Here is a 56,727-nt window from a genome sequence, read left to right as displayed (position 1 = left end):
TGCCCGGCATAATCTGCATCAGGCCGCTGGCCCCTACCGGGGAACGGACTTTCGGGTTCCAGGCGCTCTCCTGACGGGCAATCGCCATGGCGTAGCTTTGCGGAATATCTTTACCGCTGGTGTAGCGATCGAACAGATCTTTGTAGGCCAGCGGGAAACGTTCTTCGAGATGATCCCACAGCTTGCCAGCGATCGTCGCCTGAACGCTCAGATCCCACCAGTGGTTATCAAAGGCGTAACGGGCAAGCTGGGCTTTCTCATCCGTAGTGCGGCTGGTGACCAGATTCGCCCACTCGCTACGGGCGGTGTTGTCCATATTCCAGTACATCAGCTCGCGCACGCGCGCCATTTCCGGCCCCTGGGTCAACGCCGGGCTGGCGTTACCCGGCGCTTTATCAATGCGGAAGGTGTACTCCTCACCCAGACGCTGCGCGGCCACCATTGGGTAGAAGCCTCTCTGCTGCATCAGCGCGTGGAGGATCTCTTTGGCTTCGTCATCGCGTCCCCGCTCCATCAGCAGATCCGCCTGCCAGTAGCGCCATTCGTCTTTCTCTTTGGCTTCCATCGGCAGACGCGCAAGCCAGGTATTAAGGCCTTTACGATCGCCCGTCCCCAGCGCCATGCGCACGCGACGTTCCACCAGCGACGTGGAGTTGGAGCGCATAATGGCATCGTCCCGCCAGCGGGCCTGTTCGTCGGTTACGTCCGAGCCCATCAGTCTCCACGCCACGATGTCGCGCAGTTCCTGGGTTTGCTCTTCATTGAGCTGCTGTGCCTGCACCAGCTGCGGGATCATGAGCCGCGCGTTTTCGACATCGTCACGCGCCACGCTGGCAAAGGCCACCGCCGCCATCTGTCGGGTAAAATCGGTCGCTCCCGTGCTGCGGGCAAAGGTCAGAACGCTGTTGGGGTCGTTTGCCAGCGACATCACGGCCGTGGAAATGGTCTGGTAATCCGACGGCATTTGACCCGCCAGAGCCATCACCAGACGCGTGTTTCCGGCTTTCATCGACAGACGGATACGTTCAAGGTAAGCCAGCGGATCCTGTTTACCGGAAGCACGCCAGGCACCAAAGAGCGAATCACAGGCGTTCGGCTGGCTTTTCCCGGTCAGCCACAGCTCTTTTGCCCCGGCCCAGGCTTCCTCCTGCTGACCGGTGGCCCATTTTGCATAGTAATAGTTACACTGGGCTTCCGTGGTGTTCGGTTTTTCCGGGCTGAACGCCAGCAGTCCGCGCCAGTCTTCACGACGCGCCAGCTCGTTTACAAAACGAGACTGCAGGTTCCGGGCGGGCGGCAGGGTCGGGTTCGCCTGAATGAAGTTATTCACGGTGACCGTGGGTTGATTCATGAGATCGTCAGTAATCTGGCGATACTCCAGATAGGGATAGAGAGGATAGTCTTTCAGCGTCGGCATCAACGCCTGCACAGTATCCATCTGTTTGTTGTCCCACGCCTGTTTAATCTGGGCGTAGCGGTTACGTTGTTCATCCAGTGAATCGGCATGCACCGCCTGGCTTACCGCCATTACGCATACGCTGGCCGCCAGCAGACGCCAGACCACCCGTTTGGCTTTTTCCACAAGCTCTTCCTCATTGTTTTTTCGTCAATTGCAGCGTCTTGCCACGTCAAAGTCTAATTAACTTATGCTAACCAGGCATCCCGGAACGCGCCACGTTACGGACACTTTTTTACCTTTCCTGCGCGTTTTAACACTCCCGACGTTCCTGGCTGGGATTAGGGCGGGAAAAAGGCTACACTTCGAGGCTGAAATTCCTTTTCATCACGATAAAAGAGGCGAAGTCCAACGTGGCTCAATTCGTTTATACCATGCATCGTGTCGGCAAAGTGGTACCGCCGAAACGTCATATTCTTAAAAATATCTCGCTGAGCTTCTTCCCGGGCGCAAAAATCGGTGTTCTGGGCCTCAACGGTGCCGGTAAGTCCACCCTGCTGCGCATCATGGCCGGCATCGATACAGACATCGAAGGTGAAGCCCGTCCGCAGCCTGGCATCAAAATTGGCTACCTGCCGCAGGAACCTCAGCTGAACCCTGAACACACCGTTCGTGAATCGGTTGAAGAAGCAGTATCCGAAGTGGTTAACGCGCTGAAAGGTCTGGATGAAGTGTATGCCAAATACGCCGAGCCAGATGCGGACTTCGATAAACTGGCCGCTCAGCAAGGCAAATTTGAAGAGATTATCCAGGCGCACGACGGTCACAACCTGAACGTGCAGCTGGAGCGCGCCGCTGACGCCCTGCGTCTGCCAGACTGGGATGCGAAAATCGCCAACCTCTCCGGTGGTGAGCGTCGCCGCGTGGCGCTGTGCCGTCTGCTGCTGGAAAAACCAGACATGCTGCTGCTCGACGAACCCACTAACCACCTGGATGCGGAATCCGTGGCGTGGCTGGAACGCTTCCTGCACGACTTCGAAGGCACCGTGGTGGCGATCACCCACGACCGTTACTTCCTCGACAACGTGGCGGGCTGGATCCTGGAGCTGGACCGCGGCGAGGGTATCCCATGGGAAGGCAACTACTCTTCCTGGCTGGAGCAGAAAGATCAGCGTCTGGCACAGGAAGCGTCTGCTGAAGCAGCACGCCGTAAGTCTATTGAGAAAGAGCTGGAGTGGGTACGTCAGGGCACGAAGGGCCGTCAGTCTAAGGGCAAAGCCCGTCTGGCACGCTTCGAAGAGCTGAACAACACCGAATACCAGAAACGTAACGAAACCAACGAACTGTTTATTCCACCTGGCGCGCGTCTGGGGGATAAAGTGGTCGAAGTCAGCAACCTGCGTAAATCTTACGGTGACCGCGTGCTGATCGACGATCTCTCCTTCTCCGTACCGAAGGGTGCCATCGTCGGTATCATCGGTCCGAACGGCGCGGGTAAATCCACCCTGTTCCGTATGATGTCCGGTCAGGAGCAGCCTGACAGCGGCTCTATCACCCTGGGTGAAACGGTGAAACTGGCGTCCGTTGACCAGTTCCGTGACGCAATGGATAACAGCAAAACCGTGTGGGAAGAAGTCTCCGGCGGGCTGGATATCATGCGTATCGGCAACACCGAGATGCCAAGCCGTGCCTACGTGGGCCGCTTTAACTTCAAAGGTACCGATCAGGGTAAACGCGTCGGCGAGTTGTCCGGTGGTGAGCGTGGTCGTCTGCATCTGGCGAAGCTGCTGCAGGTTGGCGGTAACGTACTGCTGCTCGATGAACCAACCAACGACCTCGACATCGAAACCCTGCGCGCGCTGGAAAACGCCCTGCTGGAGTTCCCGGGCTGTGCCATGGTTATCTCGCACGACCGTTGGTTCCTTGACCGTATCGCCACCCACATCCTGGACTACCAGGACGAAGGTAAGGTAGAGTTCTTCGAAGGTAACTTCACCGAATACGAAGAGTACAAGAAACGCACGCTGGGCGCAGACGCGCTGGAGCCGAAGCGTATTAAGTACAAGCGTATCGCGAAATAAAAGCACAACGGCAACTTCGGTTGCCGTTTTTTATGTTTGTTCCCTCTCCCCGAGGAAGAGGGTCAGGGTGAGGGCATCAGGCCACACATAATCACCCACCCACGTAAAACCGCTTAACCTCATCAAACTGCATCGCAAAGTCGATATAGCTCATCAGCGCAGGCGAATTGAGCTTACGGCTCGGATAGGCCAGCCAGAGATCGTTTCCTTCAACGTTCCATTCCGGTAGCACCTGCACAAGCGCCCCTTTTTCAATTTTATCTTCCAGCAAAAAAGCGGGTAAGAGTGTGATCCCCGCACCAGCTACCGCGCACTCACGGGCATACACAAGATTATCCGTCATATGCGCATTGTCCGGCAGATAGCGGTAATCCTCACTCTCGCTTTGCAGGAGCCATTCAGACCAGGCCTTGTGGGTAATACAGCGGTGATCCACCAGCTGGCGGGGATGGTGCAGCGGCTCCCGGCGTGCCAGGTATTCCGGTGAGGCCAGCATATAGCGCGGGCAGTGGCCAATCATGCGGCCAATCAGCGAGGAGTCCTGCGGTTTACCGGTACGCAGCGCCACGTCAAAACCAGACTCCACCAGATCGAGCACATCGTCAGAAATAGAGACATCCAGTGAAACGTCAGGATAGCGGAGCTGAAACTCGGCATTCAGGTGTGCCAGTAACGTCGCGCCAATGCCCGCCGGGCAGGTGATACGAAGCCGTCCGCTGGGGTTCTCACGCAGCCGCTGAATGGCATACTCCGCCCTTTCGCTGGCCGCCAGCATCTCGCGACAATGCACCAGATAGTGCTCCCCCGCAAAGGTCAGATTCAGCCTGCGCGTGGTGCGGTTCAGCAGGCGGATCCCCACCTGCTGCTCAAGCTGGCTAATCCGCTGGCTAACGCTGGATTTCGGCAGGTCTGCTTTCTGCGCTGCGGCGGTAAAACTGCCCATCTCCGCCACCAGCGCAAACAGCGCCATATCCTGAAGCTGTTTAAACATGATTGTTCACCCTACACGAACACTCCGTTCTTGATTGTCCATCTTATCATGCGCATGACCACTTAATAGACTAGCCTCAACAAAACGCATTCCATTGAGGAGTTGATCATGTCTGTTAAAGCCATTGCCGTTAATCCTGAAAATCCCGCAGCTTTTATTGAGATCACCCAACCGATGCCACAGCCCGGTGAACACGATCTGCTGGTGGAAGTAAAAGCCGTTTCCATCAACCCGGTCGATACCAAAGTGCATGCGAGTCTTGTTAAAAACGGCCTGCAGGCGCCACGCATTCTCGGCTGGGATGCCAGCGGTGTCGTCAAAGCGGTGGGGACAAGCGTCACCGGCTTCAAACCGGGCGACGAAGTGTGGTACGCGGGTGATATTACCCGTCCGGGCAGTAATGCCACGCATCAGCTGATTGATGCGCGTATTGTCGGACAAAAACCGACAAGCCTTGGCTGGGATGCCGCTGCCGCACTGCCGCTGACCGCGCTCACCGCCTGGGAAGGGCTGTTTGAGCGCCTGAACATTCAGGATGCCGGGTCGGACAAAACGCTGCTGATCATCGGCGGTGCCGGCGGCGTAGGCTCCCTTGCGATCCCGTTTGCGAAGCACAACAGCAAGGTCAGGGTCATCGCCACCGCGTCGCGGGAAGACTCAGCCCAGTGGTGTCGCGATCGCGGCGCGGATCTGGTGGTGAATTATCGCGATCTGAAAGGTGAACTGGCCAAACAGGGCATCACCTTTGTGGATTATATTTTCATCCTCAATGATACCGATGGCCACTGGGACGCGGTCAGCGAACTGATTGCGCCGCAGGGACACATCTGCTCCATCGTCGAAAATGCGCACCCGCTGAACCAGGACAAGCTGAAATCCAAATCCGCCGCCCTGCACTGGGAATTCATGTATACCCGCAGCATGTACCAGACTGCCGATATGGGGCGTCAGGGCGAGATCTTAAACGAGGTGGCAAAGCTGGTGGATAACGGCGTAGTGGAGAGCTCGCTCAGCGAAACGCTGCACGGGCTGAGCGTGGAAAGCATTACCGAGGCCCACCGCAAAGTGCTGGACGGGCATATGCGCGGGAAGGTGGTGGTTGCGTTCTGAGTGGATAATTCCCCCTCACCCTGCCCTCTCCCCATGGGGGAGAGGGTTAGGGTGAGGGGCAAACCTGTGACTTTACCCCTGCTCCCCCATCATCTCCTTCACCAGCTCGACGCAGCGCAGGAAACGGGTGTCGTAATCCGACGCTTCAACGTGGACAAACTCCACGTTGTTCTCATGAAGCATCTCCACCAGCATCGTCTGGAACTCTTTCCTGTCCACTGAGCTACCGAGGCTGCGCATCCCGTCGGCGACCCACGGCGTGTTGTTTTCCAGCAGGATCACCAGGTCGAAGCGATATTCATCGATCAGCGCCTGTACGAAGGGGTGCTCGCGTCCTTCATACTTCTTACAGAAGGCTTGTGTAGTGACAAAATCGGTGTCGATGAAGGCCACTTTGTTGGCGTATTTCACCGCGAAATCAATGTACTGAGCATGGCCTAGCGCGATTTTGTCGTAATCAGAATACTGCAGCGCCATCTCGTCTCCCCCCAGATGGGAAAAGACATAATCACGTCCGTATTCCCACGCGCTGGTAGTATTGAAGATATTTGCCAGCTTGTTAACCAGCGTCGATTTCCCGCTGGATTCACCGCCCAGAATCGCAACTGTGCGCACAAAGAACGGCTTCACTTCGGTCGGGATGTAATCCCAGTAGCGGAACGGGTTTTCGCGGATCTGCGCCCCGCTGATGTTCATGAATGTACGCTTCGGATCGATCAGCACCGTTTCAATGCCCAGATGCTCGCGGAACTGCGGTGCGTCGGACTCTTCAGAGGTGTAGATCCAGTTGGGCGCAATCCCTTTCTCTTCCATAAACGCTTTAATGCCGTTGCTCCACACGTCCCAGCCGTGTGGATACGGCTCCATGCCCTCTTCGTTAAAGGCATGAATGCGAATGTTTTTCTGATATTTGAAGGTCTGAAGCAGCCAGCGCAGGCGATCCGGCACCGTCGGCTGCTGCGACATGGCGCTATCTTCGAACAGCTGACGGTCACGGGTTTCATCGTAACCCATGATGATGTGCAGTTCGTCGACCTGGCTACAGGCGCGCTGGATCAGGTAGATATGGCCGGTATGCAGCGGGTAAAACTTGCCAAACACCACGCCGATGTTCTTTTGCATACGCGGGAATTCAAGCCCCAGAAAGCGATGTAACGCTTCCAGCTTTTGCGCGCTGGGGCTTTTGATTTTGGCGTTCAGCAACTGGCTAAGATAGCCTTTCGTCATGCCGCTGGCGTCAGCCACCTGCTGTAGCGTGCAGCCTTTCTGACGGATTGCGGTCTTGATGTAGTCAAATGATGACATAAATTACGGTGCCTCCTGCAAAATCGAATACGTAATTATAAGTCGTCAAAGACATTTAACGCATCTGCGAGTTTTTTAACGCCAAATACCTGCATCCCTTCGGGGATCTTCTTCGGCACGTTGGCCGCCGGCACAATCGCCCGGCGGAAGCCATGTTTCGCCGCCTCGGAGATGCGCTCCTGGCCGCTGGGCACCGGGCGGATCTCCCCGGCCAGCCCCACTTCGCCGAAGACCACCAAATCCTGCGGCAGCGGTCTGTCACGCAGACTGGAGACCATCGCCAGCAGCAGCGCCAGATCGGCACTGGTCTCTGAAACTTTCACGCCCCCGACCACGTTGACGAAGACGTCCTGATCGGCCATTTGCAGGCCACCATGACGGTGTAGCACCGCCAGCAGGATCGCCAGACGGTTCTGTTCCAGACCGACCGCCACGCGCCGCGGGTTACCCATCATCGAGTGATCCACCAGCGCCTGAATTTCAACGAGCAGCGGGCGCGTCCCCTCCCATAGCACCATCACCGAACTGCCGGAGGTGACTTCATCTCCCCGGCTCAGGAAGATGGCCGACGGGTTGCTGACTTCGCGCAGCCCCTGCTCGGTCATGGCAAATACGCCTAGCTCGTTCACCGCACCAAAGCGGTTTTTGTGGCTGCGCAGGGTACGGAAGCGGGAGTCTGCGTCGCCGTCCAGCATCACGGAGCAGTCGATACAGTGCTCAAGCACTTTTGGCCCCGCCAGGGAGCCGTCTTTGGTAACGTGGCCGACCATCACAATCGCCACGCCGCGGGTTTTGGCAAAACGCGTCAGATACGCGGCGGTCTCACGCACCTGCGCCACGCTGCCCGGCGAGGACTGAATATCCGCCATGTGCATCACCTGGATGGAGTCAATCACCATCAGCTTCGGCTGCTCTTCTTCAGCAATCATGCAGATCTGCTCAATGCTGGTTTCCGACAGCATATTCAGATTGCCGGTAGGCAGACCCAGACGGTGTGCTCGCATCGCCACCTGCTGCAGAGACTCTTCGCCAGTGACGTACAGGGTTTTCATCTGCTCGGCGAGCTTGCAGAGCGTTTGCAGCAGCAGGGTCGATTTACCCGCTCCCGGGTTACCGCCGATCAGGATCGCACTGCCCGGCACCACGCCGCCGCCAAGCACGCGGTCAAATTCTTTGAAGCCGGTGGAGAAGCGCGGCAACGCTTCCAGACTGATTTCTGACAGTTTTTGGACTTTTGCCACACCGGCATTACCCGCATAGCCGCTCAGGCGTTCATTGCGGGCCACACTCGGCGAAGCCGCCACACCACGCACTTCGGTGATGGTGTTCCAGGCATGACAGGCGCTGCATTGCCCCTGCCAGCGCGGATAATCCGCACCACATTCATTACAGACAAATGCGCGTTTTGGGGCTTTAGCCACGGTTTACCTCGTTATTTCAGTGCGGCCTGCGCGCCGGGTGGCGCTAACGCTTACCCGGCCTACAATCGCATACCGTTATTTCTGATTCAGGCTGCCGGAGAGGATGCAGAATACACCCATCAGGTCAGCGTGACGGATTGTCACTTCCGTCTTTTCATTCACTTTTGGCTTGGCATGGTAGGCAATGCCAAGACCGGCAACTTTGATCATCGGCAGATCGTTTGCGCCATCGCCAATGGCAACGGTCTGGGCAACCGGAATTTCATATTTCTCGGCCAGTCGGCTCAGCGTATTGGCTTTATACTGCGCATCCACGATATCGCCGAGCACCTGCCCGGTCAGCTTACCGTCCATGATCTCCAGCTCGTTGGCGACCACGGTGGTCAGATGCAGTTTTTCCCGCAGGTAATCCGCGAAGAAGGTAAAGCCACCGGAAGCGATAGCCACTTTCCAGCCCAGCGACTGGAGCTTCAGCACCAGTTGCGTCAGCCCGGGCATCAGCGGCAGTTCATCGCGCACCTGACGCAGGATATTGGCATCGGCCCCTTTGAGGGTCGCCACGCGCTGTCTCAGGCTGGCAGTAAAATCCAGCTCGCCGCGCATCGCGCGCTCGGTCACTTCCGCCACCAGCTCGCCGCTGCCCGCCAGTTTGGCAATCTCATCGATACACTCAATCTGGATGGCGGTAGAGTCCATATCCATCACCAGCAGACCCGGCGTTTTCAGATGCGGGATTTTACCCAGCGGGGCAACGTCCAGCCCGGCATCGTGCGCCAGACGCGTCGCGCGCTGCGTCAGGGAACCGGCCAGGCGAATGACCTGATAATCTTCCACACACCAGGCGGCGACAATCACCATCGCCGCACCCAGTTTAGTTTGATATTGGGTAAGGCGTTGCTTATCCAGGCCGCGTCCGTACAGCAGCCAGCCGCTACGGCCAGCGTGGTAATCCAGAGGCATCACCTCATCGCCACTTAAAGAGAGCGGCAATCCTGGCCATAAAGAGACATCCGTTGGCAGGTCGCACCAGGTAATGTTCGGCATTGAAGCTCCTGTAATTTCGTTCGCGCCGGAAGGTTCCAGAGGGAAAATAACGCATGAGGCTACCCTGTAACCATCACTTCTGGCAACATTAAGCCGTAAATTTTCAGCAGGTGGAATATGGCTCGCGCAAAACTGAAATTCCGGCTTCATCGCGCCGTGATCGTCCTTTTCTGTCTCGCCCTGTTAGTGGTGCTGATGCAAGGGGCGTCGTGGTTTAGCCAGAATCATCAACGGCAACGGAATCCGCAGTTTGAGGAGCTGGCCCGCACGCTGGCGCGTCAGGTTACGCTTAACGTCGCGCCCGCTATGCGTACCGAAACGCCGGATGACAAACGCATCAGCCAGGTTTTGCGTCAGTTAACCGAGAACAGCCGTATCCTGGATGCCGGTGTCTACGATGAAAAAGGCGATCTGATTGCCCGCGCGGGCGAGCATGTCGACGTACGCGACAGGCTGGCGCTGGACGGTAAAAAAGCCGGGGGCTACTTTAACCAGCAGATCGTCGAACCTATTCAGGGCAAAAATGGTCCGCTGGGGTATCTGCGCCTGACGCTCGACACCCATACCCTGCCCACGGAAGCAAAACAGGTGGATAACACCACCAATATACTCCGTCTGATGCTCCTGCTCTCCCTCGCCATTGGCGTGGTACTGGCCCGCACCTTGCTGCAGGGCAAGCGCACCCGCTGGCAGCAGTCGCCCTTCCTGCTGACCGCCAGCAAATCTGTTCCTGAAGACGAAGAGAGCGAAAAGAAAGATTAGTGATAAAGTAGGCTGATGATTCGGAAAAGGAACTCTGCCATGACGACGTTACGCCTGCTGCTCTCTGACTCTTACGATCCGTGGTTTAATCTTGCGGTGGAAGAGTGCATCTTCCGCCAGATGCCCGCCACCCAACGCGTGCTGTTTCTCTGGCGCAATGCCGACACGGTGGTCATTGGCCGCGCGCAGAATCCGTGGAAAGAGTGTAACACCCGGCGTATGGAAGAGGACAACGTCCGTCTGGCGCGCCGCAGCAGCGGCGGTGGTGCGGTATTCCACGATCTGGGCAATACCTGCTTTACCTTTATGGCAGGTAAGCCGGAATACGACAAGACCATCTCAACGTCCATTGTCCTCAACGCGCTCAATTCGCTCGGCGTGACGGCAGAAGCCTCCGGGCGTAACGATCTGGTGGTCAAAACGCCCGACGGAGATCGCAAAGTGTCAGGCTCAGCCTATCGCGAAACACTGGATCGCGGCTTCCACCACGGCACCCTTCTTCTTAACGCCGATCTCAGCCGTCTGGCGAACTACCTGAATCCCGACAAGAAAAAACTGCAGGCCAAAGGGATCACTTCCGTGCGGGGGCGCGTGGCCAACCTGGTTGAGCTTCTGCCGGACATCACTCACGCGCAAATCTGCGAGGCGATCCAGGAAGCCTTCTTTGCCCATTACGGTGAGCGCGTAGAGGCAGAGGTGATCTCCCCGGATAAAACCCCGGATCTGCCCAATTTCGCCGAAACCTTTGCCCGTCAGAGCAGCTGGGAGTGGAACTTTGGCCAGGCGCCTGCCTTTTCGCATCTGCTGGACGAACGCTTTACCTGGGGCGGCGTGGAGCTGCACTTTGACGTAGAGAAAGGTCATATCACCCGCACGCAGGTGTTTACGGACAGCCTTAACCCGGCGCCGTTAGAGGCGCTGGCGGCTCGTTTGCAGGGCTGTTTGTATCGGGCGGATATGCTGCAACAGGAATGCGATGCGTTGATCGGGGATTTCCCGGAGCAGGAAAATGAGCTGCGGGAGTTGTCAGCGTGGATTGCACGGGCCGTGCGCTAGGTGCGGCCTGGTGCTCTCACCCCAACCCTCTCCCACAGGGAGAGGGCCGGAAGAGACAGAATTACTCTTTATCGCCCAGCAGAACGGATTCCAGCGCGATTTTGATCATGTCGTTGAAGGTGGTCTGACGCTCAGCAGCCGTGGTCTGCTCGTGGGTACGGATGTGGTCAGATACGGTGCAGATGGTCAGCGCTTTCGCACCGAACTCAGCCGCGACGCCGTAGATGCCCGCCGCTTCCATTTCCACGCCCAGGATGCCGTATTTTTCCATTACGTCGAACATCTCGCCGCCGTCCGGCGCATAGAACAGATCCGCAGAGAACAGATTACCCACGCGAGCATCAACGCCCAGCGCTTTAGCCGCGTCAACCGCGTTACGCACCATGCCGAAGTCAGCAATCGCCGCGAAGTCGTGATCTTTGAAACGCATACGGTTGACTTTGGAATCGGTGCAGGCACCCATACCAATCACCACGTCACGCAGTTTAACGTCCATGCGCACCGCGCCGCAGGAGCCAACACGGATGATTTTCTTCACGCCGAAGTCGGTGATCAGCTCTTTGGTGTAGATGGAGCAGGATGGAATACCCATACCGTGGCCCATCACGGAGATTTTGCGGCCTTTGTACGTTCCGGTGAAGCCCAGCATGCCGCGAACGTTGTTCACTTCACGCACGTCTTCGAGGAAAGTTTCTGCAATGTGTTTCGCGCGCAGCGGGTCGCCCGGCATCAATACGACGTCAGCGAAATCACCCATTTCTGCGTTAATGTGAGGAGTTGCCATCTTCAGTTCCTTTTCATTGTAAATTCGCCCTCTCCCCGTGGGAGAGGGTTTGGGTGAGGGCATCAGGCCGCACCCAACATAACTCAGAACATCGCCTTGCCATATTCCATGTCAGACGTTCCAAAATATTTCGCAATCGTCTGGCCGATGTCCGCGAAGGTTTCACGGTGACCCAGCGAGCCCGGTTTCACTTTCGGGCCGTACACCAGCACCGGAATGTGCTCACGGGTGTGGTCAGTACCGGTCCAGGTTGGGTCACAGCCGTGGTCAGCGGTCAGGATCAGAATGTCATCTTCACCCACCAGCTCCATCAGCTCTGGCAGACGACGGTCGAACAGCTCCAGGCCGGCCGCATAACCCGCCACGTCGCGACGGTGGCCCCAGGAGGAGTCGAAGTCGACGAAGTTGGTGAAGACGATGGTGTTATCACCCGCTTCTTTCATCTCTTTGACGGTCGCGTCAAACAGCGCATCCAGGCCAGTGGCTTTCACCTTTTTGGTAATACCGCAGTTAGCGTAGATATCGGCGATTTTACCCACGGAAACCACATGGCCGCCTTTCTCATCAACCAGTTTCTGCAGCACGGTAGGTGCCGGTGGCTCAACGGCCAGGTCGTGACGGTTACCGGTACGCTGGAAGTTACCCGCTTTGTCGCCGATAAACGGACGCGCGATAACACGACCAATGTTGTAGCCGCCTTCGGTCAGCTCTTCACGGGCGATTTCGCACAGCTCGTACAGTTTATCCAGGCCAAACGTCTCTTCGTGGCAGGCAATCTGGAATACGGAGTCAGCTGAGGTGTAGAAAATCGGCTTACCGGTTTTCATGTGCTCTTCGCCGAGCTGATCCAGAATCACAGTACCGGAAGAGTGGCAGTTACCGAGGTAGCCCGGCAGGTTGGCGCGTTTCACCAGCTTATCAAGCAGTTCCTGCGGGAAGCTGTTCTCGTGATCGGAGAAATAGCCCCAGTCAAACAGAACCGGCACACCGGCGATTTCCCAGTGTCCAGACGGGGTGTCTTTACCGGAAGAGAGCTCATGCGCCCAGGCGTAAGCGCCCACCACTTCCGCGTTGCCGTCCATACCGGCAGCGATTTTACCGGTAGAACCTTCGTGCGCTTTCACCAGACCGAGGCGGGTCAGATTGGGCAGAGTCAGAGGGCCTTTACGACCGTTGTCCGCTTCGCCTTTCGCACAGGCTTCCGCGATGTGACCCATGGTATCGGAACCCACGTCACCAAAACGTTCTGCATCTTCGGTTGCGCCGATGCCGAATGAGTCCAGCACCATAATAAATGCACGTTTCATAATTGTTCTCCGTACGTAGTGCTAAAAATGATTGATCAGATCAGTATACCGCTATTCGGTGATACGACGATAGACCGAAGGCGAGCTTTCTGGTGCTTTATCCGCAAGCGTAATAGCCGCTTTCACCGCCTTCGCCGCCTCCTGCCAGCTGGCTTCGTCTTTGGCGTGGATCACCGCCAGCGGACGTTCTCCGTCAACGCTGTCGCCCAGACGGGCCATATCGGTAAAGCCAACGCTGTAATCAATGGTGTCCGATGCCTGACGACGGCCGCCGCCCATCGAGACCACCGCCATACCCAGTGCACGGGTGTCCATAGCAGAGACAAAACCTTCGCTATCGGCATAAACGGCTTTGCTGAGCGTCGCGGTCGGCAGGTATTTCGCGTAGTTTTCCACGAAGTCGGTCGGGCCTTTTTGCGCCGCAACCATGCGGCCAAAGATCTCTGCCGCTTTGCCGTTATCCAGCACCGCCTGCAGCTTCGCGCGCGCTTCAGCGTCGTCTTTCGCCAGTTTGCCTGAAATCAGCATCTCGACGCACAGCGCCATGGTCACGTCGAACAGTCGTGGGTTGCGGTATTCGCCTGTCAGGAACTGAACGGCTTCGCGCACTTCGACGGCGTTACCGGCGCTGGAGGCCAGCACCTGATTCATGTCCGTCAGCAGTGCGGTGGTGCGCACGCCTGCGCCGTTGGCAACGCCAACGATCGCTTCAGCAAGCTGAGCAGAGAGTTCATAGGTTGGCATAAACGCGCCGCTGCCCACTTTTACGTCCATTACCAGCGCGTCCAGCCCTTCTGCCAGTTTCTTCGCCAGAATAGAGGCGGTGATCAGCGGGATGGAGTCAACGGTTGCGGTGATATCGCGGGTTGCGTAGAAGCGCTTGTCTGCCGGGGCAAGCGAGCTGGTCTGGCCGATGATCGCCACGCCAACGTCTTTAATAATTTCGCGGAAGCGGTTGTCATCCGGGAAGATATCGAAGCCCGGAATGGCTTCCAGTTTGTCGAGCGTACCGCCGGTGTGTCCCAGGCCGCGCCCGGAGATCATCGGGATATAACCGCCGCAGGCCGCCACCATGGGGCCGAGCATCAGAGACGTTACATCGCCTACGCCGCCGGTGGAGTGTTTGTCGACAATCGGGCCGTTGAGGTTGAGGCTCTTCCAGTCCAGTACGGTTCCTGAATCTCGCATCGCCATGGTCAACGAGACACGCTCAGGCATCGACATATCGTGGAAGAAGATGGTCATCGCCAGGGCTGCAATCTGCCCTTCTGAGATGGTGTTATCTCGAATGCCGTTGATAAAGAAGCGGATCTCTTCGTCGCTTAATGCATGACCATCACGTTTTTTACGAATAATTTCTTGTGCGAGAAACACGGTAACCCCCATGAGGAATCGGGTGAATGATGGCGGGTACGATATACCCGACCACGATCCTGTAGGCCGGGTAAGCGTAGCGCCACCCGGCAATTCAAACTTAATAGCTGCTGGCGCTCTTACCGTCGCCATGACCCAGCGCTTTCAGCAGGCTTGCCAGCAGGCTGGACGCGCCGAAGCGGTAGTGACGTGAGTCCGCCCACTCTTCGCCGAACAGCTCGTCGGCAATCGCCAGGAACTGCTGCGCGTCTTCCGCAGTACGCACACCGCCCGCCGGTTTAAAGCCCACAGTTTTGGACACGCCCATATCGCGGATCACTTCCATCATGATGCGCGCGCTTTCCGGGGTCGCATTCACCGGCACTTTACCGGTAGAGGTTTTAATGAAATCCGCACCGGCTTTGATGGAGATTTCGGACGCTTTACGAATCAGCGCTTCTTCTTTCAGTTCGCCGGTTTCGATGATCACTTTCAGCAGCACGTTTGCCGCCGCGCAGGCGTCTTTACAGGCTTTCACCAGGTCAAAGCCCACCTGCTCGTTGCCCGCGATCAGCGCACGGTACGGGAATACCACGTCAACTTCGTCTGCGCCGTAGGCAATCGCCGCGCGGGTTTCCGCCAGCGCGATCTCGATATCGTCGTTGCCGTGCGGGAAGTTAGTTACGGTTGCAATGCGCACGTCCGGGGTACCCTGCTCTTTCAGCGTTTTGCGGGCAATCGGGATAAAGCGCGGATAGATGCAGACAGCGGCAGTGTTGCCCACTGGCGTTTTCGCCTGATGACACAGGGCGATGACTTTTTCATTGGTGTCGTCATCGTTCAGGGTGGTCAGGTCCATCAGTTTCAACGCGCGCAGGCTGCTTGCAGTTAAATCGGTCATAACATTCTCCAACGGCGGTGCCGTATCAATTTTACCTTGCGGGTCTGTGAGTATTCTAACATCCACCCGCATTCACACTTCGACATTCATCACAGTTAATGAAAACTACGTACAAATTTGCATTACTGTAATGAGATCTGATTCAAAATTTTATGCGTGAACTGCTGACGAATGCAGCGATTCCCCTCGTCAGATCAAAAGCCCTGACAGGATGGCTTCCTACAATCCGTTCATCATCCGCAGAACAATCAAGGAAGCGAACATGCCCCACGCCAGCCCCGACGCCCTGCAACAACGTTGCCAGCACATTGTGACAAGCCCGGTGTTAACCCCGGAACAGAAACGTCATTTTCTGGCGCTGGAAGCGGAAAACAATCTGCCTTATCCGGCACTTCCTGAGGCGGCTCGTGCCGCGCTGGACAAGGGATTTATCTGCGACATGTTTGAAGGCCACGCGTCCTATAAACCCCGTTATGTTCTGCCGGATTACGCAACGTTTCTGGCTAAAGGTTCAGAATGGCTGGAGCTGGAGGGGGCGAAAGATCTGGATGACGCGCTCTCGCTGTTAACCATTCTCTACCATCATGTGCCTTCAGTAACATCAATGCCGGTCTATCTCGGTCACCTTGATGCCTTACTGCAACCCTATGTTAGAATTCTAACACAAGAAGCGATCGATAGCCGAATAAAACGTTTCTGGCGCTATCTCGACAGAACGTTGCCGGACGCCTTTACGCACGTCAACATCGGTCCGGCAGATACCCCCATCACCCGCGCCATTTTGCGTGCCGATGCAGAATTGAAGCAGGCTGCACCGAATCTGACGTTTATTTATGACCCGGACGTGACGCCGGACGATCTCCTGCTTGAGGTGGCAAAAAATATCTGTGAATGCAGCAAACCGCATATTTCCCATGGCCCGGTGAATGATAAAATTTTCACAAAAGGCCGCTATGGCATCGTGAGCTGTTACAACTCGCTGCCGCTGGCGGGCGGCGGCAGTACGCTGGTCCGCCTCAATCTGCGGGCGATTGCTGAACACAGCGCGTCACCCGACGATTTCTTCACGCGTATGTTGCCGCACTACTGCCAGCAACAAATGGCCATCATTGATGCCCGCTGCGCGTTTCTCTATCAACAATCCGGCTTCTTTGAGAATAGCTTCCTGGTGAAAGAGGGGCTGATTGATGCCGATCGCTTTGTACCGATGTTTGGCATGTACGGCATGGCAGAGGCAGTGAATACGCTTTGCGAAAAAGCGGGTATCGACGGCCGTTACGGGATGAGCGAGCAGGCCAACGCGCTGGGCTATCGCATCAGCGAGCAGCTGGCGGCGTTTGTGGAAAACACGCCGGTGAAATACGGCTGGAAACAGCGTGCGATGCTCCATGCACAGTCGGGAATAAGTTCAGATGTCGGTACCACTCCGGGTGCGCGTCTGCCGTACGGCGACGAGCCGGATCCCATCACTCATCTGCTGGCCGTGGCGCCGCATCACCCGCACTACTCCGCCGGGATCAGCGACATTCTAACGCTGGATGAGACGGTAAAACGCAATCCGCAGGCGGTCGTGCAGCTGTGCCTGGGGGCGTTTAAGGCCGGTATGCGGGAATTTACCGCCAACGTAGCCGGTAACGATCTGGTGCGCGTGACCGGCTATATGGTGCGGCTGTCGGATCTGGCACAGTATCGCGAAGCCGGATCGCGCACCAATACCACCTGGCTTGGCGAAGAAGCCGCACGCAATACCCGCATTCTGGAACGTCAGCCGCGCGTGGTCAGCCATGAACAGCAGATGCGCTTTAGTTAGTCAGGTTATCCCCTTCTCCTGCGTGGACGGGCCGGGCAGCCGCCTGGCCCTCTTCCTGCAGGGCTGTAACCTGCGCTGTAAAACCTGCCACAACCCGTGGACCATCGGGCGCTGCAACGACTGCGGCGACTGCGTGCCCCACTGCCCGCACGATGCACTGAACATTCAGGCCGGGCGCGTCTGGTGGCAGGAGAGTCGGTGCCAGCAGTGCGATACCTGCCTGCATCTGTGCCAGCAGCAGGCAACGCCAATGGCGCAGCACCTGAGCGTGGAAGAGATCCTCGCGCAGGTCCGTAAAGCCGCCCCTTTTATTGAAGGGGTTACCGTGAGCGGCGGCGAAGCCACTACCCAGTTGCCGTTTTTGATCGCCCTGTTCACGGCGATCAAAACGGATCCCGCCCTGCGCCACCTTACGTGTCTGGTGGACAGTAACGGTCTGCTGGGGGAAACCGGCTGGCAAAGACTGCTGCCGGTACTGGATGGCGCGATGGTGGATCTCAAGGCGTGGGGAAACGAACATCACCGCGTGCTGACCGGACGCGAAAACCCGCAGATTAAGCAAAGCATTCGCTGGCTGGCGCAGCATCAGCGGCTGACGGAACTGCGTTTACTGATGATCCCTGAGCAGTGCGATTATCTGGAGCATCTTAAGCCCCTGACAACATTTATCCTCGGGCTGGGGAATGTGCCGGTACGCATTAACGCGTTTCACGCGCACGGGGTTTACGGCGAGGCGGCGTCATGGCGCAGCGCTACACCGGAGGACATCGAGCCGCTGGCGCTGGCGCTCGAAAAACAGCACATCACGGTGATCCGCCCGGCACTTTACCTATAGCGTGATGCCAAACAGCGCGCGGGTATTTTCCAGCAGCGCATCTGCAATCTCCGTTTCCGGCTCCTCACGCAGTTCACACAGCGTGGTAAACACGCGTGCCGCCTGTTCCGGGCGGTTCGGCTGTCCCTGAAAACCGTTTAATGGCATATCAGGAGCATCCGTTTCCAGTAACAGAGCAGACAGCGGCAACTGTGCCATTACGTCGCGTGTTTTGCTGGCCCGGGGATAGGTAATGGTACCGCCCACGCCAATCTTATAGCCCAGTTCAATAAAACGCTGCGCCTGCTGCAAGCTACCGGAGAAACCGTGCACCACTCCTTTTCGCGGCAGATCGATGCGTTTCAGGTGCATCGCCAGTTTGTCGTGCGTACGTCGTGAGTGGAGGATCACCGGCAGATCGTGACGCTTTGCCAGCCTGAGCTGGGCATCAAGGATCGTCTGCTGGCGTTCAAACTGCGGATTATCGCGATAGAGATCGAGGCCGATCTCACCCATCGCGACCAGTTTGTTTTCGCGGGTTTGCAGCGCCGCATCCAGTACGTCGAGATGTTCGTCCAGATGGTGTTCTATCACTATAGGATGCAGACCCAGTGCGGCATACAGCGCATCATGGCGGCGGGCGAGATCAAGCACGCGCTCGAATCTGTCCACTTCGATTGCAGGCACAATCATCGCGTGGATACCCGCCTGAGCGGCGCGCTCAATGCTCTGCGTCTCGTCCCCCGTAAACGGCGGAAAATCAAAGTGGCAGTGGGTATCAACAAAACGGTGCGTCACGCCAGATCCTCGTTATCCAGTAAAGCGTCATTCGCCTGCGGGACATCCACCAGCGGCACGGTCAGCGGATCGTTAGCCACAATCGCAGGCGGCGTAATAATGTGTTTGTGCCGGTGCAGCGGCGGTTGCTCTGCCAGCATTTTTCCAACCGTCGCCAGGAAGTAGCGTCCGCACAGTCGCCCCGTTTTATAATCTGCACGCAGCGCGGGAACACGGCTGCCGAGCGCCATACTGACCAGCGGTTTCGGCGGATAAATTTCAAAAATACGCAGCTTACCCGGCGGTTTTTCGATAAAGCGTTGCATCGCGCCGTAGGTGGTTTCATGCTGCTTCGCGATATTCACCAGCGGCTGCAAACTGCTGTCGCCCAACCAGCGCTCCATCCGTTTAAACCACTGCGGCGTGTAGTACATTTGCGACGGCACAGTGCGGATCACCACAATGGTTTTTGCCCCCCGCCGGGCCGCTTCCTGCACCGGCACCGCGTCACTGATGCCGCCGTCGAGATAGCTGATGCCGTCCAGCAGCGCGCCGGTCCGATAAAAACCGGGAATGGCGCTGGAGGCACGGATGATATCCAGCCAGTTCTCTTTTTGAGGAGAGAAATAGCCCGGGGAATAATCATCGCCCCGGCTGGCGCACATCCAGAATTCTTTGCCGCTATCAAACAGGCGTGCGGCGGTATCCATCGCCAGCGGCATCTGGCTGGAGGTGGATTCCAGCAGCCAGTCGAGATCGATCAGGTTGCCGCCGCGCACGAAGCGCACCGGGTTAAAAAATTCTTTCGCCGTGGTGTAGCGCATAATGACTTTTCGCGCATAGCCAGGCTGGTTACAGACATAGGCAGACAGGTTCTGCGCCCCGGCAGACGTGCCGAAGTAAAGGTCAAACGGGTTGAATTGCGCGCGCATAAATTCATCCAGCACGCCGGCGGTAAAAATGCCGCGCTGCCCGCCCCCCTCGCAAACCAGCGCAAGTTGACCAGCACGAAACGGTTTTAACGTCAGCGGCGCAATATTGCCGAGCGTAACGGGAATTCGTTGCCCCACCTCTGCTTTCCTGTTTTGATTATTTTCTCTCTCCACAGTAACGCACCCGACCAGCAACGCAAATAAGAAAAAGCCAGTCATCACGACTGGCTTTTTTTTGTTTGAGGAATATTGCGTTTGCTACGGACGTCTGCGTCCCGTAAACAGGCTCACCAGGAACAGGATGATACCGACAACGAAGACAATTTTAGCTGCCCAGGCCGCTGTACCCGCCAGTCCGCCAAAGCCCAAAGCGGCGGCAATTAACGCGATAACCAGAAATATAATGCCCCAACGAAACATAAGCCTCTCCTTTACCATAGTTAATGTCGGCCGCTAAATATGAGCGCTCAGGTCACTCACCGGCGTTTTTCCAGAGTCATTTTTATTTCGCCCGCAGGGCTGGCCTATCGGGCGAATCGTGCAGGTTTACTTCGTTTTCAGATCGTTTTTAACGCTTTTCACACCATCAATTGCTTTCGCAATGGATTCGGCGCGGTCAATTTGCGCCTGAGAATCTACCGTACCGGAAAGCTGAACCACACCGTCGGTGGTTTCCACTTTGACTTTACGCGATGGCACGATGTCGTCAGCTAAAAGTTTAGCTTTGATTTCGCTGGTCGTAGCGGCATCGCCTGCATAGCCTTTCACCGACGCGTTTTTGCTGTCACGGACGTGCAGTTTGTCACTTACAGACGCAACGCCTTCAACACCCTTCGCCACTTTGACGGCCTGTTCGGCCTGGGCCTGGCTTTCAACAAAGCCGCTCAGGGTGACGACTTTTTGCTCGGTTTTTACGGAAATATCGGTGCTCTTGATAGCTTCATCATCTACCAGCGCGGCTTTCACTTTTGCTGTGATTGAGCTGTCATCCATGAAATTACCGACTTTATTCATAGAGCTATCGATTTTTTCCCCTGCGGTATTAGCGGTGTTTTGCGCTTTATCCATGGTGCTGGATTCCGCCAGAGCGGAGCCGCTTACCAGAACGCTACCCAATGTCACCGCCAGCAGAGTTTTAGAAATCTTCAGTCTTGTCATATTCATCGATGTATTCCTGTGTTTTGCCCGTTATTCGGGCTACATACTTCCTTAGTAGTTTTATATATTGCGAATAGACACACGGGCAAAATGGAGAACCTAAAGTCATGCATTGAACAGTTTATTCATCCACGCCCGGAGCTAAACACTGAGTTAAATATAGATCACTCTCACAGAGGTGCTTTCAGTTTCGGGCAAAAAACGAGCAAAAAGCGCGAAAATGCGATGAATTAAGAACATTCCGCAAGGGACTAATAAGACAGGAAATAAAGAAGAGCACGGCGGCTGCCGTGCTCTGAGAGGGGATTAGTGTTCGCGCGTTTTGCGGAACTGTACGTCAGGATAACGTTCCTGCGTCAGATTCAGGTTAACCATGGTTGGGGCGATATAGGTGAGATTATCACCGCCATCCAGCGCCAGCTGAACTTCGTTCTTACGCTTGAACTCCTCGAATTTCTTCACGTCAGCACATTCAACCCAGCGCGCGGTCGCCACGTTGACCGATTCGTAAATCGCTTCCACGTTGTATTCGCTCTTCAGACGTGCAACCACCACGTCGAACTGCAGCACACCCACCGCACCCACGATCAGATCGTTATTCGCGATTGGACGGAAGACCTGCACAGCACCCTCTTCGGAAAGCTGCACCAGCCCTTTCAGCAGCTGTTTCTGCTTCAGCGGATCTTTCAGGCGAATGGGGCGGAACAGCTCTGGCGCGAAGTTCGGAATCCCGGTGAACTTCATCATTTCGCCCTGCGTGAAGGTATCACCGATCTGGATGGTGCCATGGTTATGCAGACCGATGATGTCACCCGGATACGCTTCTTCCACGTGCGAACGGTCGCCCGCCATGAAGGTCAGCGCGTCGGAGATCACCACATCTTTACCGATACGCACCTGACGCAGCTTCATACCCTTTTCATACTTGCCGGACACCACGCGCATAAAAGCCACGCGGTCACGGTGTTTCGGGTCCATATTGGCCTGAATTTTAAAGACGAAGCCGGTGAACTTCTCTTCTTTCGCTTCCACTTCACGGGTGTCGGTTTTACGTGGCATCGGCTGCGGCGCCCACTCCACCAGACCGTCGAGCATATGGTCGACGCCGAAGTTACCCAGAGCGGTACCAAAGAAGACCGGGGTAATTTCGCCGCTCAGGAACAGCTCTTTATCGAACTCATGAGATGCGCCTTTCACCAGCTCCAGCTCGTCACGCAGCTGTGCAGCCAGCTCGTCACCCACCGCGGCGTCCAGATCCGGGTTATCCAGACCTTTCACGATGCGCACTTCCTGAATGGTGTGGCCTTTACCTGTCTGATACAAATAGGTTTCGTCTTTATAAAGGTGGTAAACCCCTTTGAACAATTTACCGCAGCCAATTGGCCAGGTGATGGGCGCACAGGCAATCTTCAGCTCGTTTTCCACTTCATCCATCAGCTCCATCGGATCACGGATGTCACGGTCGAGTTTGTTCATAAAGGTGAGGATTGGCGTATCGCGCAGACGGGTCACTTCCATCAGCTTACGGGTACGGTCTTCTACACCTTTTGCGGCGTCGATCACCATCAGGCAGCAGTCCACCGCCGTCAGCGTACGGTAGGTATCTTCGGAGAAGTCTTCGTGGCCCGGGGTGTCCAGCAGGTTCACCAGGCAGTCGTGATACGGGAACTGCATCACGGAGGTGGTAATCGAAATACCACGCTGTTTTTCCATCTCCATCCAGTCAGATTTTGCGTGCTGGCTGGAGCCACGGCCCTTTACGGTACCGGCGGTCTGGATGGCCTGTCCGAACAGCAGCACCTTCTCGGTGATGGTGGTTTTACCGGCATCCGGGTGCGAAATAATGGCAAAAGTGCGGCGTTTGGCCACCTCTTGCAGATAAGGAGACAACGTCATAATCAAATCTTCTTATATAAGCGCGACAGCAGGCCGCGCATCATGGAATACGAAAAATGCGGCTATTTTACCCATCAATGGGGGGCAGGCAATCATTGTTTACACAGGAGCTGCTCCAGTTCGTTCAACGACGTTACGGTCCAGGTTGGCTCAATACCTTCTGGCTTCACGCGGCCATGCGCATTCAACCAGACGGTCGACAGACCAGAATTGATGCCGCCCAGAATATCCGACTCCGCGGTATCCCCCACCATCAGCACACGGTCGCGATCGGGGTTGCCGGCTTGCGCCAGTGCATAATCAAAAATACGCGGATCCGGCTTCGGCACGCCCACCTCTTCTGAGATCACCAGCGCGTCGAAATGATCGCGCAGGCCCGTGCGCTCAAGGCGAATCTGCTGCAGCGCGGTAAAACCGTTGGTGATGATCCCCAGTTTGACCTTGCCTTTCAGCGAATCAAGCAGGGAAACCGCCCCCGGCAGCGGGGCGCAGATATCGGCCATCGCATTGAGGAATGCCTCGTTTAACGCGCCTGGACTTACATTTAACCGTTCGGCCCAGACATCGAAACGCTGGTGCTGCAGTTGTAACGCGGTGATGGCACCGTTCTGGTAATCCACCCACAGCGGTTTATTCACCGCCTGATAGTCCTGAAAATCTTCAGCGGTGAAGGTCACGCTATAGTCCAAAAACATCCGCTGTAGACCACCGAACGAATCGAACGTAAAGAGCGTTTCGTCGGCGTCAAAGAAAATCCAGTCCCATTTCATCGTTACAACCTTATTTTTCGTTATCCAATCGGCAGAGCCATAATAATGGCGTCTTCACGTCCCTCTGCGGTCGGGTAGTAGTTACGGCGAATTGTCGCCTCGTTAAAGCCTAAGCTTTCATAGAGCGCGATGGCGGCGACATTTGACGCGCGCACCTCCAGCCACAGGGTGAAAACGTCACGGGTTTCGAGCTCACGAATGAGATGCGTAAGCAGTTCTCTTCCCAGCCCACGGCGTTGAAACGCGGGATCCACCGCGATATTAAACAGCGTGGCCTCATCCAGAACGACCTGGGTTATCGCAAATGCGGCCAGGGTGCCGTCAACGTCCAGGCGGTAATTCAGATACCGTTCGCCCTGATTGCTGGCGAGTGTCTTTTCGCTCCACGGAAACGCATGGGCGCGTGTTTCAATCGCATACGCCGCAGGCAGATCAGGCGTCGTGAGGGAAGAAATCGTGTTCATATTCGCAGATTTGTTGCCATAGCGCGCTTCGCGCTTTTGGGTTGGCTTTCAGCTCTTCCAGCACGGGGGAGCTGATCTGGCTCCCGGAAAGGGATATGTCGTTTGTCTCGCCCATTCGCCAGCAGTTGCAATGGCTGTCAGGAGGAAGCATGGCGACCCTGTCCGGCGTCAGCTGTAAAACCTGGTCGGCCGTCAGCTTCAGGCTGCGAAGGACATCACCAATCAGGGCATCATTCAGGGCAGGCAGTTCTTCCGCCACCATCACCAGACGCACATGCGCAGGGATGGCGATAGCGATTTCACCCTGCAACGCCGTCGGGCGACGCAAGACCCACTGGGTGATACCCAGCTGCTGCAACTGCCAGTCACGTCGGGATGTCATAGCGAAAACTCCTGTCTCTCAGGCGCGCAAATATAGCAAATGTGTCGAAAGTGCGCCATCTACCTACTATAATCCCCGCCTGAGTTTATTGAGGAACAATTCATGTCTGCATTTACCCCGGCAAGTGAAGTCTTGCTGCGTCACAGTGATGATTTCGAAGAAAGCCGTATTCTGTTTGCCGGAGATATGCAGGATGACCTGCCCGCGCGTTTCGACTGTGCTGAAAGCCGTGCCCACACCCAATACTACCACCACTGGCAGGTGCTGAGCCGCCAGATGGGCGAGCGCGCACGCTTTAGCCTGGTGGCGGAACAGAGTGATGTCGCTGACTGCGACACGCTGATCTACTACTGGCCGAAGAACAAACCGGAAGCGCAGTTCCAGCTGATGAATCTGCTCTCTCTGCTGCCGGTCGGGTGCGATATTTTCGTGGTCGGTGAGAACCGCAGCGGCGTGCGAAGCGCAGAGCAGATGCTGGAAGCGTACGCCCCGCTCAATAAAGTCGACAGCGCCCGTCGCTGCGGCCTGTATCATGGTCGTCTGGAAAACCAGCCTTCCTTTGATGCCGGGACATACTGGGATGCGTATCAGCTTGATGGCCTGACCATTAAAACCCTGCCGGGCGTTTTCAGCCGTGACGGGCTGGACGTGGGCAGTAAGCTGCTGCTCTCCACGCTGACGCCGCACACCAAAGGCAAAGTGCTGGACGTAGGCTGCGGTGCAGGGGTACTGGCCACGGTGCTGGCAAGCCACTCACCAAAAGTCCGCCTGACGCTCTGTGACGTCAGCGCGCCCGCAGTTGAAGCCAGCCGTGCGACGCTTGCCGCAAACGGCTTCGAAGGGGATGTCTTCGCCAGCAACGTCTTCTCGGACGTTACCGGTCGGTTCGACATGATTATTTCAAATCCGCCGTTCCACGATGGCATCGAAACCAGCCTTGAAGCAGCGCAAACGCTGATCCGTGGCGCAGTACGTCACCTGAACAGCGGGGGTGAACTGAGGATCGTCGCCAACGCGTTTCTGCCGTACCCGAAAGTGCTGGATGAAACCTTCGGCTTCCATGAAGTTATCGCGCAAACGGGCCGTTTTAAGGTCTACCGTACCGTGATGACGCGTCAGGCTAAAAAGTAATCCACGGGTATTGTTTGCCGGAGAAGTGCCATCCCCCTCCGGCCATTTTTGCAGCAATTAAAACAACGCGCGCATTTTTCTATTGACGTAAAGCTCAAAACATCTAGAATGCGCCTCCGTGGTTACGATACTTTTACAGTATCGATGGTATGCGAAGGTGGCGGAATTGGTAGACGCGCTAGCTTCAGGTGTTAGTGTCCTTACGGACGTGGGGGTTCAAGTCCCCCCCCTCGCACCAATTATCTTGCATCCCCTCTGAAGTCCTTCTTGCTATTCCCTATTATTTCAAACTCATCAGTATCACCAGAATTCCACTGACCAGCGCAACGCATGATGGCAACAAAACAAAGTGCCGTAATTGCTTATGCCAGATCATCGCTGAGGTCATCAGCAGCCCTGACACAATGATGGCTTTCCAGAGATCAATGGAGAGATCGGCAAACATCAGACCGCCGAGGATGGCTCCCGGCAGTAATACCCCCCAACCACTTCCTAACACCCGGTTCAACATGGTTTGCCCTTTCGAATCGATAATGATAACCAATATCACATGGCAAGCATTATCATTTGTCAGCACCGATAATTAAAAACCGTGGCCGTTTACCTTTCCCGTAATGACAGGCATTGTTTAAGGTGATAAATTGCCCACCTGTTAACTACTCATAAAGTTTCTCTGATAATTACTCGTTGATTTTTTTTGCTTCCATTATTGCGAAACAACATCCATTTATCTGTTTTAATTAATTTTTAATAAAAACGCACTACTATGACATCACAATCCTGGCGGTCTTTGGTCAACAGCAAATATCAATTATCGTTACGTTTATTTTTATTTTTGAACGCAACCTCAGCGGTGTTCTCGGTAACAAATCCGCTCTATTCTGTTCAGCTGTTATCTTTCCCCCTGCTGGCTATTTTTACGCTCAGCACCGGATTGCTGCTCTGGCACTGGCAAAAGAGTACCCGCAAGATAAATATTCCTGTGGTTTCAGCGATATTCGGTATTTTATGGGCCTGGCAAATCGCCTCAAAATTTTCGTTAATTACGCAGGATCGGGCGACATATTTGATCATGGCGCTATTAACGGTGCTTTTTATCGGTTCGCTGGCATTCGCCATTAATATCAAGGCGTTTACGCTCCACTCATTACCCGCATTTATTGTCTGCCTGTGGTTAAGCCCCTCTGAACACTGGTTGAGAATGATCTACTCTTTCATTCTTCCGGTCGTGGCTATCGGCGTTCACCACGTACTACAAAGACGTAACGATCGCTTCGCTCAGGAACTTCTCTCCCGGTTACTGGAAGAACGAGAAACCCTGACCGATCTCAGCATGATGGATCCACTTACCGGCCTGTATAACCGTCGCGGCTTGCAAAGCCGACTGGAGAATCTGCCTGCGGTAGAGAACGGCGAACACTTTGTCCTGCTAATGGATATCGATCACTTCAAGGCCTATAACGACCACTACGGCCATATGATGGGTGACCAGGCGTTAATCCGTGTCTCGGCAGCCATTCGTGATGCCGTACGCTCGCGGGATATTGTGGCGCGGTTTGGCGGAGAAGAGTTTATGGTACTGCTGACGAACATCTCGCTGGAACATGCCCGCCAGACGGCAGAGCGCATTCGTCAGAAAGTGTACGACTTAAAAATCCCCCACATGTTCAATGAGCGCGTCGCGACTAACGTCACCATCAGCATTGGTATTGCCATTTTTGAGAATGAAGACGCAGAAGGCGCGCTGGAAAAAGCAGATAAAGCCCTCTACGAAGCAAAGCATCTTGGGCGGAATAACATTCTGCTCAGCGAAGAGCTACAGGCGGTTTAAGCACAGCATTCTCTCTCCAGGACAAAAGTCTTGCCATCGGTATGAGTAATAGTTAGGATTGGCAATCATTATCATTTAGATTTCTATCTATTATGGCCACTCATACCGTACAGACTGTTGAACCCCTCCTCTGGCGAGCCCGTCTCACCACGGGAGACTCTTCGCTTGCGGAAGCCATACGCGAAAAGATAGCGGCAACCCGTGCCCATCTGCTGGACTTTATCAAACTGGATGAGCCGCATCCGCACCACGCGATGACACTGGCACAATGGCAGCAGCCGGCAAAACGCCAGTCGCTGCTGGCAACCTATTCTGACCATATCTATCGCAATCAACCCACCCTTACGCGGGAAAACAAGCCCCTGCTCTCTCTCTGGGCGCAATGGTATATCGGCCTGATGGCGCCTCCGCTCATGCTGGCATTGCTCACCCAGGAGACCATGCTGGATCTCTCCCCGGAGTATTTTCACGTTGAGTTCCACGAGACGGGGCGTGCGGCCTGCTTCTGGATCGATCTTCACGAAGACCCAACGGCCATGCATCTTTCTGCCACGCAGCGGATGGAGCGGCTCGTGACCCGCGCCCTGATGCCGGTGGTGAATGCTCTGGAAGAGACAGGTGAGATCAACGGGAAGCTTATCTGGAGTAATACCGGCTATTTAATCCACTGGTATTTGACGGAAATGAAGCCCCTGCTCGGTGATGAGAAGGTGGATGCCCTGCGTCAGTCCTTGTTCTTTACGAAACAGCTTGCGGATGGCCGCGATAACCCATTATTCCGTACCGTAGTGCCGCGTGACGGGCTTCTGGTGCGTCGCACCTGCTGCCAGCGCTATCGCCTGCCGGACGTTCAGCAGTGCGGGGATTGTACGCTGAAGTAGTCGTACCCGGCCTGATGCCCTCACCCTGCCCCTCTCCCACAGGGAGAGGGAACAAACACTAAAAACGGCAACTTATGTTGCCGTTTTGCTTTTACCTAGGCCACCTGCTGATTTTCCGCTTCCGCATTACGCTGCGCTTCTTCCGCTTCCTGCTCCAGCAGCTGCTTCTCGTACACTTTAAAGAACGGGAAGTAGATGATGGCGGAGACACACGCAAGCACCACTACCAGAATGGCCGCGCGGAAATCCCAGCCCAGCGCCCATGCGGCACCCACAGGCGCGGGTGCTGTCCATGGCACAACAGAGATCACGCGGCTTATCAAATCAAACTTCATTGCCGCCCAGGCCAGCACGGCGTTGACCATCGGTGCCAGCAGGAACGGAATAAAGAACACCGGGTTCATGACGATCGGCGTACCAAAAATGACCGGTTCGTTGATGTTAAAGATGCTCGGCACCACGCTCAGACGCCCGATTGAGCGCAGATGCGCTGAACGGCTGCGCAGGTAGCAGAACACCAGCCCCATTGTCGCCCCCGAGCCCCCAATCACGATAAAGAACGTCCAGAACGCCTCCATAAAGATATGGGGAAGAGGCTGGCTTGCCGCCAGGGCGGTCTGGTTAGCCCCGAGATTGGTCAGCCAGAACATCTGCAGCATCCCGGAGACAATTGCCGCCCCGTGGATCCCTGCGAACCACAATAAATGACCAATCAACACCGCCAGCAGGATGGCAGGCAGAGAATCCGCAGCGGAAACCAGCGGTTTGAAGATTGACATAATGGCCTGCGGGATCAGCATGCCAAACTGAGACTGAATCAACAAACTCAGCGGATAGAGCGTCAGTACAACCACCAGCACCGGGATCAACAGATCAAAGGAGTTTTTGATCATCGGAGGAACCTGGTCCGGCAGACGGATACCGATATTGTGCGCCTTGAGGAAACGCATCATCTCAACGCAGTAGATTGCTACCAAAATCGCAGTAAAGATCCCCGTGCCTCCCAGGCTGTCTACGGGCAGCGTGCCTTTGGTCTTAGGTGCAGCCACCAACAGAAACGCCATCAGCGACAGCATGGCGCACATGAACGGATCTAACTGATGCGATTTCACATAGTGTTTGCCGAGGTTATAGGCTATGGCCGCACAAATATAAATGGACATAATGCCCATCGTCATATCGAACGGCGTCAGGATCTGGCCTTCAAATTGCTTTGCCATGTCCAGCCAGGCGCGCGCGAAGCCCCAGGTGGTGTCTGGCGAAAACGGTGGGTAAGCAAACACTAATAAAAATGAACCGACAATCATGAAGGGCATCGCGGAGATAAACCCGTCGCGGATAGCCATAACATGACGCTGGGAAGAGATCCGCCCGGCAATGGGACTGACGTAATTTTCAACGAAACGGAATATCAGATTAAACGCAGCATGGTTGGCAGACATAGCAGATCTCCTGTCAGACGTTCGATACGGGCGTTTTCACGCCACACGTTGTTCCATAAATCAGCTTCACAACCTTGCTGGCTCGTGTACCAGCGGTACTGCTCAGACGGAATGGTTTCATAATGTGCTCTTATTATTGGATACAGGGGACGTTACGTCCTCAGTATTAATCTCTGATTCACGCTCTGCAACCGGTTACTGTAACCGGTTTCCGTGAATGTGAAGGCGATCCAGAAATCGGCCATGTAGGATATTTGTTACTTAAGAGATATTTACAGCAGATAAATTCTTATGACAGATTACGCAGGATATTTGTCAGGAGGAAACAATGAGTTTGCAGTCTGTACAGCAGTTTTTTGCCGACAACGCGCCGGATATAGAAATCATTGAACTGAGTCAGAGTACCGCGACCGTTGCGCTGGCTGCTGCCGCTCATCGCGTTGAGCCGGGACAAATCGCCAAAACGTTATCTCTAAAAGTAAAAAATGAGGTGATTCTGGTAGTGGCGAAAGGCGATGCGCGTCTGGACAACAAAAAACTGAAAGATACCTTTGGTGCAAAAGCGCGCATGCTCAGTAGTGATGAAGTGGTGACGATTACAGGCCATCCCGTCGGGGGAGTCTGTCCGTTCGGGCTGGAAAACCCACTTTCTGTTTACTGCGATATTTCGTTAAAACAGTACGCGGAAGTGCTGCCCGCCGCAGGTGCCATCCACAGCGCCGTACGCATTTCTCCAGACCGGATGGCTGAGCTGACGTCCGCAAAGTGGGTCGATGTATGCATTTAATTGATGTGCCAGAATGTATCTGGCGCATCAAAAAATCACCGATTATAAAAATGCCGGCGAGCCTGACACCGAACAGCGCATGTCTCTTGCCGGAAGATGAGTAAGAATATCCGCCGCATCAAGCAGCCCTACGTCAGAATTCACCCCCAGCTTCACCATCGCATTAAACTTGTGCGCGCGGATGGTTTTAATATTGCGTTCAAGTTGTGTCGCGATTTCAGGAATGGAAAACCCGAAAGACATATACCGCAATATCGCCCGCTCCGTTGGGCTTAACAATCTGTTTTGATTGACATACCAGTGGTTCAGCATATTGTCATTGATATGATGCGTCTCTCTCAATAGCACCACCAGCTCCTCCTGCAGGTGGCTCAGCGGTACCGATTTACTCACAATGCCATGCAGACGAGAAGGCGACAGATGGCTTATCAGGCGCGCTTCCATGTCATCAGACGCAAGTACAATTCGCTGAATATCGCTATGGGTGAAAGCGAGATCCCGCAGGGAAGCCAGGCAGTTACGACGCTCTTCACGCGCATCCGAGAGCGAATAGATCACCGAGAAAAAAGAGATATTGGTCAGCGCCTTTTTAAAGCTTTCGAACTGACTGAAGAGGTGCAGTCGATAATGGCTGAGCATCGGCATCGCAAAAAGATGCTGCAGCCCAACGGCACTCATTGTGCAATTTTCGATGACAGCGATATGTCCTGGTGTATCGGTTTTTTCCATTCCTCATACTCTCCATAGGCTGACATTAAACTCAGCTCTCTCATTCCCTGTGCACTGTTAATCCAGGCGTACATATCGGCATTGCTGCGCAGCGACAACCGTCGCATCGCACTATTTTTCTGCGCACTGATCGTTTTGTTGCTCTTCTTGAGCAAGGTAGCAATTTGGTTAATTCCCCAGCCCTTACCTAGCAGGCGTAACACTTTTCGTTCAGAGTGGGTCAGCGCAACAAACGGTTCGTCTTCGGTTTCCGCCTCGGCGGGTTCAGGAGACAATAACGTCTGGCTTATCCTCTCTGCCCGCTCGCTACCTGCACGAATAGCATTAATCACGCCTTCAATCGGTTCCATTTCAGAAAGCAACGTGCTTTCCGGGCGCATAAGCAGTTCCACTGCAATGGGATAAAGGGGACGAGAGACCATAAAAATCCAGTGAATATCCCGGTATTGGTTCAGTAAGTTGTAATATTCTTCTAACGTTCCCCGGGGTTTCCTGTATTCACCTGAAATATCAGCAATAATGACATTAGCCCGGCGAAGCTGAAGTAACGTTAACTCCTGCAGCGAACGACAATAAGTCAATTCAAATTCTGGGAAATGGTTTGCCATAACGCTGCCTAACCCGTTTTGCATAACGGGTACCCTGCTAATAACTACGCCATGTTTACCATTCAATGACAACATAGACCCTCCGTGTCCATTTTTCATTTGATGAGTAGCGTCTAAACGCATCAAGATTTATGTTTTTTCGTCCCTGAGTGTAGACTGATTAATACAAGCAGAAGATGAGATATGTTCTTAGCTTAAGAAAGGCCTAAAACAACGCTAATATCTCACAAAGCGCAATTAAATTTAATTGCAAGAGCATTAAAATAATGAAAATATAAAATAAGAATAACTTAATATAAATATTCTATATTTCGACTCATACAAATTCATTGTATTTATATTTAAACCTCATTCTTTTTCGCGAACCGGGCTGCAACTGTTTGCAGGAATCTTGATCTGACCCAGAGCAAGGGATACCGCACTCTGTGCTAAAAGTAAGCATCAGGGGCCAACAGGCAAGCGACTCACCAACACTTCGGGACACTACATGCAGGCAGAAATATCGATGCAGCGTGCCACCACGCGGCTGTGTATTCAGTGCGGACTTTTCCTGCTCCAGCACGGGGCGGAAAGCGCCCTGGTCGAGGAGCTTTCGACGCGTCTGGGGCTGGCATTGGGGATGGATAGCGTCGAAAGCGCGATTTCATCGAACGCTATCGTGCTGACCACCATCAAAGATGGCCAGTGCCTCACCTCTACCCGTAAAAACCACGACCGCGGCATTAATATGCATGTGGTAACCGAAGTGCAGCACATCGTCATTCTGGCTGAACATAAGCTGCTCGACCTGAAAGAGATAGAAAAACGGTTCAACCAAATCAAACCCCTACGTTATCCGCGCTGGCTGGTGGTGTTGATGGTGGGGTTATCGTGCGCCTGTTTTTGTAAGCTCAATAAAGGGGGCTGGGACGGCGCGTTCGTGACCTTCTGCGCCAGCAGCATCGCCATGTATGTACGCCAGGTACTGACGCACCGGCAGTTACACCCACAAATTAACTTCTGCATCACCGCGTTTGTTGCCACCACGGTGTCGGGGCTGCTGCTGCGCCTGCCGCAGTTTGCCAACACGCCTACCATCGCCATGGCCGCCAGCGTGCTTCTGCTGGTTCCGGGCTTCCCGCTGATTAACGCCGTTGCCGATATGTTTAAAGGGCACATCAATACCGGTCTGGCTCGCTGGGCGATTGCCAGCCTGCTTACGCTGGCAACCTGTATCGGCGTAGTGATGGCCATGACGCTGTGGGGGTTACGCGGATGGGCGTGATAACGTTTCTGCTGGCACTGATGCAGGACATGATCCTGGCCGCCATTCCCGCCGTCGGCTTTGCGATGGTCTTCAACGTCCCGCAGCGCGCTTTGCCATGGTGTGCGCTGCTGGGCGCCATCGGTCATGGCTCGAGAATGATCATGATGACCGCTGGTTTTAACATCGAGTGGTCAACTTTTATGGCCTCCATGCTGGTCGGCAGCATTGGTATTCAGTGGTCGCGCTGGTATCTGGCGCACCCTAAGGTATTCACCGTCGCGGCCGTCATCCCGATGTTCCCCGGCATTTCAGCCTATACGGCCATGATTTCAGCGGTAAAAATCAGCCACTTTGGCTACACCGAGCCACAAATGATCCTGCTTCTGAGCAACTTTCTTAAGGCCTCATCTATTGTTGGCGCACTCTCTATCGGGTTGTCGATCCCGGGGCTGTGGCTTTACCGCAAACGCCCGCGCGTTTGATGTTTGTGTTATTTCGCTGCCATGGGGATAATCTTTCTATTCCGTTTAGTGACGATAAGGAAAGGATGTGGCAAACCCTGGCAGCGAACTCCCTGAGCACAGTGAAGAATCCAGCCTGAAGGAAAAAATCTTTCAGAGCGCTATCGCCCTTTTTGCTGAATATGGGTTGAACGGCGCCCGCATGGAGCAGATCGCAGAGAAAGCAGGCACCACGAAACGGATGGTGGTTTACCATTTTAAGAACAAAGAAAATCTTTACCTTCTCGTTCTTGAGTACGTCTACACCCGGATCCGCGCCAGTGAAAAAGCGCTCAGCCTTGCAGACATACCGCCGGTTGAAGCGCTGGTGCACCTGGTGGAAGCCACCTTTGACTACCACGCAGACCACCCGGATTACATTCGTATTATCTGCATGGAGAACATGCAGCGTGGTCGCTTTATGCAGCAATCCAGCTACCTGCGCCAGGTCAACCGCAGCGCGCTCGACCTGCTCGACGATATCCTGCGGCGCGGAAAAGAAAAGCAGTTGTTCAGCCAGTCGGTTGACCCGCGGGATCTTCACCGCCTGATCAGCAGCTTCAGCTTCCACTATGTTGCCAACAGCTACACCTTTACGCTGCTGTTTGAAGAGGGAGCAGACGAGCAGGCTCAGCGCCAGCACTACCGGAAAATGGCCGTTCAGGTGGCGCTTCGTTATACCTGTCCATAAAATTGCTTGCAATTATATCGTGCACTATCTATATTCAACTCATGAACGCAAAAACGAACGACACCACCAACGCGCTTCTGCTGGATAACCAGCTCTGTTTTGCCCTCTATTCGGCAAACCTGGCGCTTAACAAGCTGTACCGGCAACTGCTGGCGCCGCTTAACCTGACCTACCCGCAATACCTGGTGATGCTGGTACTGTGGGAGCAGGATGACATTACGGTGTCGGACATCGGTGAGCGGCTGTTTCTTGACTCTGCCACCCTGACGCCGCTGTTGAAGCGTCTGGAAAGCGCCGGGCTGATCAACCGTCAGCGTTCGCGTAAAGACGAACGCCAGGTCGCCGTCACGCTGAGCGATGCGGGACGTGAGCTGCAGCAGCAGGCCTCCGGGATCCCTCACGCGGTGGGATGCGCAGCGCAATGTGACACTGACACCATGCTGGCACTCAAGCAGCAGCTTGAACTTTTGCGACATCAGTTACATCACGCGTAAGGCTATACTTTACGCGTATTTATTTACCCCAATACATCGCGCGATATTTAATAGCACGCACTAACGTAAGATGAGGAACCTGCCATGTCTTTAGAAAAAGTTGTCTACACTGCCAAAGCAAAAGCGACCGGAGGCCGTGACGGCCGCGCAACCTCTTCCGATGGCGTCCTGGACGTCAAACTGGGTGTGCCAAAAGAGATGGGCGGCATGGGGGGCGAAGTGACCAACCCTGAACAGCTGTTTGCTGCCGGCTACTCTGCCTGTTTCCTGGGGGCGATGAAATTTGTGGCTGCGCGCGACAAATTTACGCTGCCAAAAGAGGCCTTCATTGAAGGTGAAGTGGGCATTGGTCCACTGCCAACCGGTTTTGGTATCGAAGCCAAACTGAACATTCACGTTGAAGGCATGGATCCTGCAGAAGCCAAAAAACTGGTGGATGCCGCGCACATTGTGTGCCCGTACTCCAACGCGACCCGCGGCAACATCGACGTGACCCTGAATATCATCGCGTGATAAATGCCTGATGGCGCTGCGCTTATCAGGCCTACGACTGTAGCCCCGGTAAGCGCAGCGCCACCGGGGAAATCCCCTCCATTCCCTCATCCTCTCTGTGCTACCATAAGCCCATATCACGCCCGTAGTAATCAGTAGAGAAAGCGTTATGTCCTCCAGAATTCTGACCACCAGCATTGCTGGTATTGATGCCTTTATGCGCGATCCCCGCGGTGTGTTGACGCACGCCGAAGGCGGCACGCTTGCAGTGTTGGCCGACAACGCCCCGGCGTTTTACGCCCTCACCCCGGAGCGTCTGGCGCAGCTTCTGGAGATAGAAGCGCGGTTGTCGCGCCCGGTAAGTGACGTCACGCTCGATAACCAGTTCTTTGAAGAGCCGGGTAACGCCCCCGTCACGGTGCCGATGGGGAAATTTGCCCTGTACGCGGGCTGGCATCCGGATGTGGATTTCCAGCGGCAGGCGGCATTGTGGGGCATTGCGCTGACGCAACCGGCTACCCCTGAGGAGCTTGCCGCCTTTATTGCCTGGTGGCAGGCAGAAGGCAAAGTCTTCACCCACATTCAGTGGCAGCAAAAGCTCGCCCGCCATCTGCAAATTAACCGCGCCAGCAATAACGGCCAGCCAAAACGCGATATCAACGCTTTTTCAGAACCGGATAAACAGATCCCTAATGGATTCCGAGGTGCGAAATGAAAAACGTCGGCGACCTGATGAAACGACTGCAAAAGATGATGCCAGCCAATGTGAAGCCTGCCTTCACAACGGGTGAAGAACTTCTGGCGTGGCAAAAAGAACAGGGTGAGATCCGCGCTGCCGCCCTCGCCCGTGAAAACCGGGCGATGAAAATGCAGCGTACCTTTAACCGCTCCGGTATTCGCCCCCTGCATCAGAACTGCTCATTCGATAACTATAAAATTGAGACCAACGGGCAGATGAACGCCCTGGCCGCCGCCCGGCAGTACGTGGACGAATTCGACGGCAACATCGCCAGCTTTATCTTCAGCGGTAAGCCCGGTACCGGTAAAAACCACCTGGCCGCCGCCATCTGCAACGAACTGCTTCTGCGCGGGAAATCGGTGTTAATCATTACCGTGGCCGATATCATGTCTGCCATGAAAGATACCTTCAGCAACCGTGAAACCAGCGAAGAGCAGTTGCTTAACGATCTGAGCAATGTGGATTTGCTGGTTATTGACGAGATCGGTGTTCAAACCGAATCCCGCTATGAAAAGGTGATCATTAACCAGATTGTCGATCGCCGCTCTTCCTCCAAGCGTCCCACCGGCATGCTGACCAACCACAATATCGACGAGATGACCCGCTTACTGGGCGAGCGCGTGATGGATCGCATGAAGCTGGGCAACAGCCTCTACGTTATCTTTGACTGGGAAAGCTATCGCAGCCGCGTCACCGGTAAAGAGTATTAAGACAGTTCCAGGAATCGCCGCCGGAGCGGAGGTATATACTGGACCTCTTCCGGCCCAAAACGGACCTTTTTGAGAAAGCCATTATGAAAAAACAGATTCTTTTCAGCACACTTTTAGGCGCCCTGCTGGTCACCGGCATGGCCCATGCCGCGTCATGGCAGGAGTCCCTCTCCAGCGCCGCCAGCGAACTCACCAAAGAGAGCGGCAGCACTCAGGGCGGGCTGTCAGCCTCTTCCCTCACCAGCCTGCTGGGCAATAGCTCCCAGAGTCTGAGTGCCGGCACCATGAACAACGCAGCAGGCATCCTGGAATACTGTGCGAAGCAAAAGCTGGCTTCCGTGACCGATGTGCAAAATGTGAAAAACCAGGTGCTCGGTAAGCTGGGTCTGGACACCCAGGAGCAGAAAGCCGACACCAACTACATGGACGGCATTCAGGGTCTGCTGAACGCGCAAAATGGTCAGCAGCTGAATCTGAGCACCCTTGGCAACTCATCTCTGGCGAAACAGGTGAAAACCAAAGCCTGCGATCTGGTGCTGAAACAAGGCGTTAATTTCATCTCTTGATCGGCCCCATTTCCTGCCACAACACGCCGCGTTTAATACGTTAGTCTTGCAACGCGGCGTGAAACCGGCATTTTCCCCTTCTGCCCTCGTCTCAGCATCCGTACAGCAGGATGCGACCGCCTTCAAAAAAACGATTTTCTAAACCAATTCCTAACAACGGCACACTTTCGTGACACTAAAATTGCAGCTTAGCGACATCGCCATTACATTGTATTACCCAAAAAATAATCAATTAGCCAGCGAAGCACCTGGCGTCATGAGGATATGCTGTTGTCAGAGTTAATGTCCCTTGCCCTTTTTCTGGCCTCCATCGGCGTTTACGCCTGGAAAGCTGGCCGTAATACCTGGTGGTTTATCGCCACGCTGGTGGTGCTCGGCATTTTTATTGTTTTAAACATTACGCTCTACGCCAGCGATTACTTTACCGGAGACGGGATAAACGATGCGGTGCTCTACACCCTGACCAATAGCCTGACGGGCGCGGGCGTGGGTAAGTATATCCTCCCCGGTCTGGGGCTGGTGCTGGCGCTGGTGACCATTTTTGGCGCGCTCGCCTGGGTGCTGCGCCGCCGCCGTCATCTTCCGCACCACCATGGCTACAGCCTGCTGGCGCTTTTCCTTGCGCTGGCCTCAGTGGATGCCAGCCCGGCATTTCATCAGATCACCGAGCTGGTGAAATCCCAGTCGCGCGACGGTGACCCGGATTTCGTGGCGTACTATAAAGAGCCATCGAAAACGATAGCCAACCCGAAGCTTAATCTGGTGTACATCTACGGCGAGAGTCTGGAGAGGACCTATTTCGATAACGACGCCTTCCCGAACCTGACGCCGGATCTGGGCGCGCTGAAAAACGAAGGCCTCGACTTCAGTCACACCATGCAGCTGCCCGGCACCGACTACACCATTGCCGGAATGGTTGCCTCCCAGTGCGGCATTCCTCTGTTTGCCCCCTTTGAAGGCAACGCCTCAGCTTCAATGTCGAGCTTCTTCCCGCAGAATATCTGCCTGGGCGACATCCTGAAAAACTCCGGTTACGAGAACTATTTTGTCCAGGGGGCCAACCTGCGCTTTGCCGGGAAAGATGTGTTCCTGAAATCACACGGGTTTGATCATCTGTACGGCTCAGAAGAGTTAAAAACGACCGTCGCCGACCCCACTTACCGCAACGACTGGGGCTTCTACGACGATACCGTGCTGGATGAGACCTGGAAAAAATTCGAAGAACTGTCCCGCGCCGGGAAACGCTTCTCCCTCTTTGCCCTGACGGTAGATACTCACCATCCTGACGGTTTCGTCTCGCGCACCTGCAAGCGCAAACGCTACGACATTGACGGCAAAGATAATAAATCCTTCAGCGCCGTCACCTGTAGCCAGGAGCATATCGCCGCCCTTGTTCAGAAAATCAAAACCTCACCCTGGTTCAAAAACACGGTGATCGTGGTCTCTTCAGACCATCTGGCGATGAAAAACAGCGCGTGGGATCAGCTGAACAAACAGGATCGCAGCAACCTGTTCTTCGTTCTGCGCGGCGACAAACCGCAGCAGGAGGTAATCGCCACCAAGCGTAATTCGATGGATAACGGTGCCACGGTGCTGGATATTCTTGGCGGTGACAACTTTATTGGTCTTGGCCGCAGCACGCTGTCGGGACAATCGCTGTCCGAAGTGTTCCTCAACATGAAGGAAAAAATCCTCGCCTGGAAGCCGGATATCATACGTCTGTGGAACTTCCCGAAAGAGATGAAAGACTTCACTATCGATCAGGATAAAAAAACGATCGCCTTCTCAGGCAGCCACTTCCGGCTGCCGCTGCTGCTGCGCGTGTCGGATAACCGCGTTGAGCCGCTGCCTGAAAGCGAATACTCGGCGCCGCTGCGCTTCCAGCTGGCGGAGTTTGCCCCGCGTGATAACTTTGTCTGGGTCGATAAGTGCTACAAAATGGGCCAGCTCTGGTCGCCGCCGCTGGCGCTGTCGACGGACTGGTGTGTCTCTCAGGGGCAGCTAGGCGGGGAGCAAACCGTGCAGCACGTGGATAAGCCAGTATGGAAGGGCAAAACCGCCTTCAGGGATACGGTTATCGATACCGCCCGCTATCAGCGCAACATTGATATGCTGAAAATCGTCGACAACGATATTCGCTATAAAGCCGACAGCTTTATCTTCAACGTCGCCGGTGCGCCGGAAGAGGTTAAACAGTTCAGCGGTATCTCTCGTCCGGAGTCCTGGGGACGCTGGTCCAACGCACAGCTGGGCAATGAGGTAAAAATTGAGTATGCCCACCCCTTGCCGCAGAAATTCGACCTGGTGATCACCGCCAAAGCGTATGGCGCTAATGCTAACCGCCCTGTTCCGGTACGGGTGGGCGACAGCGAGCAAACGCTGACCCTTGGCAACGAAGTCAGCACCACCACGCTGCATTTCGATAATCCTTCACGGAGTAATACCCTGGTGATTGTGCCGCCAGAGCCGCAATCTACCAATGAAGGCAATATTCTCGGCCACTCACCGCGCGAGCTCGGGATTGGCATGGTCGAAATTAAAATCGTGGGTAACGCAGGCTAATGCGTGTCGGCCTTAACATCACCGTTCGCCCAACACGCCCCGGTGACGTCACCGCCCTGCCCGCCATAGAACGCGCGGCGGGCGAGCGTTTCCGGGATTACCCGGAACTCGCCTGGCTTGCAGAGGGCGAGGTCATTTCCGCTGAGCAGCATCTCGACTACGCCGAACGCGGACTGAGCTGGCTGGCGCAGGCCAACGACCAGCCGGTCGGTTTTATCCTCGCAGAGACGCACGTTTCGTCGCTGTTCATCGTGGAGCTTTCGGTGCATCTGGACTGGCAGGGAAAAGGGATCGGCCGACGGCTCATCGCCTGTGTCGCTGACCAGGCCCGCAAAAGGGGGCTGGCATCGCTGACGCTGACAACCTTCCGGGACGTGCCGTGGAATGCGCCGTTCTATGCGCGGCTGGGGTTTGAAATGATAACGACGCTGACGCCTGAACTGCGTGAAAAACGCGAAGAAGAGACGGCGCACGGTTTAGCGTATGACGCTCGCTGTGCCATGCGCCTGCCTCTGTAATATCGCCCGGTGGCGCACCGTCATTGCGTAGGCCGGGTAAGGCGTAGCCGCCACCCGGCACCACATACGGCGTTAGAAGGTTTCCCAGTTATCGCCCGCATCCGCGGTCGCCGGTTTACGCATCACCGCCGGTGCAGCAACGCTTTTGGCTGCGGCAAACTCACGTGCTTTCATCTGCTCCTGCTGAATACGGAACACCGCGACGGCCTGCGTCAGGCGGCTCGCCTGCTCTTCCAGCGCCGCAGCGGCAGCAGCAGACTCTTCAACCAGCGAGGCGTTCTGCTGAGTCACGCGATCCATCTCCGCCACCGCCAGACCAACCTGATCGATACCGCGGCTCTGCTCATCAGAGGCAGAGGCGATTTCGCCCATGATATCGGTCACGCGGGTCACCGCATTAACGATTTCACCCATCGTTTCACCGGCGCTTTCCACCAGCGTTGAGCCCACTTCCACACGACCGACGGAGTCTTCTATCAGGCTCTTGATCTCACGGGCAGCCTGGGCACTGCGCTGGGCCAGGTTACGTACTTCACCTGCCACGACGGCGAATCCGCGCCCCTGCTCACCCGCACGTGCAGCTTCAACCGCCGCGTTCAGTGCCAGAATATTGGTCTGGAAGGCAATACCGTCAATCACGCTGATAATATCGGCGATTTTCTGCGAACTGCCCGCGATGTCGCGCATGGTTTGCACCACGTTATCCACCACTTTCCCGCCCTTCTGTGCGGTTTCAGACGCGCTCAGCGCCAGGTTGCTCGCCTGGCGGGCATTTTCGGCGTTCTGCTTCACGGTCGCCGTCAGCTGCTCCATGCTGGCTGCGGTCTCTTCCAGGGAAGCGGCCTGCTGTTCAGTACGGGAAGAGAGATCGTTATTGCCCATCGCGATTTCGCTCGCGCCGCTGTAGATAGCGTTTGCGCCGTTACGCACGTCACCAACGGTACGTACCAGTTCGCTCTGCATATGACGCAGCGAGTCGGCCAGTTCACCCATCTCGTTAGCGCCTTCCACTTCAATGCGCTTCACCAGATCGCCGCTGGCGATATGGCGGATGTTGTCGATGAGACGGGTCAGCGGAGAGATCAGCGCCTGCTTGATACCCAGCCACACGCCCACGATGACCACCAGCACAACCATCAGCACGCTGATCAGCACCCAGATCGCCTGGCTGTAAGAGCTGTTGCTGTTTTCCACCGCCATCTGATACAGCTTGTCGTTCTGCAGCAGGTAGTTCACATACTGCTTCTCAAAACCATCCTGATAGCTCTGGGTAGGCTGATCGAAGAAAGCGTTAATTTTGCCTGCACCCAGCAGCTGAATCAGCTCCGCCAGCGCGCCGTGATAAATATCGTAGTTACGCTTAATTTCCATCGCTTCAGCGTCGCTCTGACGCGGATCGCGCGGCAGGGCTTCGTAGGCAGCCCAGTTTTTTTCCGCCTGTTTCAGTGACACAGAGGCAATTTGCATCAGATCGTTCACGGTCGCGCCGCTGCCGATATTGTTCTGATCCATCATGTAGCGGATGCCCGCGCGGTTCAGGGTGTTACGGGTTTGCAGCAACGCCACCCAGCTGGCGTTCAGCGTGGATTGTTGCTGGCGAATGGTTTGCAGGACGGTGAAATTCTCTTTGTCATGCTTCAGGGCATTGAAGAAAAGACCACCGGAGGTCAGTTGTAAAAGGCCAAATATCGCTAAAACCAGCATTAAGCTGGTGACAATCTTGATACGGTTTAACATGTTTTCTCTTCCTTCAGACAGATACAGAATTTTCGGCCTGGAAAGGGAAAACTTTACGAAAATCATCCTTTAATTTGTGGTTTTTACTCTTCGTCACGCGCTGCGTTATGGCGGTTTCCCAGCGCGATAAACTCCTCAAGCAGCGCCGTCAGCTGTTTCATCTTCTCCGGCGTATATTCCGCCTCTATTTGCTGGTACGCCTCTTCCACCTGCGCCTGAGCGTGCTCGTACAGCGCGTTGCCCTCTTTGGTCAGCGACACGTACAGTTTGCGCTGGTCATTGACCGGTTTTAAGCGCAGCACCAGACCGTCGCGCTCCATGCGCGTCAGAATGCCCGTCAGGCTCGGGCGCAATATGCAGGTCCGAAACGCCAGATCGTGAAAATCCATCGAGGGATGTTCAGCCAGCACTCGCACAATGCGCCACTGCTGCTCGGTCAGATTATGCCGCTTCACAATCGGTCGGAAGTAGGACATTGCCGCTTCCCGCGCCTGCAACAGGGCGATAGTTAAAGAATCATGCATAGCCACTCCCGCTTATTGTTAACAAGTAAACAATTCAAAATCGCTGTTTTAATCAACTGCTTTTTGACCATCGAAAAGTCTAACAGAAACAACAGCACTTTATTAACACGATGATAAATATATCATTTCAAACGAAAATGTAAATTTATTGTTATTCATATCACAAATGTTTCACTTCTGATTGCGAAATAATCAGCAAAAGCATAAAACCAGATCATTAACATATTAACAAAATTAACGCCGGCGTTCCGGCTTGAGGAGTATGTCAATGAAAGGTACCGTTTTTGCCGTGGCGCTGAACCACCAAAGCCAGCGCGACGCCTGGGCTGAGGCGTTTGAAAAAGCCCCTTACAACACCCCGCCAAAAACCGCGGTGTGGTTTATCAAGCCACACAACACGGTGATCCGCGCAGGTGAACCCATCCCGTTCCCGCAGGGTGAGACGGTGCTGAGCGGCGCAACCGTCGCGCTGGTGGTGGGCAAAACGGCCAGCAAAGTTCGCGTGGAGGACGCAGCGGCCTACATCGCCGGATACGCGCTGGCCAACGAGGTAAGCCTGCCGGAAGAGAGCTTTTATCGCCCGGCAATCAAAGCCAAATGCCGGGACGGGTTTTGTCCGCTGGGTGAGCTGGTCGCCGTCGACAACGTGGATAACCTGACTATCATCACCGAAATCAACGGCCGCGAAGCGGACCACTGGAACACCGCCGGGCTACAGCGCAACGCCGCCGAACTGCTGAGCGCCCTGAGCGAGTTCGCGACCCTGAATCCGGGCGATGCGATCTTGCTCGGCACGCCGCAAAGCCGCGTCGAGATCCGCCCTGGCGATCGGGTACGCATTCTGGCGGAAGGGTTCCCGGCACTGGAAAACCCGGTGGTGGATGAACGCGACGTGGCGATGGCTCAGGGCGCGCACCCTCACCCCACGCTGTTCGCCCTCGGCCTGAACTACGCCGATCACGCCAGCGAGCTGGCATTCACGCCACCGACAGAGCCGCTGGTATTTATCAAAGCGCCCAATACCTTCAACGGCGACAACCAGACCTCGGTACGCCCGGACAACGTTGAGTACATGCACTACGAGGCGGAGCTGGTGGTGGTCATCGGCAAAACCGCGCGTAAGGTCAGTGAAGCCGAGGCGATGGATTTTGTTGCGGGCTACACGGTCTGTAACGACTACGCCATTCGCGACTATCTCGAAAATTACTACCGCCCGAATCTGCGGGTCAAAAGCCGCGACGGGTTAACCCCCATCAGCCCCAACATCGTGCCAAAAGCAGCCATTCCCGATCCGCATAACTTAACCCTGCGCACCTTCGTCAACGGTGAATTACGTCAGGAAGGGACCACGGCGGATCTGATCTTCAGCATCCCATACCTGATTGCATACCTGAGCGAATTCATGACTCTGCAGCCGGGCGACATGATCGCCACCGGCACGCCAAAAGGACTGTCCGACGTGGTACCGGGGGATGAAGTGGTGGTGGAAGTGGAAGGCGTGGGTCGCCTGGTAAACCGGATTGTGAGTGAGGAGACGGCAAAATGAAAAAGATTAACCACTGGATCAACGGCAAAAACGTGGCGGGAAGCGACTACTTCCACACCACCAACCCGGCCTCCGGCGAGGTGCTGGCAGAAGTCGCCGCCGGCGGGGAAGCGGAAATCCATCAGGCCGTGGCGGCAGCAAAAGAGGCTTTCCCAAAGTGGGCCAACCTGCCGATGAAAGAGCGTGCGCGTCTGATGCGTCGCCTGGGCGATCTGATTGACCAGAACGTGCCGGACATTGCCGCGATGGAAACCGCCGACACCGGCCTGCCCATCCACCAGACCAAAAACGTGCTTATCCCGCGCGCCTCGCACAACTTTGAGTTCTTCGCCGAAGTGTGCCAGCAGATGAACGGCAAAACCTACCCGGTTGACGACAAGATGCTGAACTATACCCTGGTGCAGCCGGTGGGCGTCTGCGCGCTGGTGTCGCCGTGGAACGTGCCGTTTATGACCGCCACCTGGAAGGTCGCCCCATGCCTGGCGTTGGGGAATACCGCCGTGCTGAAGATGTCTGAACTCTCGCCGCTGACCGCCGACCGTCTGGGCGAACTGGCGCTGGAGGCGGGTATTCCGGCGGGCGTGCTGAACGTGGTGCAGGGCTATGGCGCCACGGCAGGCGATGCGCTGGTGCGCCATCACGACGTGCGGGCCGTCTCCTTCACCGGCGGCACCGCCACCGGGCGCAATATCATGAAAAACGCCGGGCTGAAGAAATACTCCATGGAGCTGGGCGGCAAATCCCCGGTGCTGATTTTTGAAGATGCCGACATTGAGCGCGCGCTGGACGCCGCCCTGTTCACCATCTTCTCCATCAACGGCGAGCGCTGCACCGCGGGCTCGCGCATTTTCATCCAGCAGAGCATCTACCCGGAATTCGTCAAACGCTTCGCCGAGCGCGCCAACCGCCTGCGCGTGGGCGATCCGACCGATCCGAATACCCAGATTGGCGCACTGATTAGCCAACAGCACTGGGAGAAAGTCTCCGGCTATATCCGCCTGGGCATTGAGGAGGGCGCGACCCTGCTGGCGGGCGGCCCGGACAAACCGGCCGACCTGCCTGCGCACCTGAAAGGCGGTAACTTCCTGCGCCCGACGGTGCTGGCGGATGTCGACAACCGCATGCGCGTGGCGCAGGAGGAGATCTTCGGCCCGGTAGCATGCCTGCTGCCGTTCAAGGACGAAGCGGAAGGGCTGCGCCTGGCCAACGACGTGGAGTACGGCCTGGCGTCGTACATCTGGACCCAGGACGTCAGCAAAGTGCTGCGTCTGGCGCGCAATATCGAAGCGGGCATGGTGTTCGTGAATACCCAGAACGTGCGCGATCTGCGCCAGCCGTTTGGCGGCGTGAAGGCCTCCGGCACCGGGCGCGAAGGCGGCGAGTACAGCTTTGAGGTGTTCGCGGAGATGAAGAACGTCTGCATCTCCATGGGCGACCATCCGATTCCAAAATGGGGGATCTAAAATGGGAAAGTTAGCGTTAGCGGCAAAAATCACGCACGTACCGTCAATGTATCTCTCTGAGCTGCCGGGTAAAAACCACGGCTGCCGTCAGGGGGCCATCGACGGGCATAAAGAGATCGGCAAGCGCTGCCGCGAGCTGGGCGTCGACACCATCATCGTCTTCGACACCCACTGGCTGGTGAACAGCGCCTATCACATCAACTGTGCGGACCATTTTTCAGGCATCTACACCAGTAACGAGCTGCCGCACTTTATCCGCGACATGACCTACGACTACGACGGCAACCCGGAGCTCGGGCAACTGATCGCCGACGAGGCGGTCAAGCTTGGCGTGCGCGCCAAAGCGCACAACATCCCGAGCCTGAAGCTGGAGTACGGCACGCTGGTGCCGATGCGCTACATGAACGCGGATAAGCACTTCAAAGTGGTCTCCATCTCGGCGTTCTGCACGGTTCACGACTTCGCCGACAGCCGCAGGCTGGGCGAGGCCATCGTCAGCGCCATTGAAAAGTATGATGGCACCGTGGCGGTGCTCGCCAGCGGCTCACTGTCGCACCGCTTTATCGACGACCAGCGTGCGGAAGAAGGGATGAACAGCTACACCCGCGAGTTCGACCGCCAGATGGACGAACGGGTGGTGAAGCTATGGCGCGAAGGCCAGTTCAAAGAGTTCTGCAGCATGCTGCCGGAGTACGCCGATTACTGCTACGGCGAGGGCAACATGCACGACACGGTGATGCTGCTGGGCATGCTCGGCTGGGACAAATACGACGGCAAGGTTGAATTCCTCACCGAGCTGTTCGCCAGCTCCGGTACCGGCCAGGTTAACGCCGTTTTCCCGCTGCCCGCGTAAGGAGCCACCATGCCGCATTTTATCGCTGAATGTACCGACAACATCCGCGAGCAGGCCGACCTGCCGGGGCTGTTCGCCAAAGTGAACGAGGCGCTGGCCGCCACCGGTATTTTCCCCATCGGCGGTATCCGCAGCCGCGCCCACTGGCTGGATACCTGGCAGATGGCGGACGGCAAGCAGGATTACGCCTTTGTGCATATGACGCTGAAGATTGGTGCCGGGCGCAGCCAGGAAAGCCGCGAGGCCGTGGGGGAGATGCTGTTTGCGCTGATCAAAGCGCATTTTGCCAACCTCATGGCCGCCCGCTATCTGGCGCTGTCGTTTGAGCTCGACGAACTGCACCCGACGCTCAATTACAAGCAAAACAACGTGCACGCGTTGTTTACGTAATACCGTCCCCTCTCCCACTGGGAGAGGGAGAAAACAAACATAAAACAGGATATCGCCATGCTCGACAAACACACCCATACCCTGATCGCCCACCGCCTGCATCAGGCGGAGCAGTCCCGGGAGCAGATCCGCGCGATCTCGCTGGAGTACCCGGAGATCACGATTGAAGACGCCTACGCCGTACAGCGCGAATGGGTGAACCTGAAAATCGCCGAAGGCCGCGTGCTGAAAGGCCACAAGATCGGCCTCACCTCAAAAGCGATGCAGGCCAGCTCGCAGATCAGCGAGCCGGACTACGGTGCGCTGCTGGACGATATGTTCTTCCACGACGGCAGCGACATCCCCGTCGATCGCTTTATCGTCCCGCGCATTGAGGTGGAGCTGGCCTTCGTGCTGGCAAAACCGCTGCGCGGACCGAACTGCACGATCTTCGACGTCTACAACGCCACAGATTATGTCATCCCCGCGCTAGAGCTCATCGATGCCCGCTGCCACAACATTGACCCGGAAACCCAGCGCCCGCGCAAGGTGTTCGACACCATCTCCGATAACGCCGCCAACGCGGGCGTGATCCTCGGCGGCCGTCCGATTAAGCCCGACGAGCTGGATCTGCGCTGGATCTCCGCCCTGCTCTATCGCAACGGCGTGATCGAAGAGACCGGCGTCGCCGCGGGCGTGCTCAACCACCCGGCTAACGGCGTGGCGTGGCTGGCCAACAAACTTGCCCCCTACGACGTTCAGCTTGAGCCAGGCCAGATCATTCTCGGCGGTTCGTTTACCCGTCCGGTCGCGGCCAGCAAAGGCGATACCTTCCACGTGGACTACGGCAACATGGGCTCCATCAGCTGCCGCTTTGTCTAGGAGATAACCATGCAAAACGCATTCAAAACGGCGCTGAAAGCCGGAAAACCACAGATTGGTTTATGGCTGGGGCTGACCAGCAGCTACAGCGCCGAACTGCTGGCGGGGGCTGGTTTCGACTGGCTGCTGATCGACGCCGAACATGCGCCGAACACCGTGCAGACCGTCCTAACCCAGCTGCAGGCCATCGCCCCTTATCCGAGCCAGCCGGTCGTCCGCCCGTCGTGGAACGATCCGGTGCAGATCAAACAGCTGCTGGATGTGGGCGCGCAAACCCTGCTGGTACCGATGGTACAAAACGCCGAAGAAGCCCGTCTGGCGGTCCGTTCCACGCGCTATCCGCCTGCGGGTATTCGCGGCGTGGGCAGCGCCCTGGCGCGGGCCTCGCGCTGGAACCGCATCCCGGACTACCTGCACCAGGCCAACGACGCCATGTGCGTGCTGGTGCAAATCGAAACCCGCGAGGCGCTAAAAAACCTGCCGCAGATCCTGGATGTGGACGGCGTCGACGGGGTGTTTATCGGCCCGGCGGATCTGAGCGCCGACATGGGCTTTGCCGGTAATCCTCAGCACCCGGAAGTGCAGGCGGCCATTGAACAGGCGATCGCGCAGATCCTGAGCGCCGGCAAAGCGCCCGGCATCCTGATGGCCAACGAGCAGCTGGCCAAACGCTATCTCGAACTCGGTGCGTTGTTTGTCGCCGTCGGCGTCGACACCACCCTGCTCGCCCGCAGCGCCGAAGCGCTGGCGGCACGTTTTATCGATCACCCGGTTACGTCAGTTAATAACAATAAATCCGTCTACTAAACGTAAGATCTGGAGCGCACCATGACGACCTCTACCCTGCAAGATAATAAAGCTGTTGAACATCGCGTTATAAATAAGCTGTTCCGTCGTTTGATCGTGTTTCTCTTCATCCTGTTTGTCTTCTCGTTTCTCGATCGCATCAACATTGGCTTTGCCGGGCTGACGATGGGCAAAGATCTGGGCCTCACCTCCACGATGTTTGGCCTGGCCGCGACGCTCTTTTACGTCACCTACGTGCTATGCGGGATCCCGAGCAACATCATGCTGGCGAAGATCGGCGCCCGGCGCTGGATCGCCGGGATCATGGTGGTGTGGGGGATCGCGTCCACCTGCACCATGTTCGCCACCAGCCCGGAAACGCTCTATGTGCTGCGCATGCTGGTGGGCATTGCCGAGGCTGGCTTCCTGCCGGGGATTTTGGTCTATCTCACCTGGTGGTTTCCGGCCTATCACCGCGCCCGCGCCAACGCGCTGTTTATGATTGCCATGCCGGTAACCATGATGCTCGGCTCTATTCTTTCCGGCTACATCCTGGCGATGGACGGGCTGTGGAATCTGAAAGGCTGGCAGTGGCTGTTCCTGCTGGAAGGGTTGCCGTCGGTGGTGCTCGGCGTGGTGACCTGGTTCTACCTTAACGACACCCCGGATCAGGCCAGCTGGCTGGATGATGAAGAAAAGCAAACGCTGAAAACCATGATCGCCCGTGAGCAAGAGCTGGCGGTGGCGCATGCCGCCACGCCGCGTTCAACGCTGCGTGAAGTCCTGACCCCGGCGGTACTGCTCTATACGCTGGCCTATTTCTGCCTGACGAACACGCTGAGTGCGATCAACATCTGGACGCCGCAGATCCTGCAAAGCTTCAACACCGGCAGCAGCAACATTGTGATCGGCCTGCTGGCGGCGATCCCGCAGTTTTGCACCATCCTCGGCATGATCTGGTGGAGCCGTCGCTCCGACAGGCTGAAAGAGCGAAAAAAGCACACCATCCTGCCGTATCTCTTCGCGGCGGCGGGATGGATGCTGGCCTCGGCCACCGATCACAGCCTGATCCAGCTGCTTGGCATCATCATGGCCTCAACCGGATCGTTTACCGCCATGGCGATATTCTGGACCACGCCGGATCAGGTTATTAGCGTGCAGTCCCGTGCGGTGGCGCTGGCGGTGATCAACGCTATCGGCAACGTCGGATCCGCTGTCAGCCCGCTGCTGATCGGCATTCTGCGTGATGCCACCGGCAGCTTCAGCTCCGGGCTGTGGTTCGTCGCCGGGCTGCTGGTGGTGGGCGCGCTGGTGCTGACGCGGATCCCAATGACCCGCCAGGAAAGCCTCGGGCGCGATCCGGGGATGGCGGCACAGAAGATCCACTGAGGAGGAGCTATGTGCCAGAGCCCCGTCGCCAATATCGATATCAGCAAAGAGTACGACGAAAGTCTGGGCACCGACGATGTGCACTATCAGTCGTTCGCCCGCATGGCGGCCTTTTTTGGCCGCGACATGCAGGCGCATCGTCACGACCAGTATTTTCAGATGCACTTTCTTGATACCGGGCAGATAGAACTCCAGCTCGACGATCATCGCTACTCGGTGCAGGCTCCGCTGTTCGTCATTACCCCACCGTCGGTGCCGCACGCGTTTATCACCGAATCCGACAGCGATGGCCACGTTCTGACGGTACGCGAGGATCTCATCTGGCCGCTGCTGGAGGTGCTCTACCCCGGCACGCGAGAAGCGTTTGGCCTGCCGGGGATCTGCCTGTCGCTGGCCGATAAGCCCGACGAGCTGGCGGCGCTCAGGCACTACTGGCAGCTGATTGCCAGGGAATCCACCGGGCAACTTCCTGGGCGCGAGCATACCCTGGTGCTGCTCGCGCAGGCGGTCTTTACCCTGCTGCTGCGTAACGCCAGGCTCGACGACCACGCTTCAGGCGGCATGCGCGGTGAGTTAAAACTGTTCCAGCGCTTTACCCAGTTGATTGACACCCACTATCACCAGCACTGGACGGTGCCGGACTACGCCTGTGAACTCCACCTGACCGAATCCCGCCTGACCGATATCTGCCGCCGCTTCGCCAACCGTCCGCCGAAGCGGCTGATCTTCGACCGCCAGCTGCGCGAAGCCAGACGGCTGTTGCTCTTTTCCGACAGTACGGTCAGCGAGATTGCGTGGCAGTTGGGCTTTAAGGATCCGGCCTATTTTGCCCGCTTTTTCAATCGCCTGACGGGTTGCTCGCCCAGCGCGTATCGGGCGCAGAAAGTACCGGTTTCCCCTGTTGCCCTCACCTCTGCCCTCTCCCAACGGGAGAGAGAGTAACCGTCCCCTCTCCTGTTGGGAGAGGGTTAGGGTGAGGGAAATCACACTCTGCGATCTCTCGCGAAAAGTACCTGCCGTTGTCCCAATCGTCCCTTCACGTTCCGCCCCTCTCACGCTTCAATTAAACAACAAAAACAAAACATAAATTTAACAAACCAATTCCGATACGAGGTCCCTATGAAGCCTGAAGAGTTCCGCGCTGATACCAAACGCCCGTTAACCGGCGAAGAGTATTTAAAAAGCCTGCAGGATGGCCGCGAGATTTATATCTACGGCGAGCGCGTTAAAGACGTCACCACCCATCCGGCGTTTCGCAATGCGGCGGCCTCCATCGCGCAGATGTACGACGCGCTGCACAAACCGGACATGCAGGATACGCTGTGCTGGGGCACCGACACCGGCAGCGGCGGTTACACCCATAAGTTCTTCCGCGTGGCGAAAAGCGCCGACGACCTGCGTCAGCAGCGAGACGCCATCGCCGAGTGGTCTCGCCTGAGCTACGGCTGGATGGGCCGCACGCCGGACTACAAAGCCGCGTTCGGCTGCGCGCTTGGCGCGAACCCGGCCTTCTACGGCCAGTTTGAGCAAAATGCCCGTAACTGGTATACCCGCATTCAGGAAACCGGCCTGTACTTTAACCACGCTATCGTCAACCCGCCTATCGACCGCCACAAACCGGCGGACGAGGTGAAAGACGTCTATATCAAGCTGGAAAAAGAGACCGACGCCGGGATCATCGTCAGCGGCGCCAAAGTGGTTGCCACCAACTCCGCGCTGACCCACTACAACATGATCGGCTTTGGCTCCGCGCAGGTGATGGGCGAAAACCCGGACTTTGCGCTCATGTTCGTCGCGCCAATGGACGCCGAAGGGGTGAAGCTGATCTCCCGCGCCTCCTACGAGATGGTGGCTGGCGCTACCGGCTCGCCGTACGACTACCCGCTCTCCAGCCGTTTTGATGAGAACGACGCGATCCTGGTGATGGATAATGTACTGATCCCATGGGAAAACGTGCTGATCTACCGCGATTTCGACCGCTGCCGTCGCTGGACCATGGAAGGCGGTTTTGCCCGCATGTACCCGCTGCAGGCCTGCGTGCGTCTGGCGGTGAAGCTCGACTTCATCACCGCCCTGCTGAAAAAATCGCTGGAGTGTACCGGCACCCTGGAGTTCCGCGGCGTGCAGGCAGATCTCGGCGAAGTGGTCGCCTGGCGCAATATGTTCTGGGCGCTGAGCGACTCCATGTGTTCCGAAGCCACGCCGTGGGTGAATGGCGCGTACCTGCCGGATCACGCGGCGCTGCAAACCTATCGCGTGATGGCGCCAATGGCCTACGCGAAGATTAAAAACATCATCGAACGTAACGTCACCAGCGGGCTGATCTACCTGCCATCCAGCGCACGGGATCTGAACAACCCGCAGATCGATCAGTATCTGGCGAAGTACGTGCGCGGATCCAACGGCATGGATCACGTCGAACGCATCAAGATTTTGAAGCTGATGTGGGATGCCATCGGCAGCGAATTTGGCGGCCGTCACGAGCTGTATGAGATCAACTACTCCGGCAGCCAGGACGAAATTCGCCTGCAGTGTCTGCGCCAGGCGCAAAGCTCCGGCAACATGGACAAAATGATGGCGATGGTCGACCGCTGCATGTCTGAGTACGACCAACACGGCTGGACGGTGCCACACCTGCACAACAACAGCGATATCAACATGCTGGACAAGCTGCTGAAATAACGCAGCGGGAGGTTTCAATGCATTCAGATGAACAACGCCTGCGTTTTCGCGACGCCATGGCCAGCCTGTCGGCCGCGGTGAATGTCATCACCACGGCGGGCGATGCCGGACGCTGCGGGATCACCGCCACTGCCGTCTGCTCGGTAACGGATTCCCCGCCGTCGATTATGGTCTGTATCAACGCCAACAGCGCCATGAACCCGGTGTTTCAGGGCAACGGCAAACTGTGCGTGAATGTGCTCAACCACGAGCAGGAGATCATGGCTCGCCATTTCGCCGGTATGACCGGGATGGCCATGGAGGAGCGCTTTACCCTCTCCTGCTGGCAGAAAGGTCCTCTGGCGCAACCGGTGCTGAAAGGGGCGCTGGCAAGCCTGGAAGGCGAGATAAGTCAGGTGCAAACCATCGGCACGCATCTGGTTTATCTTGTTGAAATTAAAAATATCATCCTCAGTGAAGAGGGCCACGGCCTGATCTATTTCAAACGCCGTTTCCACCCGGTAATGATGGAGCCGGAAGCAGCCGTGTGATCCCCTCCCGCGCTGGCCCTCCTGAGGCCAGCGCGCCTTTCTGCAAAAATTCCTAAGGTTTCCGCTAAATCACGCCGTTATATAGCCATAAGAGAAATTTTCTGTGCCTGAATACTGACACGCTGTGTCAGTGCTACCCGCATCATTCAGCGCATACCCTAATATACAGGAAGACCTTATGGCTAAAACGACGCGGAGCCGCTCGGCTGAACGTCTGGTCGATATTCTCCTTGAGCTACATTTAAACGGTGTGATAAACCGCAGTGCGCTGATGGAGAAATTTAATATTACCGAGCGTACCGTCTACCGGGATTTAAATGCGCTCTCCCCGATTGTGGAACATACCGGAAACGGGCTATATCGGCTGATCCATTCCGCGCAATCGCCCGGCGGACAAGGATTACACCATACCCTTGCTAACTTCCTGAATGCTGATAGTTTTTTCCCCGAAAGAAACGCGGAGTTTTGGGAGAAACTCGAAAACCGCGTTGACGAAAATCATATTCTTATTCTCGCCAACGAGGCGGAGCACACGGCAGAACGTGATATTCGTCGCCATTTATCCAACATTGAAAAATCGATTAAAAACTGTAATGTTTGCCAGATCGTTTATAAAGGCAAAACCCGGCTGATTAACCCCTATAAACTCATTAACAAAAAAAATATATGGTATTTACAAGCTACCGAAAATAGCCGGTTAAAATCCTTCTCATTGAGTCAGATTCGCTGGCTTGATATTCAGAAACGCACCTTTACGCCGGACGAAAATGTGATCGGGCTGTTGGAAAAAAACCTCGATCCATGGGTATCGGAAGATACTTTCGAGGTGAAAATATTTATTAAGGATAATATTTCACACTACTTCCTGCGCCGCGATCTCCTCCCGGCACAAGAGCTGCTGGAGGAGCAACACGACGGCGTGACGCTGCGCTGTCAGGCAGCACATGAAAACCAGATCCTGCCGCTGCTGTTCTACTGGTTACCCAACATTCAGATCCTGGAGCCAGCCTGGCTTAAGGAAAAGCTGGTTAAAACGCTGGAAGGCTACCTGGCGGGGAGCGCAGCCACGGTAACCGGGTGATCTGTATCACATTATCTTTCCCGCTGGCGGCGAGCCTGAACCACTCGCCGCCCCCTTTGACCGCTCACCAGGCACTTTCAACCACTCACCCATTTTCTCCCCTTTACGCGCGCAAGCTTCTGGCACGATCGCTCCAGCATTACTCAATACCTCCTCACAACGAACCCTGACCCTTTTTTCTTTACATAAAAAACCAGGTCTTACTATGGATACTAAAAAACTACTGAAGCACGTGCCCTGGGCCTTACTCGGGATCCTCGGCGCTTTCTGTCTGGCGGTTGTCGCATTACGCCGGGGCGAACACGTAAGCGCCCTGTGGATCGTGGTCGCGTCGGTTTCCGTCTACCTTGTGGCTTATCGCTACTACAGCTTATACATCGCGCAGAAGGTCATGAAACTCGACCCGACGCGTGCCACCCCGGCGGTCATTAACAATGACGGCCTGAACTACGTGCCAACCAACCGCTATGTGCTGTTTGGTCACCACTTTGCCGCCATTGCAGGCGCTGGCCCGCTGGTCGGCCCGGTACTGGCCGCGCAGATGGGCTACCTGCCGGGTACCCTGTGGCTGCTCGCTGGTGTAGTGCTGGCGGGTGCGGTGCAGGACTTTATGGTGCTGTTTATCTCCTCGCGCCGTAACGGTTCATCGCTGGGTGAGATGATCAAAGAAGAGATGGGCCGCGTGCCGGGTACTATCGCCCTCTTCGGCTGCTTCCTGATTATGATCATCATCCTCGCGGTGCTGGCATTAATTGTGGTGAAAGCGCTGGCAGAAAGTCCTTGGGGCGTCTTTACCGTCTGCTCTACCGTGCCGATTGCGCTGTTCATGGGGATCTACATGCGCTTCCTGCGCCCTGGCCGCGTCGGCGAGGTGTCGGTCATTGGTATCGTGCTGCTGGTTGCCTCTATCTACTTCGGCGGTGTGATTGCGCACGACCCGTACTGGGGTCCGGCGCTGACCTTTAAAGACACCACCATCACCTTTGCCCTGATTGGTTACGCGTTTATTTCTGCCCTTCTGCCGGTATGGCTGATTCTGGCTCCGCGTGACTATCTGGCGACCTTCCTGAAAATCGGCGTCATCGTCGGGCTGGCGATCGGTATTGTGATCATCAACCCTGAACTGAAAATGCCGGCGGTGACCCAGTACATTGACGGTACCGGTCCGCTGTGGAAAGGCGCCCTGTTCCCGTTCCTGTTTATCACCATCGCCTGTGGTGCCGTTTCTGGCTTCCACGCGCTGATCTCCTCCGGCACCACGCCGAAGCTGATGGCCAACGAAACCGACGCGCGTTTCATCGGTTACGGTGCCATGCTGATGGAATCCTTCGTGGCGATCATGGCGCTGGTGGCTGCGTCTATCATCGAACCGGGTCTTTACTTCGCGATGAACACCCCGCCGGCAGGCCTGGGCATCACCATGCCAAACCTGCATGAGATGGGCGGTGACAACGCGGCGCTGATTATGGCGCAGTTGAAGGACGCCAGCGCCCACGCGGCGGCGACCGTCAGCTCCTGGGGCTTTGTGATTTCGCCTGAGCAGATCATGCAGACCGCGAAAGACATCGGCGAACCGTCCGTGCTGAACCGCGCCGGTGGCGCACCGACGCTGGCGGTAGGTATTGCACACGTGTTCCACAAAGTGCTGCCGTGGGCAGACATGGGCTTCTGGTACCACTTCGGTATTCTGTTCGAAGCGCTGTTCATCCTCACCGCGCTGGACGCCGGTACCCGTGCAGGCCGCTTTATGCTGCAGGATCTGTTGGGTAACTTCGTGCCGTTCCTGAAGAAAACCGACTCGCTGGTGGCGGGCGTGCTGGGTACCGCGGGCTGCGTTGGCCTGTGGGGTTACCTGCTGTACCAGGGCGTTGTTGACCCACTCGGCGGCGTGAAGAGCCTGTGGCCGCTGTTCGGTATCTCTAACCAGATGCTGGCAGCCGTTGCCCTGGTGCTCGGCACCGTGGTACTGGTGAAGATGAAACGCACCAAATACATCTGGGTCACCGTGGTGCCTGCGCTGTGGCTGCTGCTCTGCACCACCTGGGCGCTGGGTCTGAAACTGTTCAGCAGCAACCCGCAGCTGGAAGGCTTCTTCTACATGGCTAACCAGTACAAAGCGAAAATTGCCGCCGGTGGCGCGGATCTCACCGCCCAGCAGATTGCCAACATGAACCATATCGTGGTGAACAACTACACCAACGCGGGTCTGAGCATTCTGTTCCTGGTGGTGGTGTACAGCATTATCTTCTACGGCATCAAAACCTGGATGAAAGTGCGTAACGCTGAAGGTCGTACGGACAAAGAGACCCCGTACGTGCCGGTACCGGAAGGCGGTGTGAAGACCTCTTCGCACCATTAATCTACTAATACCCCTCACCCCAGCCCTCTCCCCATAGGGGAGAGGGTGTACAAGTTCCCTCTCCCCTATGGGGAGAGGGTTAGGG

The 56,727-nt window shown here is 56.0% G+C and carries 55 protein-coding genes and 1 tRNA gene (1 of these 56 only partly in view); 33 read left to right on the top strand and 23 right to left on the bottom strand.

Annotation, left to right across the window (positions count from 1 at the left end; genetic code table 11):
* Positions 1 to 1,582, bottom strand: partial view of a murein transglycosylase gene (sltY, locus tag ACMWKA_RS15180; RefSeq protein WP_414760388.1) — the 5' portion only. Its footprint begins 356 nt before the window's first position; only the first 1,582 of its 1,938 coding nucleotides appear in the window; it begins with the start codon at positions 1,580 to 1,582; its stop codon lies off the left edge, out of view.
* Positions 1,583 to 1,809: 227 nt separating this feature from the next.
* Between sltY and ettA the strand changes: the two genes are divergently transcribed.
* Entirely contained in the window at positions 1,810 to 3,477 is a 1,668-nt protein-coding gene (gene ettA / locus ACMWKA_RS15175; protein WP_013095500.1) for an energy-dependent translational throttle protein EttA, read from the top strand.
* Positions 3,478 to 3,568: 91 nt separating this feature from the next.
* On the opposite strand, the gene ACMWKA_RS15170 is transcribed toward ettA, so the two are convergent.
* Entirely contained in the window at positions 3,569 to 4,468 is a 900-nt protein-coding gene (locus tag ACMWKA_RS15170; protein ID WP_045292797.1) for a LysR family transcriptional regulator, read from the bottom strand.
* A 108-nt stretch (positions 4,469 to 4,576) separates the two neighbouring features.
* Here ACMWKA_RS15170 and ACMWKA_RS15165 point away from each other — a divergent pair, with 108 nt between their 5' ends.
* Complete coding sequence (locus ACMWKA_RS15165; protein ID WP_038418650.1) at positions 4,577 to 5,578, top strand: zinc-binding alcohol dehydrogenase family protein; 1,002 nt, start codon at positions 4,577 to 4,579, stop codon at positions 5,576 to 5,578.
* 72 nt (positions 5,579 to 5,650) lie between these two features.
* Here the strand turns inward: ACMWKA_RS15165 and nadR are convergent, their stop codons facing one another.
* The 3 genes from nadR to serB form a co-directional block, all read right to left on the bottom strand.
* On the bottom strand, positions 5,651 to 6,883 hold the full coding sequence (gene nadR, locus ACMWKA_RS15160) for a multifunctional transcriptional regulator/nicotinamide-nucleotide adenylyltransferase/ribosylnicotinamide kinase NadR (RefSeq protein ID WP_014830583.1): 1,233 nt from the start codon (positions 6,881 to 6,883) through the stop codon (positions 5,651 to 5,653).
* A gap of 35 nt (positions 6,884 to 6,918) precedes the next feature.
* The gene (gene radA / locus ACMWKA_RS15155; protein ID WP_013095496.1) at positions 6,919 to 8,304 is read right to left on the bottom strand and encodes a DNA repair protein RadA; all 1,386 of its coding nucleotides are present in this window, start codon (positions 8,302 to 8,304) and stop codon (positions 6,919 to 6,921) included.
* Positions 8,305 to 8,379: 75 nt separating this feature from the next.
* Positions 8,380 to 9,348, bottom strand: coding sequence for a phosphoserine phosphatase (gene serB / locus ACMWKA_RS15150; RefSeq protein WP_013095495.1), 969 nt, complete (start codon positions 9,346 to 9,348; stop codon positions 8,380 to 8,382).
* A gap of 117 nt (positions 9,349 to 9,465) precedes the next feature.
* Here serB and ACMWKA_RS15145 point away from each other — a divergent pair, with 117 nt between their 5' ends.
* Entirely contained in the window at positions 9,466 to 10,110 is a 645-nt protein-coding gene (locus tag ACMWKA_RS15145; protein WP_013095494.1) for a YtjB family periplasmic protein, read from the top strand.
* A 39-nt stretch (positions 10,111 to 10,149) separates the two neighbouring features.
* A complete protein-coding gene (gene lplA / locus ACMWKA_RS15140; RefSeq protein WP_094085093.1) occupies positions 10,150 to 11,166 on the top strand; it encodes a lipoate--protein ligase LplA in 1,017 nt (338 codons plus the stop codon).
* Between the two features lie 61 nt (positions 11,167 to 11,227).
* Here lplA and deoD read toward each other — a convergent pair whose 3' ends face one another.
* The 4 genes from deoD to deoC all read right to left on the bottom strand — a co-directional run bounded on the left by deoD (position 11,228) and on the right by deoC (position 15,511).
* Complete coding sequence (gene deoD / locus ACMWKA_RS15135; RefSeq protein WP_013095492.1) at positions 11,228 to 11,950, bottom strand: purine-nucleoside phosphorylase; 723 nt, start codon at positions 11,948 to 11,950, stop codon at positions 11,228 to 11,230.
* An 83-nt stretch (positions 11,951 to 12,033) separates the two neighbouring features.
* On the bottom strand, positions 12,034 to 13,257 hold the full coding sequence (gene deoB, locus ACMWKA_RS15130; protein WP_013095491.1) for a phosphopentomutase: 1,224 nt from the start codon (positions 13,255 to 13,257) through the stop codon (positions 12,034 to 12,036).
* Between the two features lie 51 nt (positions 13,258 to 13,308).
* Positions 13,309 to 14,631, bottom strand: a complete 1,323-nt coding sequence (gene deoA, locus ACMWKA_RS15125; protein WP_013095490.1) for a thymidine phosphorylase — start codon at positions 14,629 to 14,631, stop codon at positions 13,309 to 13,311.
* A 100-nt stretch (positions 14,632 to 14,731) separates the two neighbouring features.
* Complete coding sequence (deoC, locus tag ACMWKA_RS15120) at positions 14,732 to 15,511, bottom strand: deoxyribose-phosphate aldolase (protein ID WP_013095489.1); 780 nt, start codon at positions 15,509 to 15,511, stop codon at positions 14,732 to 14,734.
* A gap of 262 nt (positions 15,512 to 15,773) precedes the next feature.
* On the opposite strand from deoC, the gene ACMWKA_RS15115 reads away from it, so the two are divergent.
* Both ACMWKA_RS15115 and ACMWKA_RS15110 read left to right on the top strand, forming a co-directional pair.
* Entirely contained in the window at positions 15,774 to 17,321 is a 1,548-nt protein-coding gene (locus ACMWKA_RS15115; RefSeq protein ID WP_414760387.1) for a YjjI family glycine radical enzyme, read from the top strand.
* Positions 17,296 to 18,156 (top strand): YjjW family glycine radical enzyme activase, encoded by an 861-nt coding sequence (locus ACMWKA_RS15110; protein WP_130626867.1) that lies wholly within the window; start codon positions 17,296 to 17,298, stop codon positions 18,154 to 18,156. The genes ACMWKA_RS15115 and ACMWKA_RS15110 overlap by 26 nt, the downstream gene beginning before the upstream one ends.
* Here the strand turns inward: ACMWKA_RS15110 and ACMWKA_RS15105 are convergent.
* The 8 genes from ACMWKA_RS15105 to ACMWKA_RS15070 all read right to left on the bottom strand — a co-directional run bounded on the left by ACMWKA_RS15105 (position 18,151) and on the right by ACMWKA_RS15070 (position 24,514).
* On the bottom strand, positions 18,151 to 18,933 hold the full coding sequence (locus ACMWKA_RS15105) for a TatD family hydrolase (RefSeq protein ID WP_023621924.1): 783 nt from the start codon (positions 18,931 to 18,933) through the stop codon (positions 18,151 to 18,153). The genes ACMWKA_RS15110 and ACMWKA_RS15105 overlap by 6 nt on opposite strands.
* Entirely contained in the window at positions 18,930 to 19,982 is a 1,053-nt protein-coding gene (locus ACMWKA_RS15100; protein ID WP_020684448.1) for a patatin family protein, read from the bottom strand. Before ACMWKA_RS15100 ends, ACMWKA_RS15105 begins: the two co-directional genes overlap by 4 nt.
* 120 nt (positions 19,983 to 20,102) lie before the next feature.
* Positions 20,103 to 20,264, bottom strand: coding sequence for a DUF1328 domain-containing protein (locus tag ACMWKA_RS15095; RefSeq protein WP_003856556.1), 162 nt, complete (start codon positions 20,262 to 20,264; stop codon positions 20,103 to 20,105).
* Positions 20,265 to 20,390: 126 nt separating this feature from the next.
* On the bottom strand, positions 20,391 to 21,008 hold the full coding sequence (gene osmY, locus ACMWKA_RS15090; RefSeq protein WP_013095484.1) for a molecular chaperone OsmY: 618 nt from the start codon (positions 21,006 to 21,008) through the stop codon (positions 20,391 to 20,393).
* A 300-nt stretch (positions 21,009 to 21,308) separates the two neighbouring features.
* On the bottom strand, positions 21,309 to 22,898 hold the full coding sequence (gene prfC / locus ACMWKA_RS15085) for a peptide chain release factor 3 (protein ID WP_414760386.1): 1,590 nt from the start codon (positions 22,896 to 22,898) through the stop codon (positions 21,309 to 21,311).
* 92 nt (positions 22,899 to 22,990) lie between these two features.
* Positions 22,991 to 23,668 carry a pyrimidine 5'-nucleotidase gene (gene yjjG, locus ACMWKA_RS15080; RefSeq protein ID WP_014830570.1) on the bottom strand — a complete coding sequence of 226 codons (678 nt, stop codon included), beginning with the start codon at positions 23,666 to 23,668 and terminating at the stop codon, positions 22,991 to 22,993.
* 20 nt (positions 23,669 to 23,688) lie between these two features.
* Positions 23,689 to 24,132 (bottom strand): ribosomal protein S18-alanine N-acetyltransferase, encoded by a 444-nt coding sequence (gene rimI / locus ACMWKA_RS15075; protein WP_013095481.1) that lies wholly within the window; start codon positions 24,130 to 24,132, stop codon positions 23,689 to 23,691.
* Positions 24,101 to 24,514: a DNA polymerase III subunit psi gene (locus ACMWKA_RS15070; RefSeq protein ID WP_029882663.1), complete on the bottom strand. Its 414-nt coding sequence runs from the start codon at positions 24,512 to 24,514 to the stop codon at positions 24,101 to 24,103. Before ACMWKA_RS15070 ends, rimI begins: the two co-directional genes overlap by 32 nt.
* A 102-nt stretch (positions 24,515 to 24,616) precedes the next feature.
* Between ACMWKA_RS15070 and rsmC the strand changes: the two genes are divergently transcribed.
* Both rsmC and ACMWKA_RS15060 read left to right on the top strand, forming a co-directional pair.
* Positions 24,617 to 25,645 carry a 16S rRNA (guanine(1207)-N(2))-methyltransferase RsmC gene (gene rsmC, locus ACMWKA_RS15065; RefSeq protein WP_013095479.1) on the top strand — a complete coding sequence of 343 codons (1,029 nt, stop codon included), beginning with the start codon at positions 24,617 to 24,619 and terminating at the stop codon, positions 25,643 to 25,645.
* A gap of 151 nt (positions 25,646 to 25,796) precedes the next feature.
* Positions 25,797 to 25,883, top strand: a tRNA-Leu gene (locus tag ACMWKA_RS15060).
* Between the two features lie 42 nt (positions 25,884 to 25,925).
* Here the strand turns inward: ACMWKA_RS15060 and ACMWKA_RS15055 are convergent.
* Complete coding sequence (locus ACMWKA_RS15055) at positions 25,926 to 26,156, bottom strand: DUF1435 domain-containing protein (RefSeq protein ID WP_062676641.1); 231 nt, start codon at positions 26,154 to 26,156, stop codon at positions 25,926 to 25,928.
* A gap of 255 nt (positions 26,157 to 26,411) precedes the next feature.
* On the opposite strand from ACMWKA_RS15055, the gene ACMWKA_RS15050 reads away from it, so the two are divergent.
* Positions 26,412 to 27,476 carry a GGDEF domain-containing protein gene (locus ACMWKA_RS15050; RefSeq protein ID WP_057071042.1) on the top strand — a complete coding sequence of 355 codons (1,065 nt, stop codon included), beginning with the start codon at positions 26,412 to 26,414 and terminating at the stop codon, positions 27,474 to 27,476.
* 92 nt (positions 27,477 to 27,568) lie between these two features.
* Positions 27,569 to 28,357, top strand: coding sequence for a siderophore-iron reductase FhuF (gene fhuF, locus ACMWKA_RS15045; RefSeq protein ID WP_013095476.1), 789 nt, complete (start codon positions 27,569 to 27,571; stop codon positions 28,355 to 28,357).
* 95 nt (positions 28,358 to 28,452) lie between these two features.
* Here the strand turns inward: fhuF and ACMWKA_RS15040 are convergent, their stop codons facing one another.
* The gene (locus ACMWKA_RS15040; RefSeq protein ID WP_013095475.1) at positions 28,453 to 29,799 is read right to left on the bottom strand and encodes a PTS cellobiose transporter subunit IIC; all 1,347 of its coding nucleotides are present in this window, start codon (positions 29,797 to 29,799) and stop codon (positions 28,453 to 28,455) included.
* Between the two features lie 328 nt (positions 29,800 to 30,127).
* Between ACMWKA_RS15040 and ACMWKA_RS15035 the strand changes: the two genes are divergently transcribed.
* A complete protein-coding gene (locus ACMWKA_RS15035; protein WP_013095474.1) occupies positions 30,128 to 30,586 on the top strand; it encodes a YbaK/EbsC family protein in 459 nt (152 codons plus the stop codon).
* 42 nt (positions 30,587 to 30,628) lie between these two features.
* Here ACMWKA_RS15035 and bglJ read toward each other — a convergent pair whose 3' ends face one another.
* Positions 30,629 to 31,264, bottom strand: coding sequence for a DNA-binding transcriptional activator BglJ (gene bglJ / locus ACMWKA_RS15030; protein WP_013095473.1), 636 nt, complete (start codon positions 31,262 to 31,264; stop codon positions 30,629 to 30,631).
* A complete protein-coding gene (locus tag ACMWKA_RS15025) occupies positions 31,261 to 31,998 on the bottom strand; it encodes a helix-turn-helix transcriptional regulator (protein WP_020688833.1) in 738 nt (245 codons plus the stop codon). The genes bglJ and ACMWKA_RS15025 overlap by 4 nt, the downstream gene beginning before the upstream one ends.
* A gap of 412 nt (positions 31,999 to 32,410) precedes the next feature.
* Here ACMWKA_RS15025 and ACMWKA_RS15020 point away from each other — a divergent pair, with 412 nt between their 5' ends.
* The 10 genes from ACMWKA_RS15020 to ACMWKA_RS14975 all read left to right on the top strand — a co-directional run bounded on the left by ACMWKA_RS15020 (position 32,411) and on the right by ACMWKA_RS14975 (position 40,441).
* Positions 32,411 to 33,187 carry a threonine/serine ThrE exporter family protein gene (locus tag ACMWKA_RS15020; protein ID WP_029882175.1) on the top strand — a complete coding sequence of 259 codons (777 nt, stop codon included), beginning with the start codon at positions 32,411 to 32,413 and terminating at the stop codon, positions 33,185 to 33,187.
* Complete coding sequence (locus ACMWKA_RS15015) at positions 33,178 to 33,651, top strand: threonine/serine exporter (protein ID WP_013095466.1); 474 nt, start codon at positions 33,178 to 33,180, stop codon at positions 33,649 to 33,651. Before ACMWKA_RS15020 ends, ACMWKA_RS15015 begins: the two co-directional genes overlap by 10 nt.
* A 67-nt stretch (positions 33,652 to 33,718) precedes the next feature.
* Positions 33,719 to 34,360 carry a TetR family transcriptional regulator gene (locus tag ACMWKA_RS15010; protein WP_013095465.1) on the top strand — a complete coding sequence of 214 codons (642 nt, stop codon included), beginning with the start codon at positions 33,719 to 33,721 and terminating at the stop codon, positions 34,358 to 34,360.
* A gap of 41 nt (positions 34,361 to 34,401) precedes the next feature.
* Positions 34,402 to 34,854, top strand: coding sequence for a MarR family winged helix-turn-helix transcriptional regulator (locus tag ACMWKA_RS15005; protein WP_013095464.1), 453 nt, complete (start codon positions 34,402 to 34,404; stop codon positions 34,852 to 34,854).
* A gap of 84 nt (positions 34,855 to 34,938) precedes the next feature.
* Positions 34,939 to 35,367, top strand: a complete 429-nt coding sequence (locus ACMWKA_RS15000; protein WP_013095463.1) for an organic hydroperoxide resistance protein — start codon at positions 34,939 to 34,941, stop codon at positions 35,365 to 35,367.
* Positions 35,368 to 35,515: 148 nt separating this feature from the next.
* On the top strand, positions 35,516 to 36,061 hold the full coding sequence (gene dnaT, locus ACMWKA_RS14995; protein WP_038418637.1) for a primosomal protein DnaT: 546 nt from the start codon (positions 35,516 to 35,518) through the stop codon (positions 36,059 to 36,061).
* On the top strand, positions 36,058 to 36,795 hold the full coding sequence (gene dnaC / locus ACMWKA_RS14990) for a DNA replication protein DnaC (protein ID WP_013095461.1): 738 nt from the start codon (positions 36,058 to 36,060) through the stop codon (positions 36,793 to 36,795). Before dnaT ends, dnaC begins: the two co-directional genes overlap by 4 nt.
* Positions 36,796 to 36,878: 83 nt before the next feature.
* Complete coding sequence (locus tag ACMWKA_RS14985; RefSeq protein ID WP_038418636.1) at positions 36,879 to 37,361, top strand: DUF2501 domain-containing protein; 483 nt, start codon at positions 36,879 to 36,881, stop codon at positions 37,359 to 37,361.
* 270 nt (positions 37,362 to 37,631) lie between these two features.
* Positions 37,632 to 39,923: a phosphatidylglycerol--membrane-oligosaccharide glycerophosphotransferase gene (gene opgB, locus ACMWKA_RS14980; RefSeq protein WP_038420877.1), complete on the top strand. Its 2,292-nt coding sequence runs from the start codon at positions 37,632 to 37,634 to the stop codon at positions 39,921 to 39,923.
* Positions 39,923 to 40,441: a GNAT family N-acetyltransferase gene (locus tag ACMWKA_RS14975; RefSeq protein WP_246932347.1), complete on the top strand. Its 519-nt coding sequence runs from the start codon at positions 39,923 to 39,925 to the stop codon at positions 40,439 to 40,441. Before opgB ends, ACMWKA_RS14975 begins: the two co-directional genes overlap by 1 nt.
* A 72-nt stretch (positions 40,442 to 40,513) precedes the next feature.
* Here the strand turns inward: ACMWKA_RS14975 and tsr are convergent, their stop codons facing one another.
* Both tsr and hpaR read right to left on the bottom strand, forming a co-directional pair.
* Positions 40,514 to 42,178, bottom strand: a complete 1,665-nt coding sequence (tsr, locus tag ACMWKA_RS14970; protein WP_095427792.1) for a methyl-accepting chemotaxis protein — start codon at positions 42,176 to 42,178, stop codon at positions 40,514 to 40,516.
* 83 nt (positions 42,179 to 42,261) lie between these two features.
* Positions 42,262 to 42,702, bottom strand: a complete 441-nt coding sequence (gene hpaR, locus ACMWKA_RS14965; protein ID WP_013095456.1) for a homoprotocatechuate degradation operon regulator HpaR — start codon at positions 42,700 to 42,702, stop codon at positions 42,262 to 42,264.
* A gap of 268 nt (positions 42,703 to 42,970) precedes the next feature.
* Here hpaR and hpaG point away from each other — a divergent pair, with 268 nt between their 5' ends.
* The 12 genes from hpaG to ACMWKA_RS14905 all read left to right on the top strand — a co-directional run bounded on the left by hpaG (position 42,971) and on the right by ACMWKA_RS14905 (position 56,642).
* A complete protein-coding gene (gene hpaG, locus ACMWKA_RS14960; RefSeq protein ID WP_013095455.1) occupies positions 42,971 to 44,248 on the top strand; it encodes a 4-hydroxyphenylacetate degradation bifunctional isomerase/decarboxylase in 1,278 nt (425 codons plus the stop codon).
* Positions 44,245 to 45,711, top strand: a complete 1,467-nt coding sequence (gene hpaE / locus ACMWKA_RS14955; RefSeq protein WP_013095454.1) for a 5-carboxymethyl-2-hydroxymuconate semialdehyde dehydrogenase — start codon at positions 44,245 to 44,247, stop codon at positions 45,709 to 45,711. The genes hpaG and hpaE overlap by 4 nt, the downstream gene beginning before the upstream one ends.
* 1 nt (position 45,712) lies before the next feature.
* Positions 45,713 to 46,564 (top strand): 3,4-dihydroxyphenylacetate 2,3-dioxygenase, encoded by an 852-nt coding sequence (hpaD, locus tag ACMWKA_RS14950; protein ID WP_013095453.1) that lies wholly within the window; start codon positions 45,713 to 45,715, stop codon positions 46,562 to 46,564.
* A 9-nt stretch (positions 46,565 to 46,573) separates the two neighbouring features.
* Positions 46,574 to 46,954, top strand: a complete 381-nt coding sequence (locus ACMWKA_RS14945; RefSeq protein WP_058678929.1) for a 5-carboxymethyl-2-hydroxymuconate Delta-isomerase — start codon at positions 46,574 to 46,576, stop codon at positions 46,952 to 46,954.
* A 57-nt stretch (positions 46,955 to 47,011) separates the two neighbouring features.
* Positions 47,012 to 47,815, top strand: a complete 804-nt coding sequence (hpaH, locus tag ACMWKA_RS14940; RefSeq protein ID WP_020688843.1) for a 2-oxo-hept-4-ene-1,7-dioate hydratase — start codon at positions 47,012 to 47,014, stop codon at positions 47,813 to 47,815.
* A 9-nt stretch (positions 47,816 to 47,824) separates the two neighbouring features.
* Positions 47,825 to 48,622, top strand: a complete 798-nt coding sequence (hpaI, locus tag ACMWKA_RS14935; RefSeq protein ID WP_038981110.1) for a 4-hydroxy-2-oxoheptanedioate aldolase — start codon at positions 47,825 to 47,827, stop codon at positions 48,620 to 48,622.
* A gap of 21 nt (positions 48,623 to 48,643) precedes the next feature.
* The gene (gene hpaX / locus ACMWKA_RS14930) at positions 48,644 to 49,990 is read left to right on the top strand and encodes a 4-hydroxyphenylacetate permease (protein ID WP_023620766.1); all 1,347 of its coding nucleotides are present in this window, start codon (positions 48,644 to 48,646) and stop codon (positions 49,988 to 49,990) included.
* A 9-nt stretch (positions 49,991 to 49,999) separates the two neighbouring features.
* Positions 50,000 to 50,932 (top strand): 4-hydroxyphenylacetate catabolism regulatory protein HpaA, encoded by a 933-nt coding sequence (hpaA, locus tag ACMWKA_RS14925; RefSeq protein WP_029882186.1) that lies wholly within the window; start codon positions 50,000 to 50,002, stop codon positions 50,930 to 50,932.
* A gap of 177 nt (positions 50,933 to 51,109) precedes the next feature.
* Positions 51,110 to 52,672, top strand: a complete 1,563-nt coding sequence (gene hpaB, locus ACMWKA_RS14920; RefSeq protein ID WP_013095447.1) for a 4-hydroxyphenylacetate 3-monooxygenase, oxygenase component — start codon at positions 51,110 to 51,112, stop codon at positions 52,670 to 52,672.
* A gap of 17 nt (positions 52,673 to 52,689) precedes the next feature.
* Positions 52,690 to 53,202, top strand: a complete 513-nt coding sequence (locus ACMWKA_RS14915; protein WP_020688846.1) for a 4-hydroxyphenylacetate 3-monooxygenase reductase subunit — start codon at positions 52,690 to 52,692, stop codon at positions 53,200 to 53,202.
* Positions 53,203 to 53,380: 178 nt separating this feature from the next.
* Positions 53,381 to 54,283, top strand: coding sequence for a helix-turn-helix transcriptional regulator (locus tag ACMWKA_RS14910; protein ID WP_020688847.1), 903 nt, complete (start codon positions 53,381 to 53,383; stop codon positions 54,281 to 54,283).
* Between the two features lie 205 nt (positions 54,284 to 54,488).
* Complete coding sequence (locus tag ACMWKA_RS14905) at positions 54,489 to 56,642, top strand: carbon starvation CstA family protein (RefSeq protein ID WP_029882188.1); 2,154 nt, start codon at positions 54,489 to 54,491, stop codon at positions 56,640 to 56,642.
* Positions 56,643 to 56,727 lie beyond the last annotated feature (85 nt).

Source organism: Enterobacter sp. 03-F-07-AD-ECC (assembly GCF_047530935.1).
GTDB classification, from domain to species: Bacteria; Pseudomonadota; Gammaproteobacteria; order Enterobacterales; family Enterobacteriaceae; genus Enterobacter; species Enterobacter cloacae.
The sequence above is the reverse complement of the archived record's forward strand: the minus strand, read 5'-3'. Positions and strand labels throughout refer to the sequence as shown.

Coding starts and splice junctions, on each gene's coding strand:
- ACMWKA_RS15170 (WP_045292797.1), bottom strand. CDS start 4,468: ATGTTTAAACAGCTTCAGGATATGGCGCTGTTTGCGCTGGTGGCGGAG.
- ACMWKA_RS15165 (WP_038418650.1), top strand. CDS start 4,577: ATGTCTGTTAAAGCCATTGCCGTTAATCCTGAAAATCCCGCAGCTTTT.
- nadR (WP_014830583.1), bottom strand. CDS start 6,883: ATGTCATCATTTGACTACATCAAGACCGCAATCCGTCAGAAAGGCTGC.
- serB (WP_013095495.1), bottom strand. CDS start 9,348: ATGCCGAACATTACCTGGTGCGACCTGCCAACGGATGTCTCTTTATGG.
- ACMWKA_RS15145 (WP_013095494.1), top strand. CDS start 9,466: ATGGCTCGCGCAAAACTGAAATTCCGGCTTCATCGCGCCGTGATCGTC.
- lplA (WP_094085093.1), top strand. CDS start 10,150: ATGACGACGTTACGCCTGCTGCTCTCTGACTCTTACGATCCGTGGTTT.
- deoD (WP_013095492.1), bottom strand. CDS start 11,950: ATGGCAACTCCTCACATTAACGCAGAAATGGGTGATTTCGCTGACGTC.
- deoB (WP_013095491.1), bottom strand. CDS start 13,257: ATGAAACGTGCATTTATTATGGTGCTGGACTCATTCGGCATCGGCGCA.
- deoC (WP_013095489.1), bottom strand. CDS start 15,511: ATGACCGATTTAACTGCAAGCAGCCTGCGCGCGTTGAAACTGATGGAC.
- ACMWKA_RS15115 (WP_414760387.1), top strand. CDS start 15,774: ATGCCCCACGCCAGCCCCGACGCCCTGCAACAACGTTGCCAGCACATT.
- ACMWKA_RS15110 (WP_130626867.1), top strand. CDS start 17,296: ATGAACAGCAGATGCGCTTTAGTTAGTCAGGTTATCCCCTTCTCCTGC.
- ACMWKA_RS15095 (WP_003856556.1), bottom strand. CDS start 20,264: ATGTTTCGTTGGGGCATTATATTTCTGGTTATCGCGTTAATTGCCGCC.
- osmY (WP_013095484.1), bottom strand. CDS start 21,008: ATGAATATGACAAGACTGAAGATTTCTAAAACTCTGCTGGCGGTGACA.
- prfC (WP_414760386.1), bottom strand. CDS start 22,898: ATGACGTTGTCTCCTTATCTGCAAGAGGTGGCCAAACGCCGCACTTTT.
- yjjG (WP_014830570.1), bottom strand. CDS start 23,668: ATGAAATGGGACTGGATTTTCTTTGACGCCGACGAAACGCTCTTTACG.
- rimI (WP_013095481.1), bottom strand. CDS start 24,132: ATGAACACGATTTCTTCCCTCACGACGCCTGATCTGCCTGCGGCGTAT.
- ACMWKA_RS15070 (WP_029882663.1), bottom strand. CDS start 24,514: ATGACATCCCGACGTGACTGGCAGTTGCAGCAGCTGGGTATCACCCAG.
- rsmC (WP_013095479.1), top strand. CDS start 24,617: ATGTCTGCATTTACCCCGGCAAGTGAAGTCTTGCTGCGTCACAGTGAT.
- ACMWKA_RS15055 (WP_062676641.1), bottom strand. CDS start 26,156: ATGTTGAACCGGGTGTTAGGAAGTGGTTGGGGGGTATTACTGCCGGGA.
- ACMWKA_RS15050 (WP_057071042.1), top strand. CDS start 26,412: ATGACATCACAATCCTGGCGGTCTTTGGTCAACAGCAAATATCAATTA.
- fhuF (WP_013095476.1), top strand. CDS start 27,569: ATGGCCACTCATACCGTACAGACTGTTGAACCCCTCCTCTGGCGAGCC.
- ACMWKA_RS15040 (WP_013095475.1), bottom strand. CDS start 29,799: ATGTCTGCCAACCATGCTGCGTTTAATCTGATATTCCGTTTCGTTGAA.
- ACMWKA_RS15035 (WP_013095474.1), top strand. CDS start 30,128: ATGAGTTTGCAGTCTGTACAGCAGTTTTTTGCCGACAACGCGCCGGAT.
- bglJ (WP_013095473.1), bottom strand. CDS start 31,264: ATGAGTGCCGTTGGGCTGCAGCATCTTTTTGCGATGCCGATGCTCAGC.
- ACMWKA_RS15025 (WP_020688833.1), bottom strand. CDS start 31,998: ATGTTGTCATTGAATGGTAAACATGGCGTAGTTATTAGCAGGGTACCC.
- ACMWKA_RS15020 (WP_029882175.1), top strand. CDS start 32,411: ATGCAGGCAGAAATATCGATGCAGCGTGCCACCACGCGGCTGTGTATT.
- ACMWKA_RS15015 (WP_013095466.1), top strand. CDS start 33,178: ATGGGCGTGATAACGTTTCTGCTGGCACTGATGCAGGACATGATCCTG.
- ACMWKA_RS15005 (WP_013095464.1), top strand. CDS start 34,402: ATGAACGCAAAAACGAACGACACCACCAACGCGCTTCTGCTGGATAAC.
- ACMWKA_RS15000 (WP_013095463.1), top strand. CDS start 34,939: ATGTCTTTAGAAAAAGTTGTCTACACTGCCAAAGCAAAAGCGACCGGA.
- dnaT (WP_038418637.1), top strand. CDS start 35,516: ATGTCCTCCAGAATTCTGACCACCAGCATTGCTGGTATTGATGCCTTT.
- dnaC (WP_013095461.1), top strand. CDS start 36,058: ATGAAAAACGTCGGCGACCTGATGAAACGACTGCAAAAGATGATGCCA.
- ACMWKA_RS14985 (WP_038418636.1), top strand. CDS start 36,879: ATGAAAAAACAGATTCTTTTCAGCACACTTTTAGGCGCCCTGCTGGTC.
- ACMWKA_RS14975 (WP_246932347.1), top strand. CDS start 39,923: ATGCGTGTCGGCCTTAACATCACCGTTCGCCCAACACGCCCCGGTGAC.
- tsr (WP_095427792.1), bottom strand. CDS start 42,178: ATGTTAAACCGTATCAAGATTGTCACCAGCTTAATGCTGGTTTTAGCG.
- hpaR (WP_013095456.1), bottom strand. CDS start 42,702: ATGCATGATTCTTTAACTATCGCCCTGTTGCAGGCGCGGGAAGCGGCA.
- hpaG (WP_013095455.1), top strand. CDS start 42,971: ATGAAAGGTACCGTTTTTGCCGTGGCGCTGAACCACCAAAGCCAGCGC.
- hpaE (WP_013095454.1), top strand. CDS start 44,245: ATGAAAAAGATTAACCACTGGATCAACGGCAAAAACGTGGCGGGAAGC.
- hpaD (WP_013095453.1), top strand. CDS start 45,713: ATGGGAAAGTTAGCGTTAGCGGCAAAAATCACGCACGTACCGTCAATG.
- ACMWKA_RS14945 (WP_058678929.1), top strand. CDS start 46,574: ATGCCGCATTTTATCGCTGAATGTACCGACAACATCCGCGAGCAGGCC.
- hpaH (WP_020688843.1), top strand. CDS start 47,012: ATGCTCGACAAACACACCCATACCCTGATCGCCCACCGCCTGCATCAG.
- hpaI (WP_038981110.1), top strand. CDS start 47,825: ATGCAAAACGCATTCAAAACGGCGCTGAAAGCCGGAAAACCACAGATT.
- hpaX (WP_023620766.1), top strand. CDS start 48,644: ATGACGACCTCTACCCTGCAAGATAATAAAGCTGTTGAACATCGCGTT.
- hpaA (WP_029882186.1), top strand. CDS start 50,000: ATGTGCCAGAGCCCCGTCGCCAATATCGATATCAGCAAAGAGTACGAC.
- hpaB (WP_013095447.1), top strand. CDS start 51,110: ATGAAGCCTGAAGAGTTCCGCGCTGATACCAAACGCCCGTTAACCGGC.
- ACMWKA_RS14915 (WP_020688846.1), top strand. CDS start 52,690: ATGCATTCAGATGAACAACGCCTGCGTTTTCGCGACGCCATGGCCAGC.
- ACMWKA_RS14910 (WP_020688847.1), top strand. CDS start 53,381: ATGGCTAAAACGACGCGGAGCCGCTCGGCTGAACGTCTGGTCGATATT.
- ACMWKA_RS14905 (WP_029882188.1), top strand. CDS start 54,489: ATGGATACTAAAAAACTACTGAAGCACGTGCCCTGGGCCTTACTCGGG.